Genomic DNA, 42,442 nt, shown 5'->3' on the forward strand with positions numbered 1-42,442 from the left:
GGTGATTGGTTTAGGTGTAAACTTCCCATCTCTTGCCTAAGGAGATTTTCTAAATGCCCTTATGGGCGCACTTGGAATTCATCAATATCAAATGAACGTTTTGCAAATTCTGTTTCAGTTGCACCAGGTGCTAAAACCTTTGCTTGCAGTTTTGCACCTTGTTCTTTCAATTCATGAGATAAACCTTCTGTAAATGCACTTACATAAAATTTCGTAGCGCAATACGTAACAGCATCAGCAACAATGGTGTATCCACCGCCTGATGAAACGTTAATAAGTTGTGTGCCATCAACCATTGAATAATCTCGAACGAAAAGAGAAGAGAGTATTGTTAGTGCTTCTATATTTACATGTAACATCGTTTCAATTTTATTTAAATTTTGTTCAGCAATTGAGGCGAAATTACCAAACCCTGCGTTGTTAATCCACGTTTCAATTTGAAAGGCTTGTAGGCTTTCATAAAGCTTATAAATATTCTCCGTGATAGATAAATCAGTTCTTCGAATAACAACATCTAATTCTGGATTCATTTCGTTAATTTTTAATTTTAATCCGTCTAATTCTTCTTGTCTTCGAGCGACAAGTATTAAGTTCTTTCCACGAGATGCAAAGGCTAAAGCCGATTCATAGCCAATTCCAGAACTAGCGCCAGTAATAACAGTGTATTTCATATAAAATCCCCCTAAGTTCAAATAAATGTATTATGGTTAGATTTTATTTGTTAGAGTATACTCTAAGTCAAATGTTTTTTATCAATTTGATAAGGCTATAAAATATATGAGGATAAGCATGTGGAGGGAGTGAGAGTATGTACACAATTAGCGAGGTGGCTAAATTAATAGGAGTGAGTACACATACACTACGTTATTATGAAAAGGAAAATATATTAATTGCAAATCGCGATACAAATGGGAATCGACTTTATGAAGAGTCACATATAAAGTGGTTGCAGTTTGTCATGAAATTAAAACAAACGCAAATGCCGATAGCGAAAATAAGAGAATACGCTAGGTTATATTTAGAAGGGGAGCATACAACTGAAGCTCGTTTACAGCTCCTAGAAGATCATAGGAAATCTATTCAGATGCAAAGAGAAAACTTAGTCATTACAGAAAAGATGCTGGAGAATAAAATTATTGCATACAAAGCCTCTTTGGAAAATAAATAGAAAATATATATATGATAAAAATGGATTTAATCTCACAGTGTGTTGGCAAATAAAAAAGAGCAGCTAGCAAACGCTAACTGCTCTATTAAAGGGATCTCTCCAAGGGGGAGTGGAGAAAATATTATGTTACTAGCAGTATTGACAGATTATTAGGGAATATACAAATCGGATGAAAGAAATTTTAAAATAATCTTTCGGCATTGACAGTTCTTAAAATATTCATGTACAATATTTATGAATGACATTCAGTCATTTTTATGTGACAGGATATAATTTGCTTGGAAATGGAACAAATATAATGGTAAATGAGGATGATAGTTGTTTTATATATAAGTAGTGATGTAAAGGAATATTTTTTTAAAACAAAAATGACTGATAGTCAGTCATAAGAGGTGAGAGGTATGAAAAATAGAGCTTGGTTATATGTCATATTAACATGTATCTTCGAAATTTTTTGGGTGTTTGGTTTTAATACGGCCGATACTTGGTGGCATTGGATTATTATTTTAGGCGTTATCGCTGTTGATTTTTACTTCCTTTCTAAAGCATGTGAACATCTTGCGACAGGAACTGTATATGCTATTTTTGCCGGAGCTGGTACGGTAGGGACTTTCTTAATGGATGTATTCCTTTTTGGCGGAAGTTTCAGTGTAGGAAAGTTATTCTTTATCGTGATGGTTGTAGCTGGCGTTATCGGTTTAAAGCTAGCTGATAATAAAGAAGAAACTGTGGAAGGAGCTGCTTAAAGATGGGTTGGTTTTTCGTATTTTGTGCTGCAATTAGTGAAATAGTTGGTGTGATCGGTCTGAAAATGTATAGTAAAGATAAGACGTTAGCAAATGGCGCGATTTATATAGGTGGATTTGCTACATCCTTCGCATTCTTGTATACATCTTTCTTATTCTTACAAGTAAGTGTCGCGTATGCGGTTTGGATTGGTATTGGAACGGCAGGTGCCGTTTTATTAAACATGTTCCTGTTTGGTGAGTCGAAAAGTAAAGCACGTATCATTAGTGTGGCCCTTATTGTATGCGGAGTGACAGGATTAAAGGCTCTTTCGTAAAAATATATTGTATCTCCTAACAAGTCGTTAGGAGATTTTTATTGTAAAAAGTGCACGATAATTGACAGTACAGCTAGTTATTTTATAAAATGAGTGACAGTCATTCAATACGTGTTTGAAAGGGTTTAGATGATGAATAAAAAAGAGAAAATTGTCTATGCAGCTATTGAAGTGTTTCAGGAAAAGGGCGTTGAAAAAACGAAGATTTCTGATATCGTAAAATTAGCTGGCATTGCACAAGGAACTTTCTATTTATATTTTCCTTCTAAGTTATCTGTTATGCCTGCAATAGCAGAAGTGATGGTTGAAAAGATGATACTTGCAGTGAAAGAAAAAGTGCAAAACGATGCGCCTTTCTCAAGTAAAGTTAAGCAAGTGATAGATGCGGTATTTAACTTCATAGCTGAATATCGTGAAATACAAGCTTTAATGTATGCGGGTCTTGCATCTACAGAACATATAAAAGAATGGGAAGCTGTGTATGAGCCTCTTTATATGTGGCTAAGCGAGTTTTTAAATGAGGCGAAAGAAGCTGGTGAAATTCGTGGTTCGGTTCACGCAGAGCGAACAGCGAAGTTATTTATCGCTCTTGTTGAATCAGCAGCGGAACAAGTTTATTTATATGATCATAAAGATGAAGAGCAAGTCGAGCTACAAAAGGCAGAAGTACTAGATTTTTTAACACATGCACTACATATAAAGAAATAGTAAGATGAACCTGTCTGAAAAGGTAGGTTCATCTTTGAGGAAAACTGAATGATAGTCATTCACCTAATGCTTATGTATGTGTGGAAGGATAGTGTGAAATTCTAATGAGTGGAGGCATCTCTACTCATGATTAGCCCACAAATAGAAGGATAAAGAAAAAGCTTCTTGGGCATTATTTTTTTGAGGAACTTACGGGAAGAGGTGTTAAAAAGTGAAGAAACCGATAAAAGAACAAAAGATGGTATTGGTCATTCTTTTGAGTAATATATTTATCGCTTTTTTAGGGATTGGATTAATCATTCCGGTTATGCCGTCCTTTATGAATGACATGAGTTTAACAGGGAAGACGATGGGATATCTCGTTGCAGTGTTTGCAATGGCTCAGCTCATTACGTCACCTATTACAGGCCGGTGGGTTGACCTTTACGGTAGGAAGAAAATGATCATCATTGGATTATTTATTTTTGGTGTTTCAGAACTTCTTTTTGGATTAGGAAAAGATGTGTGGATGCTTTATGCAGCACGAGTGTTAGGCGGAATTAGTGCTGCGTTTATTATGCCTGGTGTTACGGCATATGTTGCGGATATTACCTCTATGCAAGAACGTCCAAAGGCGATGGGATATTTATCTGCGGCAATTAGTACTGGATTTATTATAGGGCCTGGAATTGGCGGATTTATTGCAGAATACGGTATACGTGTGCCATTCTTCGTTGCAGCAGCAATTGCCTTTATAGCATGTGTAATTTCGATTTTTATTTTGAAAGAGCCGTTAACGAAGGAAGAGCTTGCAGAGATTTCTGCTAATACGAAAGAATCGAGTTTTATTGGTGATTTAAAGAAATCATTACATCCAATGTATGCAATTGCATTTATTATCGTATTTGTACTCGCATTCGGATTATCAGCGTATGAAACTGTGTTTAGTCTATTTTCTGATCATAAGTTTGGGTTCACACCGAAAGATATTGCTGCAATTATTACGATTAGCTCCATCTTTGGGGTAGTTGTGCAAGTATTTATGTTTGGTAAATTGGTCGACATGTTCGGTGAAAAAGTGCTGATTCAAATATGTTTAATTGTAGGTGCAGTATTAGCGTTCGTTTCAACTGTAGTCTTTAATTATTGGATTGTACTTCTTGTTACTTGTTTTATTTTCTTAGCATTTGATTTACTTCGTCCAGCTTTAACGACGTTTTTATCAAAAGCAGCCGGAAAAGAGCAAGGATTCGTTGCTGGTATGAACTCGACTTATACGAGTTTAGGAAATATCGCAGGTCCAGCGATGGGCGGAATATTATTTGATATGAATATTCATTATCCATATGCATTTTCAGGAGTTGTTTTAATAGTTGGTCTCGGCATTACATTTATGTGGAGAGAGAAACAGCTAGCTGAAAGTTTTGCAAAGTAATAAAACCCCTTACGACGGTAAGGGGTTTTTGTTTTATCCCGCTTTAATGGGCAGTAAGACCCCCACCTCAAAATTCAGTGAAAGCAAAGAAGTTAGGTGGGGGTCGGGCTACCCATTAAAGTCCGATTGGTGAGGGCTGATAATCAGTGAGGGATGAAGAAAACCCCCACTGATTAAAATTTCACTTTATAAACTTAATCCAAATCGTTTTAATTCAATGAAAATCCCCTCTAATTGCTTTCCTTTATCCGTTAATGTGTACTCTACACGAGGCGGAACTTCTGGATATACTTTTCTCGTTATAATCCCTTGAGACTCTAGTTCTTTTAGTCGAAGCGATAATGTTTTCGGACTAATCCCGTGCATTGATTTTTGTAAATCACTAAAGCGCAATGTTCCTTCGATAAGAAGGTCGCGAATGATTAAAAACGTCCATTTTGTACGAATTACATCAAGCGTTTTAGCGATAGGACAAGGTATGCCAGGTAAACCTTTCGTTAATTCAACTGGATCTATATTGTTCATGGAACTAGCCTCCATAAAATTTTTTTGAATGAATTTGCTTTATAGTATCACAAAACTATACTTTTGGTAACTATATGAAAAAAATATCACTACTTCCATAAAGGAAGTTAGTGCATATACAATAGCAATACGAAATACAAAGGGGTTAAGATGAGGAGGAGGTGATTTTCATGGGAATAAAAAAGTTGTTTGGATTCTTTAGTTTGTTTGTTGTTTGCATTGCACTTGTAGCATGCGGCGTGGAAGAAAAAACGGAAGTCCAGTTATTAAAAGAAATGCCCAAGCCAAAAGCAATGACAATTGATCCCTCACTAAGTAAAAAAGAAGCGACAGAGATGGTTCATGCAGCGCAGCGTTTTTATGCATTTTGGGATACAGGTAAAGAGGAACTTATTCCGCAGACTGTTACTGAAAAATTTTTCGATAATACATTGCCGAAAGGGCGACCACAAGGCACGGAAGGATTAAAGTTTGCGGCACAAAACTTTCGTAAAGTTGTTCCTAATATACATTGCGAGATTGAAGATTTATTAGTCGTTGGGGATAAAGTAACAGCTCGTCTTTCTTTTACAGGCACTCATAAGGATAAGAAAATCAATTTTTTTGCAATTGATATTTTACATGTGGAAGACGGAAAGATAACGGAAGACTGGCATTTAGAAGATAATCTTACGCTGAAACAACAACTTGGGTTAATAGCTGAAGAGTAAATTATATAGGGGAGAGAAAAGCGATGAAAAATATATTCATTATAAATGGACATGAAAAATACGGTACGAAAGAAGGACGTTTAAATAGAACGTTAGTTGATTATATGGTAACGGTATTAAGTGAGAAGAACCATGTGAAAACAACAACGATTCAAGATGGTTATAGTATTAAAGAAGAACAAGAGAAGTTTTTATGGGCTGATGTTGTAATTTATCAAACGCCGATTTACTGGTTTAGTGTACCAGGGTTATTTAAAACGTATATGGATGAAGTATATGAATACGGTTTGTTCTTTAAAGGTGCTGATGAATATGGAACAGGTGGTTTATTAAAAGAGAAAGCGTATATGTTTTCTACAACTTGGAACGCACCGGAGAAAGCATTTGGAGATAAGACGAAGTTCTTTGAAGGGGAAAGTTTAGAGTCAGCGCTTAGCCACTTACACCGCGTGCAAAAGTTTCTTGGCATGAGTCCGTTAAAGAGCTTTGCTTGTTATGATGTGGTGAAGAATCCTACAATTGATACGTATTTAGAGAACTTGAAGAATCATTTAGAAGAAGTCATTCAATAATTGCAGCCATCCCCGCATTTAATGCGGGGATGGCTGTATCCATAACTTCGCGAAAATTGCCCAGCCGAATGAATCAATTGTTACGTTTTTTAAAGAAGAAGGGTATGTTTTTCTTTTTAGAACGGATCAACTTCAGCTAAATTTGGAGTAGTGTTAGGCTGTAGCAAAAGATTTTTTAGCGTTCCTACTTCAGAAAGAGCTACTAATATGTAGCCACTAATCAGTACAATAAGCCCAATGACGCGTAACGTTTGTAAGCTCACTTCATTATTATTCGTTTCTGTTGGATTTGGGGGCGTTGAAGGTGGATTGTTATTCATAAATAAGGCTCCCATCTTTTGTATTTATCCTGCGTTAACGGACAGTAAAACTCCCACCTCAAAATTTAGTTGGAGCAAAGAAGTTAGGTGGGAGTTTTACTGTCCGTTAACGTCCGATTGGTGAAGGCTGATTAAAGTTTCACTTTATATATGTGTAAAATCATTATTTAACTTATGGATAGGAATTATATAGTCATTTTCACTATATGAGAATTGCCTATGAAAAGTGATTAGAAATTTGGGGACGCAAAAAGAGGCTGTTCCAAAAAAATTAAAGATGGAGAAGTGTTACAAAAGGTTAACCAAAGTAGCTAAACAGCTATTTTGGTTAACCTATAATAACTATCCTAATATACGCAATGATTCTTCAATAAACGCTGGGATATCCTCTGGTTGTCTACTTGTTACTAGCTGATTTTGGCATACGACAACCTTTTTGTCATGAAAATGTCCACCGGCATTTTTCAAATCGACCGCAATGGATTTATATCCAGTCACATCGCGTCCTTCAAGTGTTTGTGCAGTGATGAGTAGCTGAGGTCCATGACAAATAGCGAAAACAGGTTTTTTCGCATCCATAAATGCTTTGCTAAAGCGAACAAAACGTTCATCTGCACGAAGTATATCTGGGGAAAATCCGCCTGGTATGAAGAGGGCATCAAAGTTCTCTGGAGAAACATCATCAATATTTTTATCAATCACGACTTCACTTTTTCCTTGTTTACCGTGTACCGTTTTACCTTTGTCCATTTCAATAGTTGTTAATTCATATCCCTTTTCATTAAAAGCTCCTACTGGCTCTGTGTATTCTGTGTCCTCGAAATAATCCGTTATTAAAATAGCAATTTTTTTACTCATTCTAATCCGCTCCTTACATTATATTATCGGTTTCAGAATCATCCTTGAGCAATGTCTTTTATAAAGTGAAACTTTTAATTCATATTTTTTCATTCCCTCCAGTTTCTTTGCCCTGTTACTTTAATACATACCCTTTTTATTAAGACGTAAACATGCATTATCGTTTTTGTATGTAAAAAGCATAACTATCAGTTGTTTGGATAATTCTTATTTGAGGAAGAAAAATAAAAAAGCCAAGGAGATAATTTGTTTTCTCCTTGGCTTTTAAGATGATTTTTTTTTCGTTAAAATGCGGAAATTCGTTGCTTCGTTTTTGGTATAATAATAAATTTTATCCAGAGTAACCCGATAATCATAATGATAAGGCTATGTAAAAATTGAACTGTAGCAATGAGTATAACAATTGAAAATACAATGAGTTGCATGCTTAGCAATATAAAGATTAAGCGAAGAAATTGATTCATTCGTTTTTCAGTATCAATTGGATATAATGCTACAATAATATTTCCTGAAAAATATTTCCACAGGGAACGTAGCTGCATCGAAATCATATATAGGACGATGTAGGCGATAGCACCTTTTACGTATATGTTTGGTATAAAATATAAGGCGAAGGCACCGATTACTCCTAAGCGAATATATATACCGAAATAATCATTCCCGCGTAAAAATGCGAGTGTATGTAAATAGAAGAAAGTTGCTCGCTTTTTATGTAATAAAGGTTCAATCCAATTTGTAAGCCATTTTCTTTTATTTACTTGCTTATTCAGTTGCGGAACATCGGTGAAAATGCTAGCAAATTGATAAAAACGAACGTTCATTTTTTCTTCTTGTTCAATTATGTAATCCCACGGTATTCGTTTTATAGGCTGTTTTTTCGTATATAGAAGTAGGAAAGCAAGTAGTAAGAGCAATCCGCCTAATATAAGAACATGTGCCGAGTAAAACAGCATGTAAATGATTAAGGCGTTACAAGTAATACGAATAATGAACCATATATTTTTTTCATGACTATCACGCCACATCCAATGTGTATATATATTCCAAGCTTTCATAATCATTAAAACGATAAAGATTGTACATAAGAAAGGTACCGTTACTTGTAATGATTGCAGGGCAAGTGGAACGAGAATCAAGAATGTGAATAATAATGGGAAAAGCTGAATGATGTAATTGTATAGAAGAGATTTTTTAAAATAAGATGTTAGTTTCTCTTCTAATGCAAGCAAATAGACAGCATCAGGTTTTTGAATAAATGTACGGATCGGGCATCTCGTTATAATGAATGTAAGTACAATCGTGATGAGTAGTAAAGCTATTCCTTTAGAAGGAGATGCTTTTAGAAACTGAGCATAGTAGTATGCGCCAACGCATGAAATAAAGATAAAGCTATATAGTAAACCGTTAATCATACGTGCAAAGTATGTAATGATATTTTGCATATGTTGTTGGAAGCGACTGCTCCATAGTGATTCGATTGACATGTTTTTCACCTCTTTGTTCTATTATATATGTTTTATAAAAGAAAAAACGAGCAAATTGCGTTATGCAACTTGCTCGTTTTCCTTTTCGTTATTTTTTTTCTGATCACGATTCATTAATGGATAGAAGGCAAAACCAATTACGAATAAACCAATTCCGAGAAGGAACGTTTTTATATCGGATGCACCGGTTTTAATAACCCATAGTGCATAGCAAAGTGCGATCACTGCGACTATACCATCTGTAATTCTTGCCCGCATTTCATTTTTATATGTTTCACCAGTTGCGACTAGTTTTAACTGGAAGATTGGTGAAACGAGATATGGAATGAGGTAGGCCAGTGTTGATACGGTAATAACGAATGTATAAGCTTCCGCAATAGTTCCTGATAATGTTGAGAATAAGAACACTTGCGACATAATGTTTGTTAATCGTAATGAGTAAATTGGACTTCCTTTTTTATTTGTTTTTGTGAAGAAGGAAGGGAAGAAACCTTCTTTTGCTGCTTGATACGGTACTTCTGAGCTTAATAAAATCCAGCCTAATATAGAACCGAATAGGGAAGTAAGAGCAAGTAATGCCATCAGTTTCCCACCGCCATGACCCATTGCAGCGTTTAATGCATCTGCTAATGGACGTTCAGAAGCTTGTAATTTATCAACGTGAAGTACACCCATTGTTAAAATTGTAATTCCTAAGTAAATCGCAACTGTAATAAGTAATCCTGCAACTGTTGCGCGTTTTACTGTTTTAGGAGAGGTAGCACGGTTTGATAAAAGTACTGCCGATTCAATTCCGATAAATGCCCAAAGCGTTGTAAGAGCAGCTAAGTTTACTTGTGAAAGTAGGCCGTGTGATACACCTGATTTATCGATCATCGGTGTGTACCATTGTCCAAACTTAGAAGCTTCGAATGCAAATAACGTAACGACGATGAATAAAAGGAATCCAGTTACTTTCGTTGTTGTTGCTAAGAAGTTTAGCTTTCCAGCTCCGCTTACACCGTTTGTTAATATAATATGAGTTCCCCAAAGTAAGATGGAACAAATCGTAAATGTAATTAGTTTTCCGACTTCTATGTTAAAAGAACCGATTGAAAATAGTAGTCGCGTATCTTTCATAATTGGGAAGAAGAGTGATAAATATCCCGCGAAAGACGTAATAATGGCAACGTTACTTGCCCAGTTTGCAACCCAATATCCCCATACCATACTGAAACCAGCCATTTTTTTCTTTTTTGGTGATGAGAATAAAGCATATGCATGACTTTGTGGTCCTGTCGTTAAATCAGGACGACGAATTGCTAAATTACCGAAAACAAGAGCTAGCATTAAAACACCAAACCCTGTTGTTAACCAAGCTAAAGTGACACCGAGAGGGCTTGCTGTTTGTGCCAACGTACTTGGCACCATGAAAATCCCAGCGCCAACCATGTTACCGACAACGAAAGCTGTTAGTACCCAAAAGCCCCATTTTTTTTGTTGCATAGAAAATACCTCCAAAGTTAGTATAACCAAGTCAAGCGAGGAGATATGTATGTCTTCTTAGTAGAGAAGAGAAGTCCCAAACAAAACAAAAAAAGCACGTAATTTGCCGCTACATGCTTTCTATCTTATAAGAAACCCACGACATACCTCTCGATAGCTCTCCACAAACGAAACGTTTCGTTTGTGACAGTTCTGCACTTATTAAATGCAGACCCAGCAAGCGTGCATGGTGGACACGGGCTTACTTCGGCAATCATTCCTTTCTCATTCCTTCATCAATGCCACTACATCTCCTGAAATGATACTCTTAATGACTGCAACCTCTACCTCACCGAGATACGAATGAGGATTTAAATATTAAATTAACGTCTTTAAGAGTAACAAATGAATTTTTATACGTCAATGGATATAGTAATAATCAGATTATAGAGAAGAGTATGTGATTAAAAGTGAGAGGGATTGTTATGCGATATTTGAATTTTCGTAATATAATAAATGTTATTAGGGCTAGAAGATTGAGAAGGGGATGAAGTATATGCCTGCATGTAATAAAAATTCCATAATAGGTGTACTAGATTCAGGGGTTGGGGGATTAACAGTTGCGAGTGAGATTATGCGTCAATTGCCTAAAGAGAGCATTTACTATATTGGTGATAATGATCGTTGTCCGTATGGGCCAAGAAGTGTAGAGGAGGTACAATCTTTCATATTTGAAATGGTTGAGTTCCTCAAAAAGTTTCCATTAAAAGCCCTAGTTGTAGCATGTAATACTGGTGCAGCTGCTGCATTGACTGATTTGCAAGAAGCACTTCCCATTCCGGTTATTGGCGTTATACATCCGGGAGCAAGGGCTGCAATTAAAGTGACAAAGAAAGGAAAAATCGGGGTAATTGGAACTGTAGGTACGATACAATCTAATATGTACGAAAAAGCATTACACGAGCTTGATACATATTTGGAAGTGCATAGTCATGCGTGTCCGACTTTAGCTACAGTTGTAGAAAATCAATTAGAAGATACAGCATATGTAACGCAGCAAGTGAAACAAGCTTTACTGCCATTAACGGAAGAAGATATAGATACGCTAATTCTTGGGTGTACGCATTATCCACTTTTAGAGTCCTATATAAAAAAGGAATTAGGAGAAGATGTAACGATTATTAGTTCGGCAGAAGAAACAGCGATAGAGTTAAGCACAATTTTACAACACAAAGGAATTTTGTCTGACAATCTGAATCTGAAGCATCGATTTTTTACAACAGGTTCTGTTTCATCATTTGAACATATTGCTGAGCAATGGCTAGGGTATCAAATTGCTGTAGAATGTGTGAATTTAACTATGGAAAAACAACTCGTGAACTAAACTGTATAAAAAGAAGCTGATCCAAAACTAGATCAGCTTCTACATATAAGATTAAACAAAGTTTAATACAGTTACTTTTTCACGTGTCATAGACTCAAGGCTCTTACGAATACCTTGTGCACCCATACCTGAACCTTTTACACCGATGAATGGGAAGTGGTCAGGGCCGCGCTCTGTGCGTCCGTTAATTTGAACAGAACCAGTTTCGATTTTGTTAGCAATTGCAAATGCTTTGTTAATGTCTTTTGTGAAGACACTTGCTTGTAAGCCGAACTCTGATTTGTTAGCAATTTCAATTGCTTGCTCATCTGAAGAAACACGGATGATTGGAAGGATTGGGCCAAATGGCTCTTCCCAAGCAACTTTCATTTCTTCTGTTACGTGGTCGATTAATGTTGGGTAAATTAAGTTACGCTCACGTTTGTTACCGATAACAATTGTTGCACCTTTTTCTACAGCGTCGTCAACTAAACCTTGAACGAAGTCAGCAGACTTGTCGTCGATTAATGGAACGATTGTGCTATCTTGTTCTGGAGATCCAACTGATAGTTCAGCTACTTGCGCTTTTAATAAGCTAACAAGCTCGTCTGCTACGTTTTCGTGTACAAGTACACGTTTAATAGCTGTACAACGTTGACCAGAGTAAGAGAATGCACCGCTTACGATATGGTTTGCAGCATCTTGTAAGTCAGCATCTTCACGAACGATACCAGGGTCTTTACCACCAAGTTCTAATACAAGTGGAATCATCGCAGCTTTTTTCGCTAAATGTTTACCTGTGTTTGTACCACCTGTGAACGATACCATATTGATGCCTTCGTGTTCTACTAAGTAGTCACCAATTACAGAACCGCGTCCTGTCGCTACGTTTACAAGACCTTTTGGAAGGCCAGCTTTATGAAGCGCTTCAACCATTTTAATACCGCTAATTGCACCTTGAGTCGCTGGTTTGAAAATAACAGCGTTACCCATAATTAATGCTGGTGCAAGTTTTGCAGCAGATAAGTTTACTGGGTAGTTAAATGGTGCGATTGCTAATACAACACCAAGTGGTGCGCGTTGGATGATCGCAAGTTTAGATTTCGTTCCACCAGGGAAGCTATCGCCCATCATGCTTTCTCCGTGCATATGAAGAGCTTCTTCAATTGTGTAACGAATGAAATCAGCTGTACGAACAACTTCTTTCTTCGCATCTTTATATCCTTTACCGACTTCTTTCATAATGATATCGGCAATTTCATCTTGCATATTTACGAGCTCATCAGCCCATTTATATAAATATTTTGCGCGATCTTGTAGAGAAGCTTCTGCCCATGATTTTTGAGCTTCTTTTGCAGATGCAATTGCTTCATCTACTTCTCCGCGAGTAATTGCTTGCACTTGTCCAATTACTTCGTGTAAGTATGGAGATGGAATTTCGATTGTTTCTCCTGAAGAGCTTTCTCTCCATTCTCCGTTTAAATAAAATTTGTACGTATTGCTAGTTGTCATGATTAGTCCTCCTAAAATAGCAACTTGTAAGAGTGAGTATAAGGTGATTGTAGGGTGTTTGATAACATTTTTCAAATGAAATGTTTGTGAAAACGATTTCTTATTCTTTTTTTATTTTGTATGCCCTTTCTTACAGAACATTCCCTTATTTCAAAATGATGTAGCGTATATTTTTATTCGGTGTGTAAAAAAACAATTGACAGAATACTCAATAAAGTTGTAAGATTATAAATGGAAAATAAATGAAGGGGGTGTGCGTAATGATTGTAATCGTAAATGTAATGGGCTTAGCTCTGTTAAATGGCAGAAAACATTCATATCATTACGCAACCCGTACGGCTATATAGGGCATCTTTGTCTTATAAAAAGCGTGCGTTGCGTATATCGTAACGTACGCTTTTATGCATTCCTGTGCATATCGTCAAGCGGCGGTATGCTTTTTTTTGTTTTCCATGTTACTATATAAAACTTTGGAAGGTGGAAAAATGTGATGAGATTGTATGGGTTACGAAATGTAAATGTGATGGGTCTGGATAGTGGATAAAGAAATGAGAGGGAAACGAGCACGAGAAGGGAGAGGTTACATTGTTATCAGTATTACTAAAGTTAAAATGGTTTTTTAAAGAGCATTGGAAGAGATATAGTATCGCCATTGGAGCTCTTTTAATTGTAAATATAGTTGAAGTTATTCCCCCGAAAGTGTTAGGGGTTACGATTGATAACATAAAAACAGGAACGTTATCGAATGAAGCAATTATGCAATCTATTCTTATTTTAATAGGGGTTACGATCGTTGGATACGGTCTCACTTTTGTGTGGCAACATCAATTGTTTGGAGGGGCATTCGTACTGGAGAAGACGATGCGCTCTAAATTTATGGGGCATTTACTTAAAATGACACCGACGTTTTATCAAAAGAATCGTACTGGTGATTTAATGGCGCGAGCGACAAATGATTTAAAAGCAATCGCTATGACAGCTGGTTTCGGTATATTAACGCTCGTGGATTCGAGTTTATATATGCTGACGATTGTCTTTATGATGGGATTTACAATTAGTTGGGAGCTTACATTTGCGGCACTTATACCGCTTCCGATTATGGCGTATGCGATGAATATATATGGAAAGAAATTGCATGAAAGATTTACAGTTGCGCAAGATGCGTTCGGTGATATGAACGATAAAGTATTAGAATCGATCGCTGGCGTGCGCGTTATTCGTGCATACGTACAAGAGAATGCAGATCAGGAAAGATTTCATCATTTAGGAGATGACGTCTACGAAAAAAATATGAAGGTAGCTAGAATCGATGCATTATTCCAGCCAACTGTAAAAATGCTTGTTGGTCTTAGTTATTTAATCGGTTTAGTGTATGGCGCGTATCTTGTATTTCAATCAAAGGTGACGCTTGGTGAACTCGTTTCATTTAACGTGTATTTAGGGATGATGATTTGGCCGATGTTTGCAATTGGCGAATTAATCAATGTTATGCAACGAGGAAATGCATCATTAGACCGTGTGAATGAAACGTTAGCGTATGAACCAGATGTAAAGGATCCGAAAAATCCAAAGCTTGTACAAGAGCCGGATTATATTCAGTTTGATGACGTTACCTTTTCATATCCTTCATCAACTGAAACAAATTTAAAAAAGGTTTCATTTACATTAAAACAAGGGGAAACGCTTGGGGTTGTTGGAAAAACAGGAAGTGGAAAAACGACACTTGTACGTCAGCTTCTTCGTCAATATCCACTTGGAGATGGGGATATTGCAGTCTCTGATGTGACGTTAGATAACATAACGAATGAAAATGTACTCGGGTGGATTGGGTATGTACCTCAGGAACATATTTTGTTCTCAAAAACAGCGAGGGAAAATATTTTATTCGGGAACCGAGAAGCGACGGAAGAAGAACTCGAGAAAGCGATTGAAATTGCGGCGTTTACAAAGGATTTAGAGTTTTTACCAGAAGGGTTAGAAACGCTCGTTGGAGAGAAGGGTGTTTCTTTATCGGGAGGGCAAAAACAAAGGATCTCGATTGCGCGAGCTGTGATTCAAAATCCAGAAATTTTAATTTTGGACGATTCGTTATCAGCTGTGGATGCTCGTACGGAAGCAGCGATTATTGAAAATATAAGAACAGAAAGAAGCGGAAAGACGACGATTATTACGACGCACCGTTTATCAGCCGTACAACATGCAGATTGGATTCTCGTTATGGATGAAGGTGGAGTAATGGAAGAGGGTACGCATGATCAGCTTATTAAAAGCGGGGGCTGGTATGCTGAGCAGTTTGAAAGACAACAAGGAGAAAATGAAAGTGAAAGTGCGGATAGTGGGGTGAAAATATGAGCGTTTCAAAACGATTGTTTCAATATGCGATGAAAGTGAAAGGGACGATTTTTGCAGCGATGCTAATGTTATTTATTTTTGTCATCGCAGAGCTTGCTGGTCCTTTCGTCGCGAAAACGATGATTGACGATCATATCGTTGGAATAGAGAAACCTTGGTATGAAACAGAAAAGAGTGAAGAGGCTGTTTTGTATAATGGTACCTTTTATAAGCGAAGTGATCGCTTTGAACAAGGTGAGAAAAAAGGAAAAGAAGTACGCGTGATGCAAGTCGGTTTTCAATATTACTTTGTGCCGAATAAAGTGAATGCTGAAGGATCACGTACTGTAAAAGGTGATATGATTACCGTTCAAAATGGTAAGGCGGTGCAAGTGTATAAAGCGAAAGCATTAACGAAAGAAGAAGTGTTTGCGTTTTATAAACCAGAAATAAACCGTCTATTATTACTTGGTGGTGGGTATTTCGCTTTATTAGTAGTCGTTTCATTATTTGCATACGGAAAGCAATTTTTCTTACAGAAGGCAGCGAACAAAATTATTCAAATTATGAGGGAAGATGTCTTTTCTCATATTCAAACGTTGCCAATTCGGTATTTCGATCATTTACCAGCAGGGAAAATTGTATCGCGTGTCACGAATGATACGGAAGCTATTCGGGATTTATACGTAACGGTGCTTGCGACATTCGTTTCTAGTATCATTTATATTATCGGGATATTCGCTGCGCTATTTTTACTCGATGTAAAATTGGCGACGTTATGTTTACTTATCATCCCGATTTTAATCGTTTGGGCAATTCTTTATAGAAAGTACGCGTCTGTATACAATCATAAAATGCGTTCGCGTTTATCTGATATTAACGGAACAGTGAATGAATCCATTCAAGGAATGCCAATTATCCAAGCGTTCCGTCAAGAGCGTGAAACGAAAAAAGAGTTTGAAGAATTAAATGGTGATTATTTTAAGTATCAAAATAAAATTTTGAATTTAAATGCAGCAACTTCGCATAACTTAGTGTCTGTATTAAGAAATATCGCTTTCACAGGTGTGATTTGGTATTTCGGTGGAGCTTCATTAAGTGCTTCAGGCGTCATTTCGCTAGGGATACTGTATGCGTTTGTTGATTATTTAACACGATTGTTCTCACCGATTACAAATATGGTAAATCAACTCGCTAACTTAGAACAATCGCGCGTTGCATCAGAACGTGTTTTTGAATTGTTAGAGGAAAAAGGGGAAACGGTAGAAGAGGAGCGTATGCCTCGCTTACAAGGAAATGTGAAGTTTGATAATGTGTCGTTTTCTTATAATGGAAAAGATGAAGTGTTAAAAAATATTTCTTTTGAAGCGAAACAAGGCGAGACAGTAGCGCTTGTCGGTCATACTGGATCAGGAAAAAGTTCCATTATGAATGTACTCTTTCAGTTTTATGAGTTTGAAAAAGGGAAGCTTACGATTGACGGTCACGATGTAAAAGAGATGCCGAAACAAGCAACTCGTGAACATATGGGAATCGTACTGCAAGATCCGTTTTTATTTAGTGGGACAGTAGCATCTAATGTTAGCTTAGAGAACGAAAAAATTTCAAAAGAACGCATCGTAAAAGCATTACGTGATGTTGGTGCTGAAAGATTTGCGAACAATATAAATGAAGAAATTACGGAGAAAGGAAGTACACTTTCAACCGGAGAACGTCAGCTTATATCGTTTGCTAGGGCACTTGCTTTTGATCCAGCCATTTTAATTTTAGATGAAGCGACATCTAGTATTGATACAGAGACAGAAGCGATGATTCAACAAGCGCTAGAAGTTGTGAAAAAAGGGAGAACGACATTTATTATTGCTCACCGACTTTCAACAATTAAAAGCGCAGATCAAATTATTGTGCTTGATAGAGGAACGATTTTAGAAAAAGGCTCTCATGATGAGCTCATGAAAAAGCGCGGGCGTTATTACGATATGTACAAAACGCAAATGGAAGGAAACCAGAGCGCTTAATAGGTGTGGAGGAGAACTTGTGATTTTCACAAGTTCTTTTTTTAGTGAATCAGGGTAGTTAAATAAGAAGTATTGTTTTACCTTTTTCTTTATAAATGCTATATTAAAAAATGTTACTTATTTTTTGTATGTAGCGTTATTTTCCCCTTTTGTTTGATTATGAAGAAAAGGGATAAACTAAATAAGAACATTTTCATTGAAAAATTGTTCAAGATTGCATACAATCAATATAGTTTTTAAATTCCTATCAGAATACTTGGAGGATTACCATCATGAAAAAATTATTTTCAGTACTTGCAGTAACTACATTAGCGATCGGGATTGTAGCGGGCTGCGGTAAAGAAGAGAAAAAAGATACAGCTAGTCAAGATGCGTTACAAAAGATAAAACAAAGTGGTGAACTTGTAATTGGAACAGAAGGTACATATCCACCGTTCACATTCCACGATTCAAGCAATAAATTAACTGGATTTGATGTTGAATTAGCAGAAGAAGTTTCAAAACGTTTAGGGGTAAAACCTGTGTTTAAAGAAACACAATGGGATAGCTTACTTGCTGGTCTAGATGCAAAACGTTTCGACATGGTTGCAAATGAAGTTGGTATTCGTGAAGATCGCCAAAAGAAATATGATTTCTCTAGCCCATACGTTTCATCTTCAGCGGTATTAGTTATTGCAAAAGATAAAGATAAACCTGCTACTTTTGCTGATGTAAAAGGATTAAAAGCAGCACAATCTTTAACAAGTAACTATGCAGATATTGCTAAGAAAAATGGCGCAGAAATTACGAATGTAGAAGGCTTTAGCCAAGCAGCAGAATTATTAAACACTGGCCGCGTTGATTTCACAATTAATGATAAATTATCAGTGTTAAACTACTTAGAAACGAAAAAAGATGCAAAAATTAAAATTGTAGATACAGAAAAAGAAGCGTCACAAAGTGGATTCTTATTCCGTAAAGGTAGCGACAAGCTAGTACAAGAAGTAAATAAAGCGTTAGAAGATATGAAAAAAGACGGTACGTATGACAAAATAGCGAAAAAATGGTTCGGTGAAAATGTATCTAAGTAGTGCGTTGGTTTCAGATCGATTGTCTACTTGGATAGATATTATGCAGTCTTCCTTCATGCCTATGCTGAAGGAAGCTGTGTTTACGACAATTCCATTAACGCTTATTACATTTATTATCGGGATTATACTTGCGACGTTAACGGCGCTTGCACGTATTTCAGGTAGTCGTATTTTACAATGGATTGCTCGTATCTATGTATCTATCATTCGCGGAACGCCACTTCTTGTACAGTTATTTATTATTTTCTATGGTCTTCCAACTCTTAATATTGAAGTTGAGCCATATACAGCAGCAGTTATTGGATTTTCATTAAATGTCGGTGCGTATGCATCTGAAATTATTCGTGCTTCAATTCTTTCCATTCCGAAAGGGCAGTGGGAAGCAGCTTATACAATTGGAATGACGTATCCGCAAGCGCTAAAACGAGTTATTTTACCGCAAGCGACACGCGTATCCATTCCGCCGCTTTCGAATACATTTATTAGTTTAGTGAAGGATACTTCATTAGCATCGTTAATTTTAGTAACAGAAATGTTCCGAAAAGCGCAGGAAATTGCGGCAATGAACTACGAGTTTTTAATTGTTTATTTCGAAGCAGGTCTAATTTATTGGGCAATTTGCTTCTTATTATCTATCGTGCAACAAATATTAGAAAAACGTTCAGAACGTTACACTCTAAAATAACCCTTTCATAAAAGGAGTTTTTGTTTTTATGATTTCAATTCAACATTTACAAAAAAGTTTCGGAGATAATACCGTACTAAAGCATATAGATTTATCAGTTGAGAAGGGAGAAGTTGTTGTTATTATCGGACCATCTGGATCTGGTAAAACGACATTCTTACGTTGTCTCAACGTGCTAGAAACGCCGAATGCTGGTAGTATTCGTGTCGGTAATAAAGAGCTCGACTTCTCTCAAAAAGTATCGAAGAAAGATATTGTTAACCTTCGTACACAAACAGGTATGGTATTCCAACACCATAATCTATTTCCGCATTTAACAGCACTTCAAAATGTCATGGAAGGGCTCGTTACAGTGAAAAAGATGGGGAAAGAAGATGCGAAGAAGAAAGCAAACTATTTCCTTGAAAAAGTTGGTCTTGCGGATAAAGTAGACTTATATCCGTTCCAATTATCAGGCGGACAACAACAGCGCGTTGGAATTGCTCGCGCGCTTGCGATGGAGCCGGAAGTGTTACTATTTGATGAGCCAACGTCAGCACTCGATCCTGAACTCGTTCAAGAAGTTCTGAAAGTAATGAAAGAACTTGCGAAAGAAGGCATGACGATGGTGATTGTAACGCACGAAATGCGCTTTGCACATCAAATTGCGAACCGCGTTATTTTCATGGATGGCGGTGTCGTTGTCGAACAAGGTACACCAGAAGATGTATTTACAAATCCAAAAGAAGAACGCACGAAGAAGTTTTTACAAATGTTGCAATAAAGTGAAACTTTAATCAGTGGGGGTTTTCTTCATCCCCCACTGATTATCAGCCCTCACCAATCGGACTTTTATGGGCAGTTGATTCCCCGCCTAACTTCTTCGCTTTCGCTGAATTTTGAGGTGGGGGTCTTACTGCCCATTAAAGCGGGATAAACTAAGGAAGGTCTCAAGGCATATGCCTTGAGACCTTTTTGCCATATATATTTATTTTTGGAATCCGCCAAGGCTTTGCTCAGCCATTGCAACTAGACGTTTTGTAATTTCTCCACCAACTGAACCGTTAGCGCGAGCCGTAGAATCTGCTCCTAATTGTACACCAAATTCTTGAGCGATTTCGTACTTCATTTGATCGATTGCTGCTGTTGCACCTGGTACTACTAATTGATTGTAAGAACTTTGGTTTGCCATAGGAATATATCCTCCTTAGAGTTATAAAAATTTTTTTTGGTTGGACTAGCTGGATTTGAACCAGATTATCGCCCCGTTTGGCGCTAATCCATCGGTAATTAAGTTTGTACTCATAGTATGGATGTTACCTAGAAAGATATACGAAATAATAATTTGTAAATTTTGTAAAAAAATCTTAGTGGTTTCGTAAATTATGAAATAAGAGTAATCGTTGTATTTTTTAGAAAGAAGGCTAAACTAAGAGCGATTTGAAATATGTTTTTTTATCCCGCTAGTTGGGGGCAAATCATTCACTTCTTATTTATGACTTACTACATGTATAGTTCTATTTTGAGTAGGGGTAGGATAGAACGCTCCTATGCACGGCTAGATGCTCTCTTCAATCAACTTGTAAATGATAACGTATGGAGGAATCGTGATGGGAATTTGCCCGCTTTGCAACGCATTAGAATTACAAACATATTCTTGTCAAAATTGCGAAGGTATACTCCAAGATTATGGGAAAACTGTAGATTACATAGACGATTATAGTGCGTATATGGATCAAGAATTATTAAGTGCAGTAGATGGTTTAACACATAGTAATTCACAAGAATACTGCAATCATGTTTTTTATTGCGGGATGTGTAACGTGGAAACAGAAGTTGTAGTGAAACTTGTGTAAATAGAAAACTTCCACCTTATGAATGAGGTGGAAGTTTTTGTTTTCGTATTTGTGAGTGAATCATAGGGGAAGGGATATGTTCGGTGTTTGATGGAGTTCCGGATTTTATTTGAGACATTTTTTCTTTTGCATCGCGCAAAGAATGTTCAGTTAAGTAGATGGCATATTCGTAAAATAATTGGCGCGTCAGTTCACTTTGTTCTTTTAACTTTTCATCTTGGAATACAGTCCGCCCAGGTTTAGAGTTTGCTTCAAAGAGCCACGGGTTTTCCTGCGTGTCTAAACCGATATCAAAACCAATTTCTCCAATATTTCCGGTTACTTGTTCATCGAGCGCGTAACTGATTTGTAAGGCTGTATGTTTTAATTTATTTTCAATTTGAACTTGTTTCGTTGAATCAGGAAAAAGCTCTTGCAGTAATTTTGTATCACCACCGCTATTTACATGTGTTGTTAAACTACCTTTGCCAGCAATTTTTGCAACGATTGCACTGACAATCCATTGACCGAAATGATTTTTATTTGTATGAATGCGGAAATCAACCGGTTGCCCATCGAAGCGAAGTAAGGAAATACCTTGTTGTACGATAAACTTTTTTAAATCATGTCCTTTTAATACATGGTTCAGAAGCGTTTCTAATGATTGATACTTTCTTAGTTTGTTTTCTTCATTTTCGCGATAACGACAGTAGTAGCAATTCTCTGCTTGAGAATAAAATAGTTGATGAATATTTCTACCGAAGCTGCCGTGAATGGGTTTCATGTAAATCGATTTATACGTACCGAGAAATCGTTCTACTTGTTCGAAGTTTTGAAATGTTTCTGTGTTTGGTAAGAATGGCATAATGGATTCATCTTTCATAAGAAGTTGATGCACTTCCCATTTATTAAAAAATCCTGGATTAAACCACGGAATAGCATAGTCATGCTCTAATTTTCTTTTTGCTCTTACGATCGGTTTATAATTTTCAGCTTTCCGATTTGGTAATCGGTCGTAAATGACATTCGGTAAAGGGACTTTTTTCTTAATCCATTGCCCTTCTTGAAAGAAATACCCTTCAATTGTTTCATCTTCCCAGTCTATATGTTGCACACCAAAAACGAATACAAATGGTCGCAAGGTGAATGGCGGCGTTAGTAACTCACCAAGAGAAGTTGAACGGTTTCCTAAAGGGTTAGAAGAGTCATCGTTAAAACCAGTTGTGAAAATCCCGATTAATGGTCCGAAAACAATAGTCTCATTTTGCGTGAATGCATGGATAGTAGTGGAATGAGGAAGCAAAAGCTTCTCTGCAATTTGTTGTCCGATAATGATTTCACGAGTAAAGGAATAATGAATTTTTACCTCTTCACTTGCAACATGGCGTACGCCGAAGGAAAGGGATGTAATCGGTGGTGTAATGGAAAAAATATAAGGTAAAGTAATACTATTTGGATGCTCATCTGAAATATTTAACGTATATATGTGCTCTTTCAAAATGGGTTTACCCCCTTTCATTATGGTGTGAAGCGGCTAAACTTTAGTGGTCCGTGATATATTTTTTCGGCTAATGCATCGCTATGACGAATGTAATGTTCGTACGGGGGAATCGTGTTGACATACATAAGCCAAATGGCCCCCTTTTGATCCATAATGGTGGAAAGCTCTAGCTCGAATAACGAAGAATAAGATTGATCTAATGTTTGGAACACTTCATTTATAATATCGTGTAAAGCGTCTTGTAATAATTGTACACCGGTACTAGATAGTACGTATTTAACTTTTGAAAATGAATGCAGCGAGGAATCATCTGTTGCCGAAAGTAAAAGTTGATTCGGAAATGAGCTTTTTTGTATAAATTGGCCAATAGCATTCCACTTCTGTTCTTTATTTTTTTGCAAAATGGTTCGAATATGGAGTGGGTATGTTAATTGATTAGGTGGCTGCAGCATAGTGTGGGTGATGTAACGTGCTGATCGTATATTAGATTTGTACCAAGATATAAATTCATCTGTTCGCTTGATTGGAGTAGAAGTATGATAGTCATCATTTATCGTATCGATATGAAACGTTTTGTTTTTGTAAGCGACCCGGTACAGACTTTCATTGGAATGTGTATGGGTAGGACGTATAATAATATCTTTTGTTTTTAATAACAGTTTGAAAATGTTTTGGATTGTTGCTATTTCAAATTTTGGTATATAAGGAGATAATTTTTTATTTGTGAGAAATACATCATGTAGTTCGCTTAAGTCAATGAGTGTGTTATTTAAAAAGGTAGTGGTAGGACGGTTGTGTAATGAGTGAATAATTGACTTTGCTTTTTCGAAGTCTGTGTCCTCGTTAAAAGAAGAACGATCGTATATATAAGAAGGAATAGGGAATGTTTGCTCTTTCCATTTTCCTGTATCCGTATCATAAATCAGACCAGAGACAAGATCTGTTTTAGGATTAATACCAAATGGCGTAAACTGGGCAACGACATTATGATAAAGCCGAGCGCGTTTAGCGATTTCGGTGTAATACGTTTGCTCATAATGAGGGTGAGAAGTTAAAATACCGAGAACCAACGAAATCACTCCTTTACTAACAAAATGTTGGCACAATAGGCGAAGCTATATATTGCAAATACGTTTTTATACCATTATACTTTTGTCCGTATGATGATATGCTATAGTTTTGGAGAAGCGAAAGGTTGATTGTAATGAATATATGGTTAAGTATGTTAACGACGACAGGGCTCGGAGCAATTATTGGGGGATTCACAAATCATTTAGCGATAAAAATGTTATTTCGTCCGCATCGCCCTATTTATATTGGGAAGTTTCAAGTTCCATTTACACCAGGATTAATTCCGAAGCGCCGCGATGAGCTTGCTGTTCAATTAGGAAAAATGGTTGTCGAGCATTTGTTAACGCCAGAAGGAATCGGAAAGAAGCTAACAAATGAAGAGTTTCAAAAAGGCTTAATTCAATGGATGCAAGTAGAAGTGGATAAAGTAATGACGAATGAACAATCACTGCGACAAATGTTAGAGAAATGGAACGTAGCGCATGTAGAAAAAGAAGCAACCGAGAAAATCGAACATGTGATTACAGAAAAAATTCAGGCATTTTTAGAAGAGTACTATACATATACATGGGAACAGGCTTTACCTCATTCTGTTCATGAAAAAATAGAGAATGCGATTCCAAATGTTTCGGCGTTTATTTTAGATCGAGGAATTAATTTTTTTGAAAGTGAAGAAGGGAAAGCACGTCTTTCAAAAATGATTGATGATTTCTTTGCTTCTAGGGGAACGCTGCTTAACTTAGTCGGAATGTTTTTAGGGAATGTAAGTGTAGTGGATCGTGTGCAGCCAGAAGTTATTAAGTTTTTAGGGCAAGATGGCACAAAGCAACTTTTAACTGATGTACTGCAAAAAGAGTGGGAGAAGTTAAAAGGAAGAGATGTAAAAGAAGTAGAAACGTTTGTAGACAAAGAAATAATTGTAAGCTCTATATTGTCAGCGGTTAAAGTGGAGGAAACAGTGAGTAAGTTTTTAAACCAATCTGTGCAGCAAGTATGTGAGCCAGTTCGAGAAACAATCATGGAAAAGGTAGTCCCAAGTGCAGTAACGAAAGGCTTAAAGTGGGGGACAGAAAACGTAGCGAGTATATTAAACAATCTCCATCTTGCGGAAATTGTGCAGCAAGAAGTATCCACATTCTCAACAGAGAGACTAGAAGATTTAGTGCTATCCATTACAAAAAATGAACTAAAAATGATTACGTATTTAGGTGCCTTATTAGGCGGGATGATTGGACTCGTGCAAGGACTGTTATTGTTGTTTCTTAAATAATAAGATGAGTACATAGAAATAAAAGTGAAATTTCTTCACATCTCTTGCATAGTTTGATATGGTAAGTAGAGGTGCGTATGTAAATGCACTTAAAAGGCAGTGTGAGTGAAAAGCGCTAGCCTTCTAAAGGAGGAAAAATAAAATGACAAAAAACATTCATGATGTTGCATATGAATTACAAAAAGCAATCGCTGAAAACGAAGATTTCCAAACATTAAAAGCAAGCTACGCAGCAGTTCAAGGTGACGCAGCTTCAAAGAACTTATTCGATGAGTTCCGCACAATGCAACTTGGCCTACAACAAAAAATGATGCAAGGTCAAGAAATCACTGAGGAAGATAACCAAAAAGCACAAGAAGTTGTAGCTCGCATTCAACAAGACGCTAAAATCACAAAGTTAATGGAAACTGAACAACGCCTAAACATCGTTATCACTGACGTTAACAAAATTATCATGCAGCCACTTGAAGAATTATATAACGCGCAACAACAAGCGTAATAGTGGAAGACGCCCCTGTTATAGGGGCGTCTTTTCTGTTTGTTATTTGTGGAAATACTCAGTCTCAATATTCTTCTCCTTCAAAAACTTTTCAATTTCTTTTTGCTTCCTACCATTCACTTTCTCAAATCGTTTTGTAAAAGAAAAATCAGTTTTGAATAAGTTGCCATCTTGCGCGATTTTGTCTAATTCTTGCTCTAGTTCTACTGAAAGTGCCGTAGATGCTGAAATGAATTCATACATTTCCTTCGAAGGCTGTTTGTAATCATCAGGGATCGTATTGTTACTAATAAAATCATGGAAATTCGCATCGTTTTGTTTTGCTAAATCTACAAGTTGTTGTAATTTCTCGCGGTCGGATTCCGTGACATTCTCGTCAGACATGGCTGACGAAAGTGGGACGATGTTTTCGTATAACTCTCCGCTATAATCTAAATACGTTTTTATATTTTGTTTCATTTCATCTTCATTAATCGTTTCATTCTTTTTTGAGGAAGTGAATATCGTTTCTGGAATTTTAATCGTTACATCTTTAATAGATTGTACATCGTTTTCTTCCTTAGGTTGTACACTGTTTGAACAAGCTGGTAGCAATAAAATTGTCAGTAACATGAGTAGATATAAAGTATACTTTTTCATTTTAATCTCCTTTTACATTCATTAGTTTCTTTGTAAAATAGCTATATTCCATTTCAAGTACTTAACTAAAGTTGCGTATAGATGTTTTACCATTTGGTAAGATATGACGGATATTAATAAACCGCTGCAAAAAGCGATGAACACATTATAAACATCCGAATAACTGATTTGATGAAACCCTTTAAAAAATCCTAGTCCTATTAATAAAATAGGTGAGATGATTAATAACGGAGTGGCAATGATAAGTGCTAGAAGAATCGGTAATAAAAAGAGTAGTACGAAAAAGGCGATAATGATAAAGGCAAAGTTTAAAACACTTAAGCTCATAACAGAAAATAGTGCAGTTATCATATTTTTAAAGCTTCGTTTATTATCAGCGTTGCTTATTGCATAGGAAACAGTAAGTTCTTTCGCGATCGTTTTAGGGTTTCCTAGTTTTCTAGCAATTTCTTCTTCGCATTTCCCATCTTGTTTACCACTGATAAAATGAGTTTCGTACTCTGAAATAATATCTTTCTTTTCTACATTGGGCATATTCCGCAGGGAGGAACTAAGTTGTTCCAAAAATTCACTTTTGTTCATAACAATCACTTTCCTTTATAAAATGATGAATTACAGATGAGAATCTTGTCTTTTGAAAAGGGGGATGCGAGTTATAAAATGTGTTCCAATTAATGGGTATTCCAATATTTACAAATATATCATTTGCTAGTGTTCTTTGCAAGGTACTGTAATGTTTTTAATACTGTGATGTGATGGGAGTTTTTCGGGCATTTTTAGATGAGTTATAAAAATATTATTTTAGGATAAATAAAGGGTTGTAAGCGGATTCCTTATTATTTGTCAAAATACTGTCAAATTCATATTCTTGGAAAAAATAATGCATTTGTACTATAATGATAAACAATACTTCACCACATTAATTAACCAGGTGAAATTAAAAATCTTTATTACACACATTATGAAATAAAGGGATGATCAGTTTGAGTACAGGTGTAAAAGCAAACGACGTGAAGACAAAAACAAAAGGAGCAGATCTTGTTGTTGATTGTTTAATTAAACAAGGTGTTACACATGTTTTCGGTATTCCAGGAGCGAAGATTGACTCTGTATTTGATGTACTGCAAGAAAGAGGACCAGAGTTAATTGTTTGTCGTCATGAGCAAAATGCAGCATTTATGGCAGCTGCTATTGGTAGATTAACAGGGAAACCGGGCGTATGTCTTGTAACTTCAGGACCAGGGACATCAAATTTAGCGACAGGTCTTGTTACTGCGAATGCGGAGAGTGATCCCGTTGTTGCTTTAGCTGGTGCAGTTCCGCGTACAGATCGATTAAAACGTACACACCAATCTATGGATAATGCTGCACTATTCGAACCAATCACAAAATATAGCGTAGAAGTAGAACATCCTGATAATGTACCAGAAGCATTAAGTAATGCATTCCGAAGTGCGACTTCCACAAATCCAGGAGCTACTTTAGTAAGTCTTCCGCAAGACGTTATGACTGCGGAAACGACTGTAGAATCTATCGGTGCGCTTTCTAAGCCACAGCTTGGAATCGCTCCCACACATGAAATTACATATGTAGTAGAAAAAATAAAAGCAGCGAAATTACCAGTTATTTTACTCGGTATGAGAGCGAGCACAAATGAAGTGACGAAAGCCGTTCGTGAATTAATTGCGGATACAGAACTTCCTGTCGTTGAAACATATCAAGCAGCTGGTGCTATTTCACGTGAGTTAGAAGATCATTTCTTCGGCCGCGTTGGATTATTCCGTAACCAACCAGGTGATATTTTACTAGAAGAAGCAGATCTTGTTATTTCAATCGGTTATGACCCAATTGAGTATGATCCGAAATTCTGGAATAAGCTTGGAGACAGAACGATTATTCATCTTGATGATCATCAAGCAGATATCGACCATGATTACCAACCAGAGCGTGAATTAATTGGTGATATTGCCTTAACGGTAAATAGCATCGCGGAGAAATTACCGAAACTTGTATTAAGTACGAAATCAGAAGCGGTATTAGAACGATTACGCGCGAAATTATCAGAACAAGCAGAAGTTCCGAACCGTGCTTCAGAAGGTGTTACGCATCCACTTCAAGTGATTCGTACACTTCGTTCTTTAATTAGTGACGATACAACTGTGACATGTGACATCGGTTCCCATTCTATTTGGATGGCGAGATGTTTCCGTTCTTATGAACCACGTAGATTATTATTTAGTAACGGTATGCAAACGTTAGGTGTTGCACTTCCTTGGGCAATCGCAGCTACTTTAGTAGAACCAGATAAAAAAGTAGTTTCCGTATCAGGTGACGGTGGTTTCTTATTCTCAGCGATGGAGTTAGAAACGGCGGTACGTTTAAATTCTCCAATCGTCCATCTTGTTTGGAGAGACGGCACATATGATATGGTTGCATTCCAACAAATGATGAAATACGGTAGAACATCAGCTACAGAGTTTGGTGATGTTGATCTTGTGAAATATGCGGAAAGTTTCGGAGCGTTAGGTCTTCGTGTTAACACGCCTGATGAATTAGAAGGGGTATTAAAAGAAGCATTAGCAGCAGATGGTCCTGTCATTATTGATATTCCAATTGACTATCGCGACAACATTAAATTAAGCGAAAAATTATTACCAAACCAATTAAACTAATGGAGGCAGATTTGAGATGACTATTGCGCAATTAATTGATATTGATGCAAAAAAAACGAAAATGAGTAATGAAGTATATCAAACATCTACAATGCTTGCGCTATTAGATGGTATATATGATGGTGTAATTAGCTTTGAAGATTTGAAAAAACATGGTGATTTCGGCATCGGCACATTTGATCAATTAGATGGTGAAATGATAGCATTTGATAATGAATTTTATCATTTACGTTCGGACGGTTCAGCGGAAAAAGTAGAGCCAGAAGAAACAACGCCATTTGCGACGGTAACGTTTTTTGAAAAAGAAATGAGTTATACGGTAGAGCGTCCGATGAATCGTGAAGAAGTTGAGGCATTATTACATGAATTGATGCCGAGTAAAAACTTATTTTACGCGATTCGAATGGATGGTACGTTCCGTGAAGTAAGAACGAGAACTGTTCCAAGACAAGAAAAACCGTATACACCACTTGTTGAAGTGACGAAATCTCAGCCGATTTTTTCATTTAAACATACAGAAGGTACGCTTGCTGGATTTTGGACACCAGATTACGCGCAAGGTATTGGTGTAGCTGGTTTCCACTTACATTATATTGATGATGAAAGAAGCGGAGGCGGACATGTTTTCGACTATGTTGTAGAAAACTGTACGATCCAAATTTGTCAAAAAGCACATATGCATTTAGCACTTCCAGAAACAGCTGACTTTATGATGGCTGAATTATCAAGAGAAAACTTAGAGGATAATATTGCGACTGCGGAAGGTGCGGAGTAAAAGGGAGAGACTGTTCCATTGTGGAACAGTCTTCTTTTATTTGCCGTGTCGTTAATATCGTTTATCCCGCTTTAATGGGCAGTAAGACCCCCACCTCAAAATTCAGCGAAAGCAAAGAATTTAGGCGGGGGATCAACTGCCCATAAAAGTCCGATTGGTTCAACTAATAATCAGTGGGGGATGAAAAAAAACCCACTGATTAAAGTTTCACTTTATTTTTTTGAAACAAACGGATGCCCCTCATAATAAAAACGCCACGGATAATGTACAGCTTCTTCTGCATAGTCGATGTTAATACGAGGTCCTGCTGTTATTTTATATTGTGATGACATGTGTTCTTCTTCTGGGACGAGTTCAATATGTAATGTGTCGCTTTGTAAGGATACACCTCGTTCTTCTAAAGTAATTCCGAGTGCACGGCATAGTTTGCCAGGGCCATTCGTTAAATTTTTATACTGCGCTTTTGTAACGTCTGTTTTGTTGTAGCGCGCTAATTTTATTTCTTCTATTCCATCTACTGGCTCAAGGGCTCGAATGAGAACGCCTTGCGGGGTGCCAACTGGCGCTGTAATGACGTTAAAACAATGATACATACCGTAAATTAAATATACGTAAGCATGTCCTGGTGCGCCAAACATGACTTCTGTACGGTCTGTTCGTCTCCCGCCGTAACTATGTGCGGCCTTATCATTGGGACCTTTATATGCTTCTACTTCTACAATGATTCCGCTTCGTGTTATTCCGTCTACAATATGTACAAGTTTTTGTCCGAGTAATTTCTTTGCGACTTCTAACGTATCGCCTTCATAAAAGGAAGGAGGTGCTTGCATTGTACTATCTCCTTTGCTGAGTGTATATGTATATAGTAAACCAAATTTTCAGTAGTAATTCTAACTCGTTCTATTTGCTACATTTATTTCATAAATTATGGATAGAGTACAACAGCGAAGAGGGGGAGTGCGACATGATTTATCGCTTACTAGCTCTTAATATAGATGGGACACTACTATACAACAACGGAAAAATTGCAAAAGGATTACGAGAAACGATTGAATTTGTGAAAAGAAAAGATGTATACGTTACATTATTTACGAGCCGTAATTTTCAATCCGCTTATAAGGTAGCAAAGGCGTTAAAATTAGATTCTATATTAGTGACACATGGCGGTGCTTTCGTTTCAGCGACGTTAGATAAGCCGTACGTTCAAAGAAGATTATCGGAAGAGAAGACGTTTAACATTGTGCAAGTGTTAGAGCACTTCGATTGTAACGTCCGCATTTCTCATGAACGATTTTCAATCGGAAATCGTGAGAGAAATACACCAAACTTAATTGCGCGTACTGTATTATCAAGCGCAGATCCGTTATTTTATCCAGTTCAGTTTGTAGACTCGTTAGGTGATGCGCTTCGTGATCATCCGGTAGCGGCTCCGAAAATTGATGTTATTTTCCAAAGTAAAGGTGAAAAAGAACGAGGATTAAATACATTACGAAAAGCATTCCAAGATATAGAGTATGTTGAGTGCGACTCAAAACGAATAGAAATCTTGCTGCAAAATGTATCAAAACTACGTGGATTACAATTGCTTGGAGAGCATTTAAATATTTCGCTAAACGAAATGGTTGCGATTGGAGATAGTATGGAAGATTTAGAGGTAATTGAAAATGTGGGGCTTGGTGTGGCGATGGGGAACTCGCCTGTAGAATTAAAGCAAGCAGCAGACTGGATTACACGTTCAAATAGTGAGAACGGTGTAGAGTATATGATTAAAGAACATTTCCGTAAGCAATTCCCGCTTCCGTTTTTGAAGAATCATAAAAATACACCGAAATGATGAAAGAAAAACGTAGCTTTTTGGCTACGTTTTTTGTTGAACTAATTAAAATGAATGAAAACGTTCTAGATTGTGAATTGTGTATGAAATCTATACAATTCACTTGAATACTCTGGGAAACTGTTGTAGAGTGAATGATGTTGCCGACGAAGTTACACCACATGAAATATTCTCTAGGTTAATTTTATTTAACTCCCATACGTAAAAAAATTTCCGCATGATAATTTCGTTCACGTATTATTTCAAAAATGAATTGTAGTAATTTTACTAATTAGTTGTAGAGTGTCTTTGTTTTATTTAAATGGATTATTTTAAGTTAATGTGAGTAAGGATTGGTACATATGGAATGTACTTTATTTCGTAAATTTAGGAATTATAAAAGGGGGAATGAATTTTTTGAGGAAATCATTTAATCAAAAAATAAAAAAATTAAGTAGTAGTTTTATAGTTGTGTTATTAGTATGTATGAATTTTTTAATCCATTTACCGTATAAAGCAGAGGCAGCTACAACAGAATTAAAAGGTTTAGGTGATGTATCTTATTACAATGCAATCATTTTTGGAGATCATAGTGCAACGAGTGCGGATATTGAGGGTGCGATGGCTGTTCAAAAAAATATGAATGCATCAAGTTATACAGTCTTAGCGGCTGCAACGGGAGCGAATAATTTAGCTGGAGCGACATGGGTAGATGAAGGATATCCGTCATTATTACTAGGTGGTCAATTTACGAAAGCGGGAACAGGACAAGTAATTATCCAAGATGGAACAGTGGCAATGACAAAAGATGGTGACCCAGAAGGTGCAATGAAATCATCGTATGACCGTATCTCTTATAAAGAGCAAGCGGAGATTGATACTAAATTTAAAGAGTTTAGAAAAGATGTTGATAGTGTAATTGAGGATGCGGGCCAATTACACACTGATAAACCAAAATCGGGTATGACCTTTGGGATCGGTGAAGATGTAAATAATTCTAATATTTACGTCTCTTCAGGATTAGAAGGGCAAGAACCATTCAATGTAAAGGATGTTTATCTTCCAAATGTAAATAACAAAGATTTTATTGTTATTCATTCAGATGCAGAAGAAGTTAATTTTGGTGGCGGTGCAATCCTGTATGATACGACAGATAAGGGCGGGTTCACATTAGTTAATACCTCTCAAGCATATGACCCTAATTCCTTTTTTACTGAGTTAGCTAGTAAAGTCATTTGGGTGTTCCCTAATGCTAAAAAGATAACAACTAAAGGATATGGTGTAGTAGGTAGTGTATTTGCGCCTAATGCAGTTGTAGAGACAAAGGGTGGCTCTATTAACGGACAAGCCTTTGTTGGTGGATTACACCAAAGAGATGGATTTGAGGTTCATAACTTTAAATTTAATTGGCCGAAGTGGAAAAAGCCGGCTGTAGAAAAAGGAAATTTACAAATTAAAAAGGTTGATGAAAACGATGAAAACATTGTTTTAAAAGACGCAAAATTTGATGTTATAGACAAAGAGAATCATGTTGTGGCTACTGTTACAACAAACGAAGATGGTATTGCAGAAGTTAAAGACTTACCGTTTGGTGATTATTTTGTAAAAGAAATTAGTGCACCAGAAGGATATATAAAAGTTGATACACCAGTAAAAGTAACAATTGATAATACAAACATAATTGAATTTGTTATGAAGAATACGAAAAAAGTAGAAAATGGTCAATTTAAATTATTGAAAAAAGATAGTGAATCTGGTCAACTTTTACCAGGTGCAAAATTTGATGTTATAGATAAAGATGGGAACGTTGTCGAAACAATTATTACAGATGGTAAAGGTGAAGCTTTATCAAAACAACTTCCAGTTGGAACATATACATTAAAAGAAGTTGAAGCACCAAAAGGTTACGAGCTATCATCTAGTTTAGTTCATGTTGATGTAGCTGCTAATAAAACAGTGACTGTAGATGTGTTGAATAAAAAAATTGTTGAAAAAGCTACAGGTCAATTTGAAATCGTAAAAGTGGATGCAGAAGATAAAGCGAAAGTATTATCAGACGCAGAATTTGAAGTGTACAAAGATGGTAAAAAAGTAGAGACGTTACGAACAGATAAAACAGGTAAAGTAATCTCTCAGAAATTAGAGCCAGGAACATACACATTAAAAGAAACGAAAGCACCACAAGGATATACATTATTAAAAGAAGAAATTGAAGTCGTTGTGGAAGCAAACAAAGTAGTACAAGTACAAGTAGAAAACGCAAAAGAACTAGGAAGCTTACAAGTAATCAAAAAGGATGCAGAGAGTGGAAAAGTTCTAGAAGGTGCAGAATTTAAGCTGAAAAATGAAAATGGTCAAGTAGTTGGAGAAGCGAAAACAACGAATAAAGCCGGTGTAGTACAATTCGAAAACTTAGTGCCAGGAAAGTATACGTTAGAAGAAACGAAAGCGCCGGAAGGTTATAAAGCGTTAGAAGTGACGGTAGAAGTAAATGTTGTTGCAAATACAGTAATGAAGCAAGAAGTATTAAATGAAAAAGTGAAAGAAAAAATTACAGGTCAAATAGAAATTATAAAGGTAGATGCTAATGATAAAGATAAAAAATTAGCGGGCGCAGTGTTTGAAATTTTGAAAGATGGAACAAAAATAGACGCATTAACATCAGATGAAAATGGTAAAGCAACTTCGAAAGAACTAGAGCCAGGAGATTATATTTTAAAAGAAGTTCAGGCACCGGAAGGATACAGTTTATCTGATAAGGAAATTGAATTTACGATTTCTAATCAAGAAATTGAAGTAGTAAAACTTCAAATTACAAATGAAAAAGAAACAAGCAAAGGTCCAGAGAAGCCAGGTGAAGAAACAGAAAAACCGGGTGGAGAAACAGAAAAACCGGGTGGAGAAACAGAAAAGCCAGGCGAAGAGACAGAGAAACCGGGTGAAGGAACAGAAAAACCAGGTGGAGAAACAGAAAAACCAGGTGAAGGAACAGAAAAACCAGGTGGAGAAACAGAAAAGCCAGGTGGAGAAACAGAAAAGCCAGGTGAAGGAACAGAAAAACCGGGTGAAGGAACAGAAAAGCCAGGCGAAGAGACAGAGAAACCGGGTGAAGAAACAGAAAAACCAGGTGAAGGAATGGTAAACGTAGATAAAGAACAACCTACCTTACCAGAAAAAGGACAAGATGCATCTCATGCGCAACGTCTTCCAGCCACCGGACATGATATGAATTATCTACCATTCATTGGTTTTGCTCTTGTTTTATTAGGAATACGTCTTAGATTTATGATTAAAAATAGTTAATAGTATTATAAAAGGCATAAGAGAAATGTTATCTCTTATGCCTTTTAGTTTTTTTATTTAAGCTTCAATAACTTTAAGCATTCGATTTAAAAATGCGGCTGATTCAGCACGTGTTGCTGTGCCTTTTGGTACGAATTCATTACGCTCGTTCCCTTTTACGATTCCGTATGCGTAAACATTTTGTAATGCCTTCTTATCGTATGCTAAATCTTGGTCAATGAATGGTAATTTCATTTCTTTTCTATAAATTGAGTTATATGCTAATGCACGGTCAATCATAATAACAGCTTCATCACGTGTGATTGTAGCGGTTGGATCAAATTTATTATTTCCGCGACCACTAATGATACCTGCGCTAGCGGCACGGTTAATTCCGTCTATTAAAGATGGATGCGCTTCATTTAAATCTGTAAATGTAGCGTTTCCAGCCGGTAATTTTAAAGCTCTCGACATTAAATTTGCAAATTCAGCTCGTGTTACGAGGCGGTTTGGCCAGTAAGAACCATTTCCATCACCGAACATGATTTTTCTAGTTGCTAACTGACGAATGTCTTGTTCATACCATCCACCTGTAATATCGTCTTTTTCATGAGGGACTTCTGGCGGCGGAATAACTTCTTTACGATTTTCATTATAGTAAGCGTTCGTGCCCTTTAAGAAAGCATCCCATTGTCCGCGTTGAATCATAAATGCAGGGCAGTTTTTTCCGCTCCAAAATTGATGCTTTTGAACGTGATCTAGAGATATGTTTAATTCGTTCATTAAATAAGCAGCTAATTTCCGGGCATTTTCTACCGCTTTCGTATAATTTCCATCACTATTCACAGCAATTTCAATTCCGATAGATTCATAGTTTCCAGTCTTATTTCCAGCATGCCAACCAACTTCATTTATTGGTAGATGTTGATAAATTTCTTTGTCATCTACTGTAAAATGCCAAGATGCTGAACGATCAGTTTTCCCGCGTGCTTGACTATCTAAGTACTTTGCATGATTTAACGCGTTAGCACCTTTACTCGTATTAGCAGTTTCATGAATTGTAATGTATTTCGGTTCCATTGCGTAGCCGGGACGAATGTTTTCATTCCCTTTTGGGACAATCATTTCTTTAAATGTAACACCATAAACGTTATTTGTAGGCAAATTAGATGGTGTTTTGAAGAAAGTTGCGCTTCTCTTTTCGATAGAACTTGTTTTTTCAAATAATGATGCTTTCGTACCTTCAAATGTAGCTGAAGGTGCATAAATCCATTTTTCAGTTCCGTTCATTTGAATTTTAAACCAATTCCCAGCTTGTTCAGTAGGAGCTACTGTTTGTGGCTGTAATGTTGTTTCTTCTTTAAACGATTGGAAAGGGAAAGAATATACTGATGTTTCTTCTGTTACAATTAGTTTTTGATCCGAGAGTTTATGAATCTCTTGTACTTCTAAACTATTACTTTCCTTATTAACCCAGCCAGAACCAAATGTAGTTTGTATATAATATGTATTACCTTTTTTCTTCGTTGCTTTTACTACTGGTTCAGTAATTTCAATATTTGTTTTGGTTTTTAAGTCGTTTGCATCGTATAGTGGAAGTTTTGTTGATAAGTGGAGAAGATATTCACCCGAGATTTCAAGGTTGTTTTCTTCGTCATGTCTATGCTGTTTTGCATGTTCTTCAATGCTTTTTAAAGCTTGTTCATCAATAGACAATTCCGCAGTATTCTCTATATTTTCTGCGAATGAAAGGGTAGGTGCTACAAATGTTTGTAATGCCAAAGTTAGTGCCAAAATGTTGTAAAACCTTTTTTTCATAGTTGTTTTTTAACACGTTATAGTATCTATGTCGTGTTAATAGTCCTCCTTTAGATATATTTAAATTAGTAGCAAGTACTAATACGTTCTAGATTGTAACAAGAGTATATTACAATGTCTATAGAACTAAGAAAAGTTCGTGAAAAACCAATATTCAGTTTGTTTTAAATAGGATATAGAAATAAGGTAAAACCTTCTGTATTGACCTACAAACGCCCTTCAAGTAAACTAAAGAGAGTTTGCAAATGAAAAGGTGATAATGTTGTTAATTTCAATTAAAACGTTACAAGATGATCGTTTTTTACGTCCGCTGCAAAATATTGGCGGCTTATTTTTTGAAGATAGTACGATTGGATTTGAACAAGAGGAAGCAAATCTTATCGTTGATATACACATTGAAGAGAATGTGAAAGCATCTGCTCGTTTAACAGATGTTGCTACTGGAAATGTGTATGAAGAAACATTCGCAAAAGATTTATCTGCTTTCACAGATGAAAAAGAGCGTATGAAGCAAGTAAAGCACGTTGTTTCTTATGTATATCTTTCTGTTCTTCAGCAGTTAACTGGTCTTGAACAAAGCTGGGGCATTTTAACAGGAGTTCGTCCGACAAAACTTCTTCATAAAATGCTTCAAAGTGGTATGTCAAAAGAAGAAGCGCATCAAGAACTTCGTGAAAGCTATTTAATTCATGAAGAGAAAATTGAACTTCTTCAGCGTATTGTGGATTGCCAATTAGCGGTAGTTCCGGATTTATACCGTTTGAAAGAGGAAGTAAGTATTTATATCGGTATTCCATTCTGCCCAACAAAATGTGCATATTGTACATTCCCGGCTTATGCAATTAACGGACGCCAAGGATCTGTTGATTCGTTCTTAGGTGGTTTACATTATGAAGTTCGTGAAATTGGTAAGTTTTTAAAAGAAAAAGGTGTAACAGTTACGACGATTTATTACGGCGGCGGTACACCAACAAGTATTACAGCAGAAGAGATGGATATGCTGTATGAAGAAATGTATGAAGCGTTCCCAGATGTGAAAAATGTGCGTGAAGTAACAGTAGAGGCAGGTCGCCCTGATACAATTACGCCAGCTAAGCTAGAAGTGTTAAATAAATGGAATATTGACCGTATTAGTATTAATCCACAGTCATACCATCAAGAGACACTAAAAGCAATTGGGCGTCATCATACTGTAGAAGAAACAATTGAGAAGTATCACTTAGCTCGTGAAATGGGAATGAACAATATTAATATGGACTTAATTATTGGTCTTCCTGGTGAAGGGCTAGATATCTTCAAGCACACGTTAGATGAGACAGAAAAGTTAATGCCAGAATCGTTAACAGTTCATACGTTATCATTTAAACGTGCTTCTGAAATGACGCAAAACAAACGTAAATATAAAGTAGCTGGTCGCGAAGAAATTACAGCGATGATGCACGAAGCAGAAGAGTGGACGCAAAAGCATAATTACGTACCATATTACCTATATCGTCAAAAGAATATTTTAGGTAACTTAGAGAACGTTGGTTATGCAATGCCGACGCAAGAAAGTATTTATAACATTGTTATTATGGAAGAAGTTCAATCGATTATCGGACTTGGCTGTGGTGCATCAAGTAAATTTGTTCATCCGAAGACAGGTGCAATTACGCACTTTGCAAATCCGAAAGATCCAAAATCATATAACGATGGCTTCGTAAAATATACAGAAGATAAACTGAAAATTTTAGAAGAGCTATTTGTATAAGAAGAAAGAGGTTGTTCCGATTTGGAATAGCCTCTTTTTTATTCCGCTATTTGTGGAAGTTGGTCTGCCTGTAAATGCCTGAGTGGTGATTAAAGTTGCGCTTTATCATGTCAGTTTTGTCGGTAAGTCGATATATTCGACAAACCGCCGGTATAATTTCATTTACCGATAAACGGAACTGTTTGTAAAACTATGTCGATAATAATCAGAAAAATTAGTCAAATCATTGGAGGACAATGTCTACTTATGGACGAAATGATAGATTTATGAAAGAGAAAAGGGGGAAATTATTGGCATGTACATGACGATAGGGAGAATATTTGATTTAGCGGTTGGTAAGTATCCGAATAAAGAGGCGTTAGTAGAGCCGGAAAAAAATATTCGCTGGACATATAAACAGTGGGATGAGCAAATAAATAAAACGGCGCAAGCTCTGTTGGAAGAAGGTGTAAGAAAGGGAGATACTGTATCTGTTTACTTATATAATTGCCGCGAATTTGTAAACGTTTACTTAGCCTGTGCGAAAATTGGGGCAATCTTTAACCCGATTAACTTCCGTTTAAAAGCAAAAGAATTATCGTATATCCTCCAAGATGCAGCCTCGAAAGTAGTAGTATTTGAAAAAGCAGTTGAATCAACTGTTGCTATTATTGAACGAGATTTTCCAAATTCGTCTTTTTGGTATGTAGAAGACGATACACCTTCCTATGCGAGTTCTTACCATGAAAAAGTAAATGAAGCATCAGCTGAAAAAGTAAATATTGAAGTCGATGAAATGGATTATTGTTCTATGTTATATACAAGCGGTACGACTGGTCATCCGAAAGGCGTACTACATCGCCATCGTGAAATGACTGAGCATAGTATGATTTGCACGTATTTCATAAAATATAACAGAGATAGTACCGGACTTGTAGTTGCGCCTTTATATCATTGTGGCGAGTTAAACGCTGGAATCATTCCGCGTATTCAAGTTGGTGGAAAGAATGTGATTTTACATCACTTTGATACGGATAGAGTATTACATACGATTCAAGAAGAGAAGATTACGACGTTTTTTGCAGCACCGACGATGTGGAATATGTTACTGCAAAAAGATTTAACGCAGTATGATTTAACTTCGATGAAGATTGGTATTTATGGAGGAGCAGCGATGGCTCCAGCGCTAGTGAAGGAATGTAAAGAACGTCTTTATATTGATCTTGTCCAAATTTACGGAATGACAGAAATGGGGCCAGTTGTTGCGTTTCTCGTAGAAGAAGATCAAATTACGAAAGCAGGTTCAGCGGGAACACCATGCTTTAGTCATGAAATCCGCATTGTAAAACCAAGCGATGACGCACCAGCAGAGCCAGATGATGTATTACCTCCTTATGAAGTTGGGGAGATTATTTTGCGCGGCCCAACTATGATGGCTGGTTATCATAACCGAGAAGAAGCAAATGCAAAATCGATGTATAAAGGATGGTATCATTCTGGTGATTTAGGTTATTTCGATAAAGATGGCTATTTATTCGTCGCAGATCGTGTGGATGATATGGTGATTAGCGGAGGCGTTAATATTTATCCACGTGAAATTGAAGATTTCCTTCATAGTCATCCTGGTGTATTAGATGTTGCGGTGCTTGGTGAACCAGATGAATTATGGGGAGAACGTGTTGTGGCTGTCGTTGTAAAGAAAGATGAAGCAATTACAGAAGAAGACTTGGAAATATATTGTAAAGAAAGTGATGAATTAGCAGATTATAAACGCCCGCGTCATTATTTATTTGTGGATGAACTGCCTCGTAATGCGAGTGGAAAATTACAAAAATTTGTCCTGAGAGAGTCGTTAAAAGGCGCAAAACAATAGGGAGTAGAGCAGTCGTCTATACAAATAAAGCTATCTTTTTTCGTAAGAAAAGATAGCTTTATTTTTTTGAAAACGATTGAAAAAATGGTATGTATTTTCTATGTAAACTCTCTTTTATTATTATATAAAAATATTTTTTAGGAGATTGTATTTTGTTTATAAATGTATGAAAAACGCTTTAAATAAGGGTTTTGTGAACTTTTTAGGTGGATTGTATAAATGTTAAAATAATAAATGTAGTAAGAGTGGAATAAAGGTATTAGAGGAGAATTATCGATGAAAGATAAAGAAAGTCAGTCATCAGATGACTCTATGAATAAAATGGTCATTTAGTATATTTTGGCAGCATGAATATAGTAACAAATTAATATGTAAATGAACAGTCTTGTAATGTATTTTTATTAGGAATAGTATTTATTGTTGGCTGCCCGAAAAAAGTAGGAATGAACACAATGTAGTGAATGAATTGTATCGTTTATTACTTTATGTTGTAGAACTAACGATGGTTTGATGCTGCAAATAATCTTTAGTCTGTATCCCCTTAGTTTAAGGGGTATTTTGGGTGGAATGGATTTCACGGTTAAAAAGTTTAACAATTAATATTGGAGGTTTTATGAGTACATATTTAAAAAGAATATCTGTAATTTGTTTTATTTTTACTGTTCTTATTGGACAAATTTTTATGCCTATCATAGGGCATGCTCAAGAATTAAACACAGCAGGATTTGTTGATAGTTTTGCGATTGAAAAAACAAAATTAAATTATGGGGAACAGACTAGCATACGTGTAGATTTTAGTGAAAAACCTGGGAAAAAGATGAAGTCCGGGGATACATTAACGTTAGCACTTCCACCAGAATTAAAGGGTTTTAGTGGCACAATTGCGTTAAAGGATGAGTCAGGGCGTGTTTTTGGTACGTGCCAAATTAATGGGAATAATGTAGTTTGTACATTTAATGATACAGTAGAGAAGCTTGAGAATATTAGAGGGAGCTTTAATTTCACTGTTCAAGGTACGAATGTAGAAGCAGGAAAAACGAAAGATGTACAAACGAATTTAGGAACAAATTTAGAGAAACAAACGGTTAGCATTACTCATCCGAAAGGGGATGGTAAAGAACCGGGAATCTTTTTCTATAAATCTGGTGATATTCAGCCAGACAAAAGTAATGAAGTACGTTGGTTTTTAAATATTAATTTAAAGAAACAACATTTACATGACAATATCGTTTTGAAAGATACGTTACAAGAAGGACAAACGCTTAATACAGGTAGTTTCTATATAACGATTAATAATAGAGAATATTTGTCTCTTGAGCAATTTCAACAGCGAGGTTATGGATATATTAAGTTTACTAGTGATAACTCATTTGAAGTCGTAGTTTATAGACATATGGGGAGCGCTAATTCATTTACCGTTGCTTATACATCAACTATAACTGAGAGTGGAAAGAAATTAGAATTTTTACAAAATGACTATAAACTTGATTATCAAATTTTATATGAGAAGCCTACTTCTGAATCGAATAGCGTAAAGGTTAAAAATATATCATTCGGTGGCGAAGCGGAAGGGGATTTACCTACAAAAGGAACGCTGCAAATTGTAAAGCATATTGAAGGCAACGAAGGTAAAGTGATTCCAGGTGTTTCTTTTAAATTATTTACAGAGTCAGGTCAGCAAGTTGGTGATTCTTATACAACAAACCAAGACGGAATAGTTGAAGCACCAAACCTTGCTCCAGGTAATTACTATGTACAAGAAATCGCTGCGCCGAATTACGTAGAGTTTGATCCGAAAGCAAAAATTCCTTTTACAATTAAGCAGGATGCTGTAAACGGAATTAAACTTATGATTTCAAATAAGTTAAAAACTACATCTGTTGCAGGAACGAAAACGTGGGAAGGCGATAAAGTAAATGATCGCCCAAAAACGATTAAAGTAGATTTACTACAAAACGGCAAGGTCATTGCAACGAAAGAAGTTACGGAAGCAAATGGCTGGAAATATGAGTTTGGAAAGTTACCAGCAGTTGATAATGAAGGAAAAGTTCATATGTATGAAGTAAAAGAACGACCAGTATCAGGATATCAATCGAAAGTTAACGGATATGATATTACAAATATAAAGATACATGAAGCAACAGAAGTAGAAGAACAAGGTAAAGAAGAATCGATAGAAGCACTGGAAGCTCCAACTAACCCGGAAACACCAAAGGTAACAGAAGAACCGAAAGAGCTTGAGAATCCAGAAGTAACAGAAAAACCGGAAATTTGGGTAACACCAGAAGAAGAACAAACTAAAGAAGAAACAACAGAAGAAATCAAAGAAGAAAAACCGGAAGAACCAAAGGTGACAGAAGAGCCGAAAGAGCTAGAGAAGCCAGAAGTTACGGAGAAACCGGAAATTCATGTAAAACCAGA

General features: G+C 36.4%; 36 protein-coding genes, 1 pseudogene and 1 riboswitch. Of the genes and pseudogenes, 23 read left to right on the forward strand and 14 right to left on the reverse strand.

Annotated elements, in window-relative coordinates:
• Positions 1-71: 71 nt before the first annotated feature.
• Positions 72-671, reverse strand: a pseudogene (locus tag PDL00_RS31875) (SDR family NAD(P)-dependent oxidoreductase); the annotation flags it as partial.
• Between the two features lie 137 nt (positions 672-808).
• Between PDL00_RS31875 and PDL00_RS31880 the strand changes: the two are divergent.
• The 5 genes from PDL00_RS31880 (at position 809) to PDL00_RS31900 (ending at position 4,353) form a co-directional block, all read left to right on the forward strand.
• A complete protein-coding gene (locus PDL00_RS31880) occupies positions 809-1,168 on the forward strand; it encodes a MerR family transcriptional regulator (RefSeq protein WP_061677862.1) in 360 nt (119 codons plus the stop codon).
• Between the two features lie 401 nt (positions 1,169-1,569).
• Positions 1,570-1,914 (forward strand): DMT family transporter, encoded by a 345-nt coding sequence (locus PDL00_RS31885; RefSeq protein ID WP_064473857.1) that lies wholly within the window; start codon positions 1,570-1,572, stop codon positions 1,912-1,914.
• Between the two features lie 2 nt (positions 1,915-1,916).
• The gene (locus tag PDL00_RS31890; protein ID WP_000539670.1) at positions 1,917-2,231 is read left to right on the forward strand and encodes a DMT family transporter; all 315 of its coding nucleotides are present in this window, start codon (positions 1,917-1,919) and stop codon (positions 2,229-2,231) included.
• 129 nt (positions 2,232-2,360) lie between these two features.
• Positions 2,361-2,939, forward strand: coding sequence for a TetR family transcriptional regulator (locus PDL00_RS31895; protein WP_242253689.1), 579 nt, complete (start codon positions 2,361-2,363; stop codon positions 2,937-2,939).
• A gap of 211 nt (positions 2,940-3,150) precedes the next feature.
• Entirely contained in the window at positions 3,151-4,353 is a 1,203-nt protein-coding gene (locus PDL00_RS31900; RefSeq protein ID WP_048545666.1) for an MFS transporter, read from the forward strand.
• Between the two features lie 186 nt (positions 4,354-4,539).
• On the opposite strand, the gene PDL00_RS31905 is transcribed toward PDL00_RS31900, so the two are convergent.
• Positions 4,540-4,878 (reverse strand): winged helix-turn-helix transcriptional regulator, encoded by a 339-nt coding sequence (locus tag PDL00_RS31905; protein WP_270733556.1) that lies wholly within the window; start codon positions 4,876-4,878, stop codon positions 4,540-4,542.
• A gap of 170 nt (positions 4,879-5,048) precedes the next feature.
• On the opposite strand from PDL00_RS31905, the gene PDL00_RS31910 reads away from it, so the two are divergent.
• Together PDL00_RS31910 and PDL00_RS31915 are read left to right on the forward strand one after the other, a co-directional pair.
• A complete protein-coding gene (locus PDL00_RS31910) occupies positions 5,049-5,588 on the forward strand; it encodes an ester cyclase (RefSeq protein WP_270733558.1) in 540 nt (179 codons plus the stop codon).
• A 23-nt stretch (positions 5,589-5,611) separates the two neighbouring features.
• Positions 5,612-6,160, forward strand: a complete 549-nt coding sequence (locus PDL00_RS31915; protein WP_270733559.1) for an NAD(P)H-dependent oxidoreductase — start codon at positions 5,612-5,614, stop codon at positions 6,158-6,160.
• 116 nt (positions 6,161-6,276) lie between these two features.
• On the opposite strand, the gene PDL00_RS31920 is transcribed toward PDL00_RS31915, so the two are convergent.
• The 4 genes from PDL00_RS31920 to PDL00_RS31935 form a co-directional block, all read right to left on the reverse strand.
• A complete protein-coding gene (locus PDL00_RS31920) occupies positions 6,277-6,480 on the reverse strand; it encodes a hypothetical protein (protein ID WP_001063863.1) in 204 nt (67 codons plus the stop codon).
• Between the two features lie 342 nt (positions 6,481-6,822).
• Entirely contained in the window at positions 6,823-7,338 is a 516-nt protein-coding gene (locus tag PDL00_RS31925) for a type 1 glutamine amidotransferase domain-containing protein (RefSeq protein WP_270733560.1), read from the reverse strand.
• Positions 7,339-7,622: 284 nt separating this feature from the next.
• The gene (locus PDL00_RS31930) at positions 7,623-8,822 is read right to left on the reverse strand and encodes an ABC transporter permease (protein WP_270733562.1); all 1,200 of its coding nucleotides are present in this window, start codon (positions 8,820-8,822) and stop codon (positions 7,623-7,625) included.
• Positions 8,823-8,882: 60 nt separating this feature from the next.
• Complete coding sequence (locus tag PDL00_RS31935) at positions 8,883-10,307, reverse strand: amino acid permease (protein ID WP_242253671.1); 1,425 nt, start codon at positions 10,305-10,307, stop codon at positions 8,883-8,885.
• Positions 10,308-10,453: 146 nt separating this feature from the next.
• Positions 10,454-10,641: riboswitch (Lysine riboswitch) on the reverse strand.
• Positions 10,642-10,842: 201 nt separating this feature from the next.
• Here PDL00_RS31935 and racE point away from each other — a divergent pair.
• The gene (gene racE, locus PDL00_RS31940; RefSeq protein ID WP_270733564.1) at positions 10,843-11,670 is read left to right on the forward strand and encodes a glutamate racemase; all 828 of its coding nucleotides are present in this window, start codon (positions 10,843-10,845) and stop codon (positions 11,668-11,670) included.
• Positions 11,671-11,721: 51 nt separating this feature from the next.
• Here the strand turns inward: racE and gapN are convergent, their stop codons facing one another.
• Positions 11,722-13,161, reverse strand: coding sequence for an NADP-dependent glyceraldehyde-3-phosphate dehydrogenase (gene gapN, locus PDL00_RS31945; protein WP_000213624.1), 1,440 nt, complete (start codon positions 13,159-13,161; stop codon positions 11,722-11,724).
• Between the two features lie 585 nt (positions 13,162-13,746).
• On the opposite strand from gapN, the gene PDL00_RS31950 reads away from it, so the two are divergent.
• From PDL00_RS31950 to PDL00_RS31970, 5 genes are all read left to right on the forward strand, one after another.
• The gene (locus tag PDL00_RS31950; protein ID WP_242253670.1) at positions 13,747-15,513 is read left to right on the forward strand and encodes an ABC transporter ATP-binding protein; all 1,767 of its coding nucleotides are present in this window, start codon (positions 13,747-13,749) and stop codon (positions 15,511-15,513) included.
• On the forward strand, positions 15,510-17,510 hold the full coding sequence (locus PDL00_RS31955; RefSeq protein WP_270733567.1) for an ABC transporter ATP-binding protein: 2,001 nt from the start codon (positions 15,510-15,512) through the stop codon (positions 17,508-17,510). The genes PDL00_RS31950 and PDL00_RS31955 overlap by 4 nt, the downstream gene beginning before the upstream one ends.
• 272 nt (positions 17,511-17,782) lie before the next feature.
• Positions 17,783-18,580 (forward strand): amino acid ABC transporter substrate-binding protein, encoded by a 798-nt coding sequence (locus PDL00_RS31960; RefSeq protein ID WP_000732853.1) that lies wholly within the window; start codon positions 17,783-17,785, stop codon positions 18,578-18,580.
• On the forward strand, positions 18,567-19,265 hold the full coding sequence (locus PDL00_RS31965; RefSeq protein WP_033657688.1) for an amino acid ABC transporter permease: 699 nt from the start codon (positions 18,567-18,569) through the stop codon (positions 19,263-19,265). The genes PDL00_RS31960 and PDL00_RS31965 overlap by 14 nt, the downstream gene beginning before the upstream one ends.
• 28 nt (positions 19,266-19,293) lie before the next feature.
• Positions 19,294-20,028 (forward strand): amino acid ABC transporter ATP-binding protein, encoded by a 735-nt coding sequence (locus PDL00_RS31970; RefSeq protein ID WP_242253666.1) that lies wholly within the window; start codon positions 19,294-19,296, stop codon positions 20,026-20,028.
• A 204-nt stretch (positions 20,029-20,232) separates the two neighbouring features.
• On the opposite strand, the gene sasP is transcribed toward PDL00_RS31970, so the two are convergent.
• Entirely contained in the window at positions 20,233-20,436 is a 204-nt protein-coding gene (gene sasP / locus PDL00_RS31975; RefSeq protein WP_000013349.1) for a small acid-soluble spore protein, SasP family, read from the reverse strand.
• Positions 20,437-20,854: 418 nt separating this feature from the next.
• Between sasP and PDL00_RS31980 the strand changes: the two genes are divergently transcribed.
• A complete protein-coding gene (locus PDL00_RS31980) occupies positions 20,855-21,100 on the forward strand; it encodes a hypothetical protein (protein ID WP_270733572.1) in 246 nt (81 codons plus the stop codon).
• A gap of 16 nt (positions 21,101-21,116) precedes the next feature.
• Here the strand turns inward: PDL00_RS31980 and PDL00_RS31985 are convergent, their stop codons facing one another.
• Positions 21,117-22,577 (reverse strand): YheC/YheD family endospore coat-associated protein, encoded by a 1,461-nt coding sequence (locus PDL00_RS31985; RefSeq protein ID WP_242253664.1) that lies wholly within the window; start codon positions 22,575-22,577, stop codon positions 21,117-21,119.
• A 20-nt stretch (positions 22,578-22,597) separates the two neighbouring features.
• Positions 22,598-23,650: a YheC/YheD family protein gene (locus tag PDL00_RS31990; protein WP_242253662.1), complete on the reverse strand. Its 1,053-nt coding sequence runs from the start codon at positions 23,648-23,650 to the stop codon at positions 22,598-22,600.
• 134 nt (positions 23,651-23,784) lie between these two features.
• Here PDL00_RS31990 and PDL00_RS31995 point away from each other — a divergent pair, with 134 nt between their 5' ends.
• Both PDL00_RS31995 and PDL00_RS32000 read left to right on the forward strand, forming a co-directional pair.
• On the forward strand, positions 23,785-24,921 hold the full coding sequence (locus tag PDL00_RS31995; protein WP_242253661.1) for a DUF445 domain-containing protein: 1,137 nt from the start codon (positions 23,785-23,787) through the stop codon (positions 24,919-24,921).
• A gap of 142 nt (positions 24,922-25,063) precedes the next feature.
• Positions 25,064-25,420, forward strand: a complete 357-nt coding sequence (locus PDL00_RS32000; protein WP_064473844.1) for a YlbF/YmcA family competence regulator — start codon at positions 25,064-25,066, stop codon at positions 25,418-25,420.
• A gap of 42 nt (positions 25,421-25,462) precedes the next feature.
• Here the strand turns inward: PDL00_RS32000 and PDL00_RS32005 are convergent, their stop codons facing one another.
• Together PDL00_RS32005 and PDL00_RS32010 are read right to left on the reverse strand one after the other, a co-directional pair.
• On the reverse strand, positions 25,463-26,059 hold the full coding sequence (locus PDL00_RS32005) for an NDxxF motif lipoprotein (protein WP_270733576.1): 597 nt from the start codon (positions 26,057-26,059) through the stop codon (positions 25,463-25,465).
• 21 nt (positions 26,060-26,080) lie between these two features.
• Positions 26,081-26,641, reverse strand: coding sequence for an HAAS signaling domain-containing protein (locus tag PDL00_RS32010; RefSeq protein WP_242253659.1), 561 nt, complete (start codon positions 26,639-26,641; stop codon positions 26,081-26,083).
• A 401-nt stretch (positions 26,642-27,042) separates the two neighbouring features.
• Between PDL00_RS32010 and alsS the strand changes: the two genes are divergently transcribed.
• The gene (gene alsS, locus PDL00_RS32015; protein ID WP_270733577.1) at positions 27,043-28,731 is read left to right on the forward strand and encodes an acetolactate synthase AlsS; all 1,689 of its coding nucleotides are present in this window, start codon (positions 27,043-27,045) and stop codon (positions 28,729-28,731) included.
• A gap of 16 nt (positions 28,732-28,747) precedes the next feature.
• On the forward strand, positions 28,748-29,506 hold the full coding sequence (gene alsD, locus PDL00_RS32020; protein ID WP_270733579.1) for an alpha-acetolactate decarboxylase: 759 nt from the start codon (positions 28,748-28,750) through the stop codon (positions 29,504-29,506).
• Positions 29,507-29,718: 212 nt separating this feature from the next.
• Here alsD and PDL00_RS32025 read toward each other — a convergent pair whose 3' ends face one another.
• Positions 29,719-30,336 (reverse strand): DNA-3-methyladenine glycosylase, encoded by a 618-nt coding sequence (locus PDL00_RS32025; protein ID WP_242253656.1) that lies wholly within the window; start codon positions 30,334-30,336, stop codon positions 29,719-29,721.
• Positions 30,337-30,470: 134 nt separating this feature from the next.
• Here PDL00_RS32025 and PDL00_RS32030 point away from each other — a divergent pair, with 134 nt between their 5' ends.
• On the forward strand, positions 30,471-31,340 hold the full coding sequence (locus PDL00_RS32030) for a Cof-type HAD-IIB family hydrolase (RefSeq protein WP_270733580.1): 870 nt from the start codon (positions 30,471-30,473) through the stop codon (positions 31,338-31,340).
• Positions 31,341-31,736: 396 nt separating this feature from the next.
• Positions 31,737-34,622, forward strand: a complete 2,886-nt coding sequence (locus tag PDL00_RS32035) for a SpaA isopeptide-forming pilin-related protein (protein ID WP_270733582.1) — start codon at positions 31,737-31,739, stop codon at positions 34,620-34,622.
• Positions 34,623-34,679: 57 nt separating this feature from the next.
• On the opposite strand, the gene PDL00_RS32040 is transcribed toward PDL00_RS32035, so the two are convergent.
• Positions 34,680-36,419 (reverse strand): S-layer homology domain-containing protein, encoded by a 1,740-nt coding sequence (locus PDL00_RS32040; protein ID WP_270733584.1) that lies wholly within the window; start codon positions 36,417-36,419, stop codon positions 34,680-34,682.
• Positions 36,420-36,678: 259 nt separating this feature from the next.
• On the opposite strand from PDL00_RS32040, the gene PDL00_RS32045 reads away from it, so the two are divergent.
• The 3 genes from PDL00_RS32045 to PDL00_RS32055 all read left to right on the forward strand — a co-directional run.
• A complete protein-coding gene (locus PDL00_RS32045) occupies positions 36,679-38,169 on the forward strand; it encodes a coproporphyrinogen III oxidase (RefSeq protein ID WP_002007015.1) in 1,491 nt (496 codons plus the stop codon).
• 295 nt (positions 38,170-38,464) lie between these two features.
• Positions 38,465-40,021, forward strand: coding sequence for a fatty acid--CoA ligase (locus PDL00_RS32050; protein WP_270733585.1), 1,557 nt, complete (start codon positions 38,465-38,467; stop codon positions 40,019-40,021).
• 613 nt (positions 40,022-40,634) lie between these two features.
• On the forward strand, positions 40,635-42,442 hold a 1,808-nt coding region (locus PDL00_RS32055; RefSeq protein ID WP_270733587.1), incomplete at its 3' end, for a Cna B-type domain-containing protein.

The sequence above is a fragment of the Bacillus cereus group sp. TH152-1LC genome, from assembly GCF_027710505.1.
In the GTDB taxonomy this organism is placed as follows: Bacteria; Bacillota; Bacilli; order Bacillales; family Bacillaceae_G; genus Bacillus_A; species Bacillus_A mobilis.

Excerpts from the sequence above, each read along its gene's own strand:
- PDL00_RS31880 (WP_061677862.1), top strand. The coding sequence starts at position 809 with ATGTACACAATTAGCGAGGTGGCTAAATTAATAGGAGTGAGTACACAT.
- PDL00_RS31885 (WP_064473857.1), top strand. The coding sequence starts at position 1,570 with ATGAAAAATAGAGCTTGGTTATATGTCATATTAACATGTATCTTCGAA.
- PDL00_RS31890 (WP_000539670.1), top strand. The coding sequence starts at position 1,917 with ATGGGTTGGTTTTTCGTATTTTGTGCTGCAATTAGTGAAATAGTTGGT.
- PDL00_RS31895 (WP_242253689.1), top strand. The coding sequence starts at position 2,361 with ATGATGAATAAAAAAGAGAAAATTGTCTATGCAGCTATTGAAGTGTTT.
- PDL00_RS31905 (WP_270733556.1), bottom strand. The coding sequence starts at position 4,878 with ATGAACAATATAGATCCAGTTGAATTAACGAAAGGTTTACCTGGCATA.
- PDL00_RS31910 (WP_270733558.1), top strand. The coding sequence starts at position 5,049 with ATGGGAATAAAAAAGTTGTTTGGATTCTTTAGTTTGTTTGTTGTTTGC.
- PDL00_RS31915 (WP_270733559.1), top strand. The coding sequence starts at position 5,612 with ATGAAAAATATATTCATTATAAATGGACATGAAAAATACGGTACGAAA.
- PDL00_RS31920 (WP_001063863.1), bottom strand. The coding sequence starts at position 6,480 with ATGAATAACAATCCACCTTCAACGCCCCCAAATCCAACAGAAACGAAT.
- PDL00_RS31925 (WP_270733560.1), bottom strand. The coding sequence starts at position 7,338 with ATGAGTAAAAAAATTGCTATTTTAATAACGGATTATTTCGAGGACACA.
- PDL00_RS31930 (WP_270733562.1), bottom strand. The coding sequence starts at position 8,822 with ATGTCAATCGAATCACTATGGAGCAGTCGCTTCCAACAACATATGCAA.
- PDL00_RS31935 (WP_242253671.1), bottom strand. The coding sequence starts at position 10,307 with ATGCAACAAAAAAAATGGGGCTTTTGGGTACTAACAGCTTTCGTTGTC.
- racE (WP_270733564.1), top strand. The coding sequence starts at position 10,843 with ATGCCTGCATGTAATAAAAATTCCATAATAGGTGTACTAGATTCAGGG.
- gapN (WP_000213624.1), bottom strand. The coding sequence starts at position 13,161 with ATGACAACTAGCAATACGTACAAATTTTATTTAAACGGAGAATGGAGA.
- PDL00_RS31955 (WP_270733567.1), top strand. The coding sequence starts at position 15,510 with ATGAGCGTTTCAAAACGATTGTTTCAATATGCGATGAAAGTGAAAGGG.
- PDL00_RS31960 (WP_000732853.1), top strand. The coding sequence starts at position 17,783 with ATGAAAAAATTATTTTCAGTACTTGCAGTAACTACATTAGCGATCGGG.
- PDL00_RS31965 (WP_033657688.1), top strand. The coding sequence starts at position 18,567 with ATGTATCTAAGTAGTGCGTTGGTTTCAGATCGATTGTCTACTTGGATA.
- PDL00_RS31970 (WP_242253666.1), top strand. The coding sequence starts at position 19,294 with ATGATTTCAATTCAACATTTACAAAAAAGTTTCGGAGATAATACCGTA.
- sasP (WP_000013349.1), bottom strand. The coding sequence starts at position 20,436 with ATGGCAAACCAAAGTTCTTACAATCAATTAGTAGTACCAGGTGCAACA.
- PDL00_RS31980 (WP_270733572.1), top strand. The coding sequence starts at position 20,855 with ATGGGAATTTGCCCGCTTTGCAACGCATTAGAATTACAAACATATTCT.
- PDL00_RS31995 (WP_242253661.1), top strand. The coding sequence starts at position 23,785 with ATGAATATATGGTTAAGTATGTTAACGACGACAGGGCTCGGAGCAATT.
- PDL00_RS32000 (WP_064473844.1), top strand. The coding sequence starts at position 25,064 with ATGACAAAAAACATTCATGATGTTGCATATGAATTACAAAAAGCAATC.
- PDL00_RS32005 (WP_270733576.1), bottom strand. The coding sequence starts at position 26,059 with ATGAAAAAGTATACTTTATATCTACTCATGTTACTGACAATTTTATTG.
- PDL00_RS32010 (WP_242253659.1), bottom strand. The coding sequence starts at position 26,641 with ATGAACAAAAGTGAATTTTTGGAACAACTTAGTTCCTCCCTGCGGAAT.
- alsD (WP_270733579.1), top strand. The coding sequence starts at position 28,748 with ATGACTATTGCGCAATTAATTGATATTGATGCAAAAAAAACGAAAATG.
- PDL00_RS32025 (WP_242253656.1), bottom strand. The coding sequence starts at position 30,336 with ATGCAAGCACCTCCTTCCTTTTATGAAGGCGATACGTTAGAAGTCGCA.
- PDL00_RS32030 (WP_270733580.1), top strand. The coding sequence starts at position 30,471 with ATGATTTATCGCTTACTAGCTCTTAATATAGATGGGACACTACTATAC.
- PDL00_RS32040 (WP_270733584.1), bottom strand. The coding sequence starts at position 36,419 with ATGAAAAAAAGGTTTTACAACATTTTGGCACTAACTTTGGCATTACAA.
- PDL00_RS32045 (WP_002007015.1), top strand. The coding sequence starts at position 36,679 with ATGTTGTTAATTTCAATTAAAACGTTACAAGATGATCGTTTTTTACGT.
- PDL00_RS32050 (WP_270733585.1), top strand. The coding sequence starts at position 38,465 with ATGTACATGACGATAGGGAGAATATTTGATTTAGCGGTTGGTAAGTAT.